Genomic DNA, 55,954 nt, shown 5'->3' with positions numbered 1-55,954 from the left:
CCTGCGCATCGCCGCGGAGTGCAGCGTGACCTTGACGAACTGCATCGTCGATGCCGGCGATCCCTCGGCGGTGGCCTACGCGGCCGTGGATGGCGACGCGGCGGGCGGCGCATTGCAGGCCACCGACTGCACGCTCGTCGGCCGCATCCACAGTGCGGCGATCGGCGCGGCATCGAACTGCATCTTCCACGCGCGCGAGAGCCTGTCGGGCGGTGGCACGCAGTGGCCGGCGCCCGTGTGGTCCGAGCGGCGGCAGGAAGGTTGCCTGCGCTTCTCGTACCTGCCGCTCGAATCGCTCGTGCCCCGGCGCTACCGCTGCCAGCCCGCGCAAGCGGCGGATGCGAGCCGCGTCGTGCCGCTCTTCGATTCGCTGCGCTACGGCGACGCTTCGTATGGCCAGCTCGCGCGGCGCTCGGCGAACGAGATCCGCACCGGCGCGGACGACGGCGCCGAAATGGGCGTCCACCACGGACAGATGGCCCAGCAGCGCGAGAGCAACCTGCGCCTGCGACTGGCGGAGTACCTGCGCGTCGGACTCGACGGCGGCCTGCTTTTCGCCGACTGAGCCAAGGAGGAGGAACGACATGAAAGCCGACTTCAGCCGCAACACCTTCGATCCGCGCAAGCACTACAGCGCCGTGCTGCAACAGCAGGGCCGGGTGCAGGTCGACGCCGACTGGAACGAGCAGCAGCTCATCCACGCCCACCGCAGCGAGCGCGTGGGCATCGACGTGATCGGCCCGAGCGGCGCGCCGCAGGCCAACCCGGGCTTCGGGCTGGGCTTCACCGCCGACGGCAGCGACCTGACCATCACCTCGGGCCGCTACTACGTGGATGGCATCCCCTGCGAGATCGAGCCCGGCGAGAGCCTCGTCTTCAGCAGCACCGGCGACAACAAGGCCCAGGTGGCCTTGCCGCGCCCGGACCTCGCCGACTTCCGCGCCGGGCAATGGGTGCTGGTGAACGTCACGGCGGACGCGTCGCAGATGTTGCGCATCACGGCCGTCGCCACCTCCGACGGCTCGGTCACGCTGACCTTGGGCGCCGGGATCACGCGCCCGCCGACGCCGGCCACCGGTGCGTTCAACGGCGTACTTCGCCGGATCGCGACCTACCTGACACAGGCGGACTTTCCGGGCGCCGACTTCGCGACGGCCGCAGCAGGTGCCAATCCGTCCGTGCTCTCGCTGCCCAAGGGGCTGTATGTCGCCTACCTCGACGTCTGGCACCGCGTGGTCGGTGCGCTCGACGACCCGGCCATCCGCGAGAGCGCACTCGGGGGCCCCGACACGGCCGTGCGCACGAAAACCATCTGCCAGCTCAAGCTGCTCGTTGTCACGCCGCCCGCGACGGATGCGCCGGCCTGCGGCACGGCCTTCCCCGAATGGGACGCCCTGACGGCCGTCGGCAGCGGTGCGCTCTCGGCCCGTTCGGCACCGTCGCTCGGGCAGACCGGCCCCTGCCTGATCCCGCCGGGCGGCGGCTTTCGCGGTCTCGACAACCAGCTCTACCGGGTCGAGATCCACGGCGCCGGCACCGACGGCAACGCGACCTTCAAGTGGTCGCGCGACAACGGCAGCGTGGTCACGCACATCCGCTCGTTCAACGGCAGCACGCTGACCGTCGACAGCACCGGCCCCGACGACGCGCTGGGGCTGGCGAACGGCCAGTGGGTCGAGATCCTCGGCGACGCCGACGAGCTGCACGGCAGACCGGGGCAGCTGATCCAGATCGCCACCGTGCAGCCCGCCACGGGGGCGGTGACCTTTGCCGCGTCGCCGACGCCGATCGATCCGTCGCTGAACCCGAAGATGCGGCGCTGGGACGGCGGCGGGGCCACCGTGGTGCCCGCCGGCGGCGGCGGCTGGCTGGAGCTCGAACAGGGCGTGCAGGTGCAGTTCACCCCGGGCCAGTACGCCACGGGCGACTACTGGCTCATCCCCGCGCGGTCGGGCGCCACGGCCGGCGTCGAGTGGAACCACGCCGTCCCGCAGCCGCCGGGCGGCGTCGTGCATCACTTCGCCCGCATCGGGCTGCTGCGCTGGAGCGGCGCCGTGGCCGGCAGCCTGATCACGGATTGCCGCCGCAACTTCGCGCCGTTGACGCACGTGCCGCCGGCGCTGCACATCACGGGCATCAGCTGGCAGAACGACGACGTGCTGTCGCTCTCGCAGTTCGTGGCCGGCCTGTCGATCTCGATGGACGGGGCGCCGATCGGGCAATACAGCATCAACCTCGACCCGGGCACGGGCACGCCAGTGCCGACCAGCGTGGCGCTGATGACTGCTTCCGACAATTCAATGGTCGTTACTGTCGACATTCCGACACCCGTGCCGAACCAGCCTGCCAACGCGCAGCCTCCGTTGACGATGCCGGTGCCGGTGGTGCTGACCGGCAGTCCGATCAGCTGGCAGCCCAAGACCAACACGCTGCTGTGGGTTCCCAGCCCGGCGGCCCAAAGCGTGGTCAACGCACTGAGCGGCGGACAGGCGCGCGTGCGCGTTCGGATGAAGGGCAATTTCATCTGGGGCGACCTTGGCCAGGAGCGGCTCTATCTCGACGGCGAAGTCCGCGGCCAGCCGGGCCTGAGCGCATCGCGCACCAACAGCCTGCGCACCGACCTGAGCTTTCCCTCCGGTTGCGGCCGCCGCCACAGCGACTTCGAAAGCTGGTTCACCCTGCAACTCGCAGCCACGCCGGTCTCGCTGCGCAGCTTCGGGCTCAACGCGACGGTGCTGCTCGGCGACGGCGCCGTGACGGGGCAGGTCGTGCTCGCCAGCGTCGCGCAGTCGCCGGTGACGGTCACGCTGGCGGCCAGCAGCGCGCCGTCCATCCCGGTCGTCCTGAACGGCGGCAATCCGCTGACGATTCCGGCGGGGCAGACCAGCGCGAGCTTCCCGATCACGGTGTCGGCACCGGCGTCCAGCAGCGTGGTGAACGTGACGGCCAGCGTGCCGGCCATCCCGAATTCGCAGTTGACGACCTCGCTCACGACGAACTTCACCGTCGTGGTTCTCGCCGTCGCCGTGTCTCCGCCGACGGCGCTGCTGCTCACCGGCACCTCGCAGCAGTTCACGGCCAGCGTCAGCAGCAGCGGCGTCGCCATTCCGGGCGGCGTCGACACCGGCGTGACCTGGAGCTGCAATGGCGGCTCCATCAGTGCCTCGGGCAACTACGTGGCACCGGGCGCGGCCGGCGTGTTCAACGTGGTCGCGACGAGCATCGCCGACCCGCGGCGCACCGCCCAGGCCACCGTCACGGTACGCGTCAAGGGGAAGGACAAGGACAAGGACAAGGAGGCGTCCGCCGACAAGGCGGTGCGTATCGACAAGGTGGCGCTCGCCGAGAAGGTCCGGGACGTGGTGCTGAGCCCGGCGGTGGCCGCTCCGGTGGTCGCGGGGCCTGCGGTGCTCACTTCGCCGACGATCCTTCAGCGCTCCTTCATCGCACCCGCGCAGCGGCCCGACGTCGGGCCTCCGGTCGCACCCGCAGCGCCCGGCGACCCGGGCAAGAGCGACGGTGGCTGAGCGGCCGCTGCTGGTGCTCGCGGATGCGCAGGATGCCGCGGCGCAGGCCTTCGTCGCGCGCCATCACAAGGATGGCGCGCGGCTGCTGAAGCCTTCGGATCTCTCGCTGGCGGGCTGGTGCCATCGCGTCGGCGACCCGGCCGCTTCGACCGCGGTCGCGGACGGGCTCGCCCTCCCCGCTTCGATGCTTCGCGGCGTGGTCACCCGCATCTCCGCCGTCGCGCCGGCGCAGTTGCCTCACGTGGCCGAGGCCGATCGCGCCTACGTGGCGAGCGAGATGACTGCGTTCCTCGGCGCCTGGCTGTCGGCGCTGGCGTGCCCGGTCGTGAACCGCCCTTGCGTTCCCTCGCTCTCGGGGCCGGCGTGGTGCCGGGAACAGTGGACGAAACGTGCGCTCGACCTCGACGTGCCTGCCGTCCCGGTTCGGCGCGAGCTGCGCGCCGGCGCGTCCAGGCCGGCGCCGCACCCTGTGCCGCAGGGCTGCATCCGCTTCGACGTCATTGGCCCGACGATCCTTGGTCACGGGCATCCGCGACTGCGGTCGCATGCGCGGCGGCTGGCCGACAGCGCCGGCGTGGCGCTGCTCGGCGTGCTCTTCGATGCAGACGACCGCGAGGCACGCTTCGCCGGTGCCGATCCCTGGCCCGATCTTTCCAACGGGGCGATCGGCGACGCCTTGACGGAATGCCTGCCATGAGCGCCGCGCCGGGCCGCCCCAAGCAAGCTCGCACCGCAGTGCGAAGCACGAAGGTGCTCCGATGAGCCGGCGCCACGAGACCGGCCCGGTGCTGCTCTGGGGATCGCCCCTCGATCTTCCGATCGCCGCCGTCTGCACCGCGCTGAGTCGGCTCGGGACGCCGATGTTCCTCGTCGACCAGACACGCGCTGGAGAAACATCGATCGCCATCGATCTCGACGGTGCCCCCAAGGGCTGGGTCCAGGTCGGCGACCAGCGCTGCGAACTGGACCGCATCCGCTCGGCCTATGCGAGGCCGCAGGACTCGGCGCCGGGCGAGCACGGCGCCGCGATCGACGAGGCCCTGGCCTGCTGGCTGGAGTTGACGCCGGCACGTGTCGTCAACCGGCTCTCCGCCATGGGGTCGAACAGTTCCAAGCCGTACCAGTCGGCGCTGATCGCGCAGGCCGGCTTCGCGGTGCCCGACACGCTCGTGACGAACGACGCCGATCTGCTTCGCCAGTTCTGGAAGCGGCATGGCAGCGTCGTCTACAAGTCCTGCAGCGGCGTTCGCAGCATCGTCTCGCGCCTTGCGGCGGACGACGCTGACCGGCTGGCGCGCCTGTCCACCTGCCCCACCCAGTTCCAGGAATACGTGGCCGGCACCGACTACCGCGTGCACGTGATCGGCACCGAGGTCCACGGCCACGCGATCGAATCGGAGGCCGACGACTACCGCTATGCCGGCGCCGCCGGGGTTCGAGTCCGGCCCTGGCAGGTGCCCGATGGGCTCGCGGCCCGCTTGCGCGCGCTCACCGCCTCGCTGGGACTCGCGATGGCCGGGATCGACCTGCGACGCAAGCCAGAAGGCGATTGGGTCTGCTTCGAAGTCAATCCTTCGCCGGGTTTCACCTTCTACGACGACGAGGAGGACGAGTCCCTTGCATGCGCCACTGCACGGCTGCTCAGCGAGGCGTGAGGTGCTCGTCTACCTGGCCCTGCCCTTCAGCGTGCGCAGTGGCTGATCCTGGTGTCGTCCGCGGCCGCGCTGGCAATTGATCGGCTCTCCACCGTGCGAACGGACTTTGGTTGATGCAACCGCCGCCTGCTCGAAGGAGGAGGCGGCTCGAACGAGTCGGAATAGCAGAACCCGCGCTTAGATAGACGACTTTCGTTAACAATTTCACGAAGCACGAAGTCGTGACGGCGGCTTCCGAGGTGTCTGCATCGGCATGTAATCAGAATGGCCTACATGAAATCCGATCGAGACGACTTCCACGATTGGCAGATGAGCGAGCGTCCCAGCATCAGCAGCACGCTCACTCCTCTTGAATGGCGGCGTCCCCGCACGCCACCGCTACCACCCGAGATGCCATGGGGGCGGATCGCATTGATCGCCGTGGTCGGCCTGGTCTTCCTCCTCCTCGCCCTGAGATTGCATTACCGCTGATTGGCGCTGCGTCCCTGGGTGGCTTGGCGATGGAGTCGAGCAGGCCCTGACGCCTTGCGCACGAATGGTGCTCACGCCAGAACGTCTTTTTCGTATCGGTTGGGGGCGTGGATCATTGGTTCTTTGATCGCGCCGCCCCCCGCCATGCTCTCAAGCCAGCTTGAAAGGCAGCTCCCGCACCGGCCTGCCTGTGATCGCCGCGACGGCGTTCGCAAACGCCGGCGCAAGCGGCGGCAGCCCCGGCTCGCCCATTCCGGTGGGCGCGTCGGCGCTCGGCACGATGTGGACGGCGATCTGCGGCATGTCGGTGATTCGCGGCACGACGAAATCGCCGAAGTTGCTCTGCTGCACCACGCCGTCCTTCAGCGTGATCGCCGCGCCGGGCAGGCACATCGAGAGGCCCATCACCGAACCACCCTGCACTTGCGCCTCCACGCTCTTCGGATTGACCGCGAGATTGCAGTGCACGCCCGCCGTCACGTGGTGCAGGATGGGCGTGCCGTCCTTCACCGAGGCTTCGACGACATAGGCCACCACAGAGTCGAAGGATTCGTGCACCGCCACGCCCCAGGCCCGGCCGGCATCGAGCTTCTTCTTGCCGTAGCCGGATTGGTCCACCGCGAGTTGCAGTGCCGCCTTGTGGCGCGGATGTTTGTCGCCGATGAGCTTCATGCGGTAGGCGACCGGGTCCTGCTTCGTGGTGCGGGCGATCTCGTCGATCAGCGTTTCCATGACGAACGCGGTGTGGGTCGAGCCCACGCTGCGCCACCAGAGCACCGGCACGTTGAGCCTGGGGTGATGCACCGTGAGCCGCATCGGCACGTCGTAGGGCTCCTTCATGCCCTCGACGGCAGTGGCGTCGATGCCGTCCTTGACCATCATTGCCTCGAACATGCTGCCCATCAGCAGCGACTGGCCCACGATGACGTGGTCCCAGCCGGTGACCTTGCCTCCCGCATCGAAGCCGATCTTCGCGGTGTGCAGATGCATCGGTCGGTAGTAGCCGCCCTTGATGTCGTCCTCGCGGCTCCACAGTGTGCGGATCGGCGCGGCAATGCCCGCGGCCTGCGCGGCCTTGGCGACGCTGCAGGCCTCGGCCACGAAGTCGCTGGTCAAGAGGCCGCGACGGCCGAAGCCGCCGCCCGCCATTTGCACATGGACCTTGACGTTCTCCGCCGGCACGCCCAGCACCTTGGCGGCGGCCATGCCGTCGATGCCCGGCATCTGCGTGCCCGTCCAGACTTCCGCCTTGCCGCCCGCCAGTCTGACGGTGCAGTTGAGCGGCTCCATCGGCGCGTGTGCGAGGTAGGGGAAGACGAACTCGGCCTCGATCCTGTGCGCGGCTCCGGCGAGCTTCGAGACGTCGGCGTCGTACTTGCGATTCCCCGGCTTCGTCGCGAGCTCGCGGTATTGGGCGAGCTGCTTCTCGCTGTCGACCTTCTCGACGGCGCCGGTGTCCCAGTCGAGCCTGAGCGCATCGCGGCCCTGCTTGGCGGGCCAGTAGCCGTCGGCGACCACGGCCACGCCTTCGGCGCCGCGGTCCAGCGCGACGCGCAGCACGGCCTTGACGCCCTTGATCGCCTTCGCGGCGCTGTCGTCCACCGACTTGAGCCGGGCGCCGAAGACCGGCGGATGCGACACCACGGCGGTCAGCATGCCGGGCAGGCGCATGTCGATGCCGTAGTCCTGATGGCCGCTGGACTTGGCCTCTGCGTCGAGCCGGCCGGTGGGCTTGCCGATCAGGCGGAAGTCCTTCGGGTCCTTGAGCCTGACGGTCTCGGGCACCGGCAGCTTCATCGCCGCTTCGGCCAGTTCGCCGTAGCCGAGCTGCTTGCCGCCGGGGCCGATGACGGTGCCGTTGCGCGTTTGCAGCGTCGCGGCATCCACCTTCCACTGTGCTGCCGCCGCGCTCACCAGCATGGTGCGGGTGCGGGCGCCGAGTTCGCGGTATTGCGTGTACGAGTTCTTGATCGAACCCGAGCCGCCCGTGATATGCATGCCGAAGGCGGGGTCGACATAGGCCGGGTCGTTGGTGCCGTGGACGCTGCGGACCTTGGACCAGTCGGCGTCGAGTTCCTCCGCCAGGATCATCGGCAACCCGGTCTGCACGCCCTGCCCGAAGTCGAGCCGGTTGATGGTGATGGTGGTCGTGCCGTCACGGTCGATGCGCACGAAGGCCGCCGGCTGCTGCAGCGGCTTCAGGCCTGCCGGCTTGGCGTCCGCGGCGCTCGTGTCCTGCGCGAGCGCGCCCATCGGGAAGACGCCGAGCGCGAAGCCGCTCACCGCCGTGAGCTTCAGGAAGCTGCGGCGCGGCAGGCTACTGGGCTGGGTGGTGTCCTCATGGCGCGCCATCAGCGCGCGGAGGTTGGCGGGCAGTTCGAAAGTGGCTTGATCGAAGTTCATGGCGATCTCCTTCTTCAAGCCAGCGCCTTGGCGGCGTCGGCGACGGCGGCGCGGATGCGCGCGTAGGTGCCGCAGCGGCAGATGTTGCCGGCCATGGCCGAATCGATCTCGGCTTCGCTGGGCAGCTTGCCGGGCGTGACGGTCTTCAGGAAGGCGGTGGCGGACATGATCTGGCCGCTCTGGCAGTAGCCGCACTGCGCGACGTCATGCTTGACCCAGGCGTCGCGCACGGCCTTGCCGACCTTGTCGCCGCCCTCGGTGACCGCCTCGATGGTCGTGATCTTCTGGCCCGCCGCGGCGGAGATCGGCGTCACGCACGAGCGGATCGCCTGGCCGTTGAGGTGCACGGTGCAGGCACCGCACAATGCCGCGCCGCAGCCGAACTTGGTGCCGGTCATGCCCAGCGTATCGCGCAGGGCCCAGAGGATCGGGGTCGAAGGATCGGCGTCGACCTGCCGGTCCTTGCCGTTGATGTTCAGGGTGGTCATGTGGGGGCTTTCTCTTTTTTGGTGAATATTGGTTCGGCTAAACAATAGACCTGTGCGCGGGCCAGGTCAAGCTCAGGCCTTGATGCCGTCCCAGCAGAGCCCGAAGGCCATTGCCAGGTTCTCGTCCGTGCGGGCCAGCGCGCCGGAGCGAAGCAGGTTGGCGGTCTCGCGCACCGAGCCGCCGAAGCTGTTGATCAGCAGGACCGTGGGCACGTCCTTCAGGATCTGCTGCGCCTTGGCGGACTCGATCAGGTCGACCCAGCCCTTGATCAGCCGGGCGGAGAGATTGCGGCTCTCTTCGCTGAACCAGGGGGAGTTGTAGTACTGCTCCAGGAAAACGACCTGTGCATAGTGCGTCAGCCGGTGCTCGAGCCAGTTCATCCACATATGCCGGAAGCGGCTGCGAAACGGTGCCTTCGGATCGTCGCCGTGCATGAGGCTGGCGGCGGTGGTCGTCTTGGCCTGCTCGTAGAGCGCGACCATCAACTCTTCCTTCGACTTGAAGTAGACGTACAGCGTGCCCGTGGCCAGGCCCGCCTCGCGCGCGATGGCGGCCATGGTCAAGCCGCTCAGGCCGGTCTGCTCGACCAGCGTAAAGGTGGCTTCCGCGATGGCGCGGAGCTTTTCGTCGTCCTTGGGCTTCACGACGGGGATCTTAGCGCCATCTCATCATTTGGCGAACAAATATTCGCTTAATGCCCACGCGGCGATGGGCTGCGCTGTCATGTCCGCCCAAGGATCTCAGGCAGCTCCGGCACCAATGCCTCGGGCGCCCGCGCCAGCGCCTGCTCCAGGGTCACGAGCACTGCCGCGGCGATCGCCTTGTGGGTGCCCGCATCGGTGGCCATGGTGTTGTAGTAGTCGAGGTCCTTGCGCGCGTTGGCGATGGAGAAGCGCAGGCCCGATACGTCGGCGCTCAGCAGGAAGGGCTTGAGCCGCTCCAGCGCGATGCCGCCCCCGCCGCCCTTGGCGAGCACATCGACGAAGGCCGCGGGTGCGACGCCGTTGCGCTGCGCACAGGCCGCGGCTTCCGACAGCAGCGTGACCATGCCGAGGGACACATAGTTGTGCAGCAGCTTCATGCTGTGGCCGGCGCCGACCGGGCCCACATGCGTGATGTTCTCGGCGAAGCATTTCAGGAGCGGCAGGCATTCCGCCAGAAGCGCCTCGTCGCCGCCGACGAGCAGGTTGAGCCGGCCCTCGGCGGCTTCCTTGGGCGTGCGCGTCATGGGGCTGTCCAGGAAGCGGCCGCCGGCCGCTTCGACCGCGTTCGCCATGCGCGCGCTCGACGACGGGATCGCGGTCGAGCAATCGATCACCACGGTGCCCGGCCGCAGGCCTTCGAGGATGCCGTCCGCGCCCTGCAGCACCGCCTCCACCTGCGGCGAACCGGTGAGCACGAGGATGATCGCGTCGGACTGCGCAGCCAGCGCCTTCAGGCTGGTGAAGGTGGTGGCGCCGGCAGCCTTGAGGCCGTCCAGAGGCTGGTTGCCCGGGTGCTCGAACACGCCGAGCTTGAAGTCGCGCTTGACGATGTTGCTCGCAATGCCGTGGCCCATCATGCCGATGCCCACCATGCCGATGTTCTTCATGGATTCACCTTTCAGGATCGTTGTCGTCTTCCAGGCGGGTATTGTGGATCGACCGCCAGAGCCGACCGGCCGCGCGCCTCGCTTCGAAATTCCGCAAGTCAGGCTTGACTGAATTCCCATGGACGCTCGCGGCCGGAGCCCGAAGAATCGCGGCATCCGATCGGTTCGCACGCCTCGTGCGGGCCTCGTCCGAAGCCGGGAACAACATGGACAGCAGCAAACCTCTCGATGGCATCTTCGTCGTGGCGCTCGAACAGGCAGTCGCCGCGCCCTTCTGCTCCAGCCGCCTCGCGGATGCGGGCGCGCGCGTCGTCAAGGTCGAGCGGCCGAGCGGCGACTTCGCGCGCGGCTACGACCGCGCCGTCTTCGGCGAGTCGTCCTATTTCGTCTGGATCAACCGCGGCAAGGAATCGGTCGCGCTCGATCTCACCCGCGAAGCGGACAAGGCGCGGCTGCACGCGCTGGTGGCAGAGGCGGATGTGTTCATCCAGAACCTCGCGCCCGGCGCTGCGGCGCGGCTGGGCTTCGGCTCGGAGGTGCTGCGCGCCAGGTTCCCGCGGCTGATCACCTGCGACATCTCCGGCTATGGCGAATCCGGCCCGCTGCACCAGCTGAAGGCCTACGACCTGCTGGTGCAGGCCGAGAGCGGACTGGTTGCCGTGAGCGGCGCGCCGGGTCCGTGGGGGCGCATCGGCGTCTCGATCTGCGACATCACCGCCGGCATGAACGCACTCATCGGCGTGCAGCAGGCGCTGCTGCAGCGCGAGCGCACCGGGCGCGGCAGCGGCGTGAAGGTGTCGCTCTTCGATTCGGCCAGCGAGCTGATGGCGGTGCCTTACCTGCAGGCGCGCTACGGCGCCGGGGCGCCGGACCGGGTCGGCCTCAAGCACCCGAGCATCGCGCCCTACGGTTCCTTCGTGTGTTCGGACGGGCGCGAAATCGTGCTGTCGATCCAGAACGAGCGCGAGTGGGAGAACTTCTGCCGCGCGGTGCTCGGCGACGCCGCGCTGGCGACGGATGCCCGGTTTGCCGGCAACAGTGCGCGCACCGCCAACCGCGAGGTGCTGGAGGAAATCATCCAGCAGGTGTTCGGTCGACTGAGCTACGCGGAGGCGGTCGACCGGCTCACCGAAGCGCAGACTGCCTATGGGGCGATCAACTCGGTCCATGACCTCATCGCCCATCCGCAACTGCGCACGCGGCCCATGGATGTGCATGGCCGCACGGTCGAGGTGCCCGCACAGCCCTACGTGACCGAATGGGACGATCCGCAGTTCCCGCCCGTGCCCGCGATCGACGCGCACGGCCGCTTGCCGGAGCCCGAGGGGCCGCCCGCGAAGGTCGCCGCCTGAAACGAGGCCCGGCGACGCCGGGCTTTTTCGTGCCGCGTGCGACGGACGGTCGGAACTTGAGGGGCGCGGCACGGGTCACCGTCAGTCAGGGAGTCCGTCCGCTTCAGCTGGAGATCCGACAAATGAAACCCTGGCTGCATCGCTGCGCGATCGTTCATGCACTCCTGGCCTGTGCGGTGCTGTCATCCGCCCCCGCGCGGGCCGACGGCGACGAGCAGGTGCTCAACGTCTACAACTGGGGCGACTACATCGCCGACGACACGATCAGGAACTTCGAGAAAGAGACCGGCATCAAGGTCCGCTACGACCTGTTCGACAGCAACGAGGCCCTGCACGCCAAGCTGGTCGCCGGCATGTCGGGCTACGACATCGTCGTTCCGGGCTCGCACTTCGCGAAGATGCAGATCCAGGCCGGGCTGCTGCAGAAGCTGGACAAGTCGAAGATCCCCAATCTCGCCAACCTCGACCCGGCGATCCAGGCGCAGCTCGCGAAGATGGACCCGGGCAACGACTACCTCGTCGACTGGCTGTGGGGCTACACGACCGTGGGCATCAACGCCGACAAGGCGAAGAAGGCGCTGGGCAACCTCCCCATGCCCGAGAACGCCTGGGATCTCGTCTTCAAGCCCGAGTACATGGCCAAGCTGAAGGGCTGCGGCGTCTCCTTCCTGGACACGCCCTCGGAGATCCTGCCCATCGCCCTCAACTACCTCGGCAAGGACCCGCGCAGCAAGGACCCGGCCGACTACAAGGCCGCCGGCGAGATGCTCAAGGCGGTGCGCCCCTACGTGACGCGCTTTTCCGGATCGGGTTCGGACTACATCGACCAGATGGCCAAGGGCCAGCTCTGCGCGGTGATCGGCTGGTCGGGCGACATCATGATCGCCAAGGACAAGTCGAAGAAGGCGCACAACCCGCAGGACCTGCAGGTGCTGCTGCCGAAGATGGGCGGCCTGCTGTTCTTCGACACCATGGCGATTCCCAAGGATGCCAAGCACAAGGAGAACGCCTACAAGTGGATCAACTACATCCTGCGGCCCGAGGTGGATGCCTCGCTGACCAACAAGGTGTTCTACGCCAACCCCAACAAGGCGGCGATGAAGTTCGTCGATCCGGCGCTGGCGAAGGACAAGGCCGTGTTCCCCGACGCGGCCGAGCTCGCCGGGATGATCGCCCCCGACACGCCTGACCAGGGCACGCTGCGGCTCGTCACGCGGACCTTCACCAACTTCAAGGCCAACCGGTGACGGACGCCGCGATGAGTGCGGTCGGGGACGACGGCGGCTTCCTGCGGATCGAATCGGTCACCAAGGACTTCGGTGACTTCCGCGCGGTGGACCAGGTGCGCCTGGACATCGCGCGCGGCGAGATCTTCGCGCTGCTGGGCTCGTCAGGCTGCGGCAAGACCACGCTGCTGCGGCTGATCGCAGGCTTCGAAGTGCCGTCGTCGGGGCGCGTCGTGCTCGATGGCGAGGATCTCGCCGGCCGCCCACCCTACGAGAGGCCGATCAACATGATGTTCCAGTCCTACGCGCTGTTCCCTCACCTGTCGGTGTGGGACAACGTCGCCTTTGGCCTGCGGCGCGACCGGCGCCCGAAGCCCGAGATCGCCTCGCGCGTCGAGGAGATGCTGCGCCTGGTGCAACTCGCCCCACTCGCCCGCCGGAAGCCGCACCAGCTTTCCGGAGGCCAGCAGCAGCGCGTGGCCCTCGCGCGCAGTCTCGCCAAGCGCCCGAAGCTGCTGCTGCTCGACGAACCGCTCGGCGCCCTGGACCGCAAGCTGCGCGAGGCCACGCGCATCGAACTCGTCAACATCATCCGGCAGGTCGGCGTGACCTGCGTGGTGGTCACGCATGACCAGGAAGAGGCGATGACGATGGCCTCGCGCATGGCGGTGATGAGCGAGGGCCGCTTCGTGCAGGTGGGCAGCCCGTCCGAGATCTACGAACGCCCGGCGACGCGGTTCGTGGCCGACTTCGTGGGCAGCGTGAATCTGATGGACGGCACGGTCGTGGCGAGCGGCGCCAGTCATGCCGAGATTCGGTGCGCAGACGTGCTGCACCGTGTGGATCGCGGCATCGCGGGCCAGCAGGGCGAGCCGGTGACCGTGGCGATCCGGCCCGAAAGGATCCTTCTCACGCACGAGAAGCCCGCCGGCGACGCCAACCAGGTGCAAGGTGTGGTGATGGCGCAGTCGTACTTCGGCGACTACACGATGTACCACCTGGGCTTGCCCAGCGGTGCCCGCCTGAAGGTCCATGTCGGCAGCCAGGCTCTCGGAGAGGCTCCGGCACGGGGCGATGCCGTGTGGGCGCAATGGCTGCCGACCTCGCAGGTCGTGCTGACCGGGTGAAGACGCCGTTCGCGTTCAAGGCCCGGCGTGCCGTCATCGGCCTGCCCTACGTGTGGCTGCTCGTCTTCTTCCTGCTGCCCTTCGTGATCGTGCTGCGCATCAGCTTCGCCGAGATGGAGGGCGCGAGGACCGCCGGGTTCCACCTCGGCAGCTACGCGACGCTTCTCAGCGACGAGATCTATCTCTCGACCTACGCACAGTCGCTGATGTATGCGGGCATCACGACGCTGATCTGCCTGGCCATCGGCTATCCGTTCGCCTACTTCATGGCGCGCGCCTCGGCCACGGCCCAACCATTGCTGCTGATGGGCGTGATGCTGCCCTTCTGGACCAGCTTTCTCCTTCGCGTCTATGCCTGGAAAGGCCTGCTGGACGCGGAGACCGGCTGGGTCGGCCGGCTGCTCGGCCACGTGCATGCCGACCAGCTGCTGCTGCCGCTGGGCCTCATCTCGGCACCCGGGCAGTTCATGTACACGCCCTTCTCGCTCATCCTCGGCATGGTCTACACCTACCTGCCCTTCATGGTGCTGCCGCTGTACGGCACGCTGGCCAAGCTGGACCTGCGGCTGCTCGAAGCCGCGCAGGACCTCGGCGCCACGCCCTGGCAGGCGTTCTGGCGCATCACGGTGCCGATGTCGAAGGCCGGCATCCTCGCGGGGTCGATGCTCGTCTTCATTCCGTGCGTGGGCGAGTACGTGATCCCCGAGCTGCTCGGCGGCCCGGAGACGCTCATGATCGGCCGCGTGCTGTGGGACGAGTTCTTCTCCAACAACGACTGGCCGATGGCGTCGAGCATCGCGGTGACGATGGTGCTGCTCGTCATCGTGCCGCTGGCGGTCTTCAACGACAGCCAGGCGAAGGCGGCGGCCCGATGATCGCCACGCGCACCGCCCGCTGGACCAGTCGCGTGTGGCTGGCGCTCGGGTTCGCCTTTCTCTACCTGCCGATCGTCTCGCTGATCGTCTTCAGCTTCACCGATTCGCCGGTGCCGAACGTGTGGGCGGGCTTCAGCCTGCGCTGGTATCGCAAGCTGATGGCGGACGACGCGATCCGCGAGGGTCTCTTCCTCTCGCTGCGTGTCGCGGCGGGCACCGCCACCGGCGCCATCGTCCTCGGAACCCTGGCCGCCTTCGCGCTCCAGCGCTTCCCGCGCTTCCGGGGGCGCGTGCTGTTCTCGGCCATGGTCAGCGCCCCGCTCGTCATGCCCGAGGTGATCGTAGGACTCTCGCTGCTGCTGATGCTGGTGCTGGTCCAGCGATGGCTCGGCGTGCCCGAGCGCGGGCTCGTCACCATCTGGCTGGGCCACCTGCTGGTGGGCATCGCCTATGCCACCGTGGTGATCGGCGCCCGCCTGCGCGACCTGAATCCGCAGTACGAGGAAGCCGCGCAAGACCTGGGCGCCCGTCCGCTCGAAGTCTTCTTCCTCGTCACGCTGCCCATGATCGCGCAGTCGATGGCGGCGGCATGGCTGCTGACCTTCACCCTGTCGCTGGACGACGTGGTGATGTCCGCCTTCCTGTCGGGGCCGGGCTCGACCACGTTGCCGCTGGTGATCTTCTCGCGCGCGCGCCTGGGGCTGGACCCGACGGTCAATGCGCTGGCGACCGTGGTGGTCGCAGTCGTCGGCGTGTTCGTCCTGGTGACGAGCTACTGGATCGCATCGCGGGAGCGGCGGCGCTTCAGGGAGCTGGCGCAGGGCAAGGGCTAGGCCCTTCCGATCCGTCAGCCGTGGTAGTGGACGAGCGTCTTCGTGGCGCTCACTTCCTCCAGCGCGAGCAGGCCTTTCTCGCGGCCGTGGCCGCTGCGCCTGGTGCCGCCGAAGGGCAGCTCGACGCCGCCCCCGGCGCCGTAGCAATTCATGAAGACCTGCCCGGCCTTCACCGCCTTCGCCACGCGATGCAGCCGGCCCGAGTTCTCGGTCCACACCGCGGCGAGCAGGCCGTAGTCGGTGCCGTTGGCCAGGCGGATCGCATCGGCCTCGTCGTCGAAAGGCAGCACCGCGAGCACCGGACCGAAGACTTCCTCGCGCGCCAGCGCGGCGTCGCGCGGCACCGGGCCGAAGATGGTCGGCTTGACGTAGTAGCCGGTCGCGGGCACGCCGTCCTCGATGGCGCCTTCGGCGATCACCGGGATGCCGGCGGCGCGCGCCTCGTCGATGTAGCGCTGCACGCGGCGGTGCTGGGCGGGATTCATCACGGGGCCGCAATCCTTGTCCATGTCGGGCGTGCCGACGCGCACCTTCGAGAAAGCCTCGGCGACCCGCGCCACGAAGCTGTCGTAGATCGATCGCTGCACCAGCAGCCGGCTGCCCGCGGTGCAGGTCTGGCCCGCGTTCTGCACAATCGCGCGCACGATGATCGGCACCGCGCGATCGGCATCGACGTCCTCGAACACGATCTGCGGCGACTTGCCGCCGAGCTCCAGCACGCACTTGACCGCGTTCTTCGCGGCCGCCTGCTGCACCAGCGTGCCGACTTCGTTGGAGCCGGTGAACGAGATGAAGTCGATGCCCGGATGCCCGGCCAGCGCCGAGCCCACCTCTTCGCCCAGGCCGGTGACCACGTTCAGCGCGCCGTCGGGCAACCCGGCGGCGGCGGCGATCTCGGCCACGCGCAGCGCGGAAAGGCTGGTGTCCTCGGCCGGCTTGAGCACGGTGCCGTTGCCCATCGCGAGCGCGGGCACGACGGTGCGGCCCAGCATCTGCGCCGGGTAGTTCCACGGGATGATGTGCGCCGTCACGCCCAGCGGCTCGCGCACCAGGCTGACCTGGTGGCCATTCAGGAAGGGGATGGTCTCGCCGTGCACCTTGTCGGCGGCGCCGCCATAGAACTCGAAGTAGCGCGCGAGCACTTTGATGTCATTGCGCGCGGTGCTCATCGGCTTGCCGGTGTCGCGTGCTTCGAGCTGCGCCAGTTCCTCTTCGTGCGCGAGGATCGACTGCCCGATCGCGATCAGGATGCGGCCCCGCTCGGTCGGGTTGAGCCGGCCCCAGGCGCCGTCGAGCGAGGCGCGGGCCGCGGCCACCGCGAGGTCGACTTCATGCGCACCGCCGCGCGGGATCTGGTCGAAGGTTTCGCCATCGGCGGGCGACACCACGGGCAGCGTGCGGCCGTCGCTCGCCGGCAGCCAGCGACCGCCTATGAACATCTGTTTCATCTCGAAGTCCTCTCGTCGTGCGTCAGTGAAATGCGATCGGAGAACTGTAGGCAAGCCCGCGCGAACGGTGAATTGGAAGCTGGTCAAGGTGGTCTTGCCCAGAGTGCAACGCCGGCGGCAAACGCGGACAATCGCGATCCATGCTGCCGGATATCGACTCCCTGGCCCTCTTCGTGCGTGCCGCGGAGATGCAGAACCTCACGCGCGCGGCCGAGGCCAGCCACATCACCGTGCCCGCGGCGAGCCGGCGGCTGGCGCTGCTGGAGCACCAGTTCAAGGCACAGCTCTTCGAACGCCATTCGCGCGGCATGCAGCTCACGCCGGCCGGCGAGCACCTGCTGAAGCTGGCGCGCGATGTGGTCGCCGGCGTGCACAACATGCGCGCGCAGATGGGCAACTACGCGAGCGGCCAGCAAGCGGTGCTGCGCATCCACGGCAACACCTCGGCGATGACGCAGTTCCTGCCGGCGGATGTCGCGGGCTTCCAGGCCGCGCACGCGGCGGTGCGCGTGGTGCTGGAGGAATGCTGGAGCGACGAGGCAGTGCGCCGCGTGCGCAGCGGCGAGGCGGACCTCGGCGTGGTGGTCGAGGGCTGCGACGCCGCCGGGCTCTGGTGCCGGCCCTATCGCAGCGACCGGCTTGCGGCGGTGCTGCGCGTGGACGATCCGCTGCAAGGCGAGACAGTGCGCTTCGCGGACTTGCTCGACCGCGACCTCGTCGGCCTCGAAGGCGGCAGCACGCTCACGCGCCTGCTCACCGCGCAGGCGGTGCAGCAGATGCGGCCAATGGCACTGCGGGTGCAGGTGCGAAGCTTCGAGGCGGTGTGCCGCGCGGTGCAGGCGCGGCTGGGGATCGGCATCCTTCCGCTCGCGGCAGCGCGCGGGTTCGAGCAGGCGCTCGGGCTCAAGGTGCTGCCGCTGTCGGATGACTGGGCGCTGCGACGGATGTGCCTGTGCGTGCGCGGCGAACCGGCCGCGCAGACGCCGATGCAGGCGCTGGTCGCGCACCTCGAAGGCTGCGCGAAGGACGAGGTGCAGGGGGCCTGAGCCCGTTCAGGCCACGCGCGGCATCGTCCTGCCGAACGAGGGCCGCTCGCGCATCGCCTCGGCGAGGGCCTTGAGCTTCGGCGTGGCCGGCAGCCACGGCTGGTCGCCATAGCGGAACTGCTGGTAGTCGTAGAGCACCACCGCACAGATCGTGTCGAGCGTCGGGACGGCCGACCCGGGCTTCGGGCCGGCCAGGGTCGCGGCCATGGCTTCGAGCCGTTCGAGCCCTTCGATCATGCTGCGCCGCCGCCGCAGGCCGACCGGCGTTTCGTCGAACAGCACCGGCGCGGTCACCTTGCGCGTGATGATGGTGTGCACCGACGCATCGATCGCACCGAGCGCCACCCCCGCGCGCGACAGCACCGCGGCGGCCGAAGCGGCATCGGGGCCCAGCAGCCCCGGCCAGTCCGGCGCCGGCCGGGTGGCTTCCAGCCACTGCACGATCAGCAGGCTTTCGGTGAGCGGCGTGCCGTCGTCGAGCACCAGCGTCGGCACGCGGGTCGCGCAATTGGCGGCGCGCAGCCGCGGGTCGTCCGCCCAGGGGTCGACGAGCGTCGGCTCGATGTCGAGCCCCTTCTCGATCATCGCGATACGCGCGATGCGGGCGAAAGGCGAGGTGGTGTTGGCAAGGAGCTGCATCGCGGAATCCTTCGTCAAAGACCCGGGGCCTTCAGGCCGGAAGTGCGCCAAGCTGCTTGAGCAGCCCCAGATTGTCCAGCAGCGCCCAGTGCTCGACCAGCACGCCATCGCGGAACTGGAACAGGTCCAGCACGCCGATGTCGATCTTGCGCCCGGTGGGCTGAAGGTCGCCGAAGGCGCCGGTGTGCGTGCCCTGCACGCGCAGGCGCACCAGCACCTTTTCGCCTTCGCCGACGAAGTCCAGGAGCGGCAGCTTCATGTCGGGAAAGGCCGGCATCAGCGCGTCGTGCAGCTTGGCGACGCCTTCGGGCCCACGCACCTCGAAAGGCAGGCCCGGATCGTGGCGGACGAAGTCGGGCGAGATGTGACGTTCCATCCACGCCGTGTCGCGGGTGAGAAAGGCACGGAAATACTCGCGGCAAAGCTGCTTGTTGGCTTCGATGGTGCTCATGGCAGAGGTCCTCGGAATGTGCGTGGAAGGGTCACACCGCTTCGACCACGAAGCCGATGCGGGGGAAATGCAGGTGCAGGTCGCCGGCCTGCGCATCGCGGCGGTGGATCACGATCTCCTGGTCGCCGGCGGCCACGAGCGTGCCGGCCACCGGCACGCGCGCGTTGTCGTCGGGCGTGATGCGCACCGGGCAGCCGGCGCGCAAGCCTCCCGGATCGCCGTCGGCGTCGAGGTGCGTGACCGGCGCGGGCCGCGCATCGCGGGCCACGGCGAAGGCCTCCTCGGAGGTCATCGGTGTCGGCGAGCCATGCCCGAGCGCGACGATGCGGTCGTACCAGCCGGTGAGCGGCGCCAGGCCGAGCAGCGCGTCGACTTCCGGCGGGCAGTTCTTGCGCAGCAGGTAGATCGTCTGCCAGCACGCGAGGTCGGCCGCGCCCGGCGCATCGCCGAACAGGAAGCGGCGGCCCGACAACGCCTGCCGCAGCCAGGCGAGCTGCGCGCGCACCGCCTGCACGTCCTGGTCGAAGCGCGGCGCCATCGCCTCCTTCGAGATGTCGATGCCCAGGTAGCTTTCCTTGCGGTCCTTGAGGAACTCGGGCGGGATGTGCTCGCCGATGTAATGCGTGAGGACGCTGATCGACGGGATCCACATCTGGCGCTCCCACGCGAAGGCCAGTGCGCGCGCGAGGCCCTCGCTGCCGTTCGGGTAGAGGCTCGGCACCGGATGCAGCCGCTCCAGCGTGGGCAGGATGATGTTCGTGTCGCAGTAGATGTCGGCGCCGATCTGCATGATGGGCGCGCGGCGGTAGCCGCCGGTGAGCTCCGGCGAGAGCAGTGGCCGCGGCGGCAGGCCCGGGATCTCCACCGACCGCCATGCGAGGCCCTTCAGGCCCAGCGCGGTGCGGACCTTCTCCGAAAAGGTCGAGAACTCGTAGTGATGCAGGATGATGTCGTTCACGTGCGTCTCCTTGGTTGTCCTGCGCGCTCAGTACATGATGTGCCCGCCGTCGACCACGATGGTCTGGCCCGAGACGAAGCCCGCGAGATCCGACAGCAGGTAGAGCGCGGTGCCCACGAGGTCGTCCGGACGCTGCTCGCGCGACAGCGCCCGCGCCTTCAGGAAGCTCTGCTGCCATTCGACCGGCCGGTTCTTCGTCGCGTCGGTGAGCACGAAGCCCGGCGCGATCACGTTCACGCGCACATTGCTCTGGCCGCATTCCTTCGCGAGTCCCTTGGTCATCGACAGCACGGCGCCCTTGGTCGCGACGTAGTGCAGGTAGCCGGGCTGGCCCGCCACCGCGACGACCGAGGCGATGTTCACGATCGAGCCGCTTTTCTGCTCGCGCATCGCGGGCATCACCGCCTTGCAGCACTGCCACACGCCCTTGACGTTGACCTGGAAGATGCGGTCCCACTGGGCCGGGTCCAGCTCCTCGAAGGGCGTGAGCTTCACTTCGCGGAAGTAGGCCGCGTTGTTGACCAGACCGTCGATGCGGCCGAAGCGATCGAGCGCGGCGCGCGCCATCGCCTGCACCGATTCGCTGTCGGCCACGTCCACGCGGACCGCGATCGCCTGGCCGCCGGCGGATTCGACGGCGGCGACGGTTTCGTCGGCCGGGTTCATGTCGGCGACGACCACGTTCGCGCCCTGAGCGGCGCAGCCCACGGAGAAGGCTTGTCCGATGCCGGTGGCGGCACCGGTGACGATGATGGTGCGGCCGGCGAGAAGGTCGTGGGCGGGCATGGCTTGTCTCTTTCTCTGCGTTGGAGGATGGGGAACCAGGGGAATCCGCACTGTGCGGCAGGCCCGCCCCGGAAGCCATTTCAAAGAGATACAGGCTGTGTTGCCCGTGCTGCAACGGCACCCTGAAAGCACGCCTGCCTACAGGGGCATGCGCCGTCCGATGACGGCCGCCTGCGTGGGCTGCCCTACGCTCTGCAGCATGCAGACCGCCGGGAGATCAGCATGGCCGCGAACGCACGAGTGAAGGGGACCGTCGAATACCGCGCGGGCGACGGCCCGCTGATCGCGATCCCGGAAGGGCCGCTGGAGGTCCAGGTGGGCGCCGACAGCGCGGTGCTGAGCTGGGGCGATGCGGGCAATCCCCAGATCACCGCGATCCCGATCGAAGAGTACGAGCGCTACGTCGAGCAGGGCCTCATCGAACTGCAGCCGGCCTGAGCGAAGGGCCCACGGCGGCTTCAGCCCGACCGCGGCGGCTCGAGCGGCAGCACGCGATCGAGCAGCGACTGCAGCTGCTCCAGCGCCACCGGCTTGGTCAGGTGGGCGAAGAAGCCCGCGTCATAGCTGGTCTCGCGGTCGCTTTCCTGGCCGTAGCCGGTGACCGCGATCAGCGTCGGCTGCTGGTGCACCTCGATCCGCACCCGCTTGGCGACTTCGATGCCGCTCAGGCCCGGCAGGCCGATGTCGAGCAGGACCACGTCCGGCGACTGCGCCTTGATCGCGTCCAGACCGGCCACGCCGTCGTAAGCAACCGTCGCCTCGTAGCCGAGGGCTTCGAGCAGGAGTTGCATCGTCTCGGCCGAATCGCGGTTGTCGTCGACGACGAGGATGCGCCGCCCGCGCGCGTCGTCGTCGTGCCTCTCGATCGCGGTCGCAGGCGCCGGCGTCAGCGGCAATTGCACCAGGAATTCCGCGCCCTCGCCCTTCTTGCCGCTGCTGAACGCACTCACCGTGCCGCCCTGCAGGGTGACGAGCTGCTGCACGAGGCTCAGGCCCAGGCCGAGTCCGCCCTGGCTGCGCGCAACGTCCTGCTGGCCCTGCGCGAAGAGGTCGAAGACGCGCTTGAGGTCGGGTATCGGAATGCCGGGCCCGTCATCGCTCACGATGATCTCGGCCAGCGTGCCGTTGATGGCGAGCCGAAGGTCGATATGGCCTCCGGGCGGCGTGAACTTCGCGGCGTTGCTCAGGAGGTTCGAGATGATCTGCACGATGCGCGCCAGGTCGCCGATGACCCACGGGTCCGTGCCGGTCTCGACGTGCAGCGTCTGCGACCGGGCGCTGAACATCGGCTGGATCGACTCCACCGCCTGGTTCGCCGCGTCGCGCAGGCGCACCGGCTTGGCCTCCAGGTGGATCTTGCCGCTGGTGATGCGGCTCACGTCGAGCAGGTCGTCCACCAGCCGGGTGAGCTGCCTGAGCTGGCGCACCACGGTGTCGCGCACCTTCTCGACGATCCGCGTGTCCGACGCGCCGCGGTCGAGCAGCGCCATCGCGTTCGAGATCGGCGCCAGCGGATTGCGCAACTCGTGGCCCAGCATCGCGAGGAAGGTGGCCACGCGGCGCCCCTCATCCTCCAGGCTGCTCACGCGGCGGCGCTCGGTCAGGTCGCGCGTGACCTTGGCGAACCCGCGATGGCGCCCCGAGGCGTCGTACAGCGCGGTGATCACGACGCTGGCCCAGAAGCGGCTGCCGTCCTTGCGCACGCGCCAGCCTTCGTCCTCCATGCGCCCGTCGCGCAGCGCGAGCCGCAGTTCCTGCTCGGGCCAGCCCCGGGCCGCGACTTCCGGCGGGTAGAACACCGAGAAGTGCTTGCCGATGATCTCGGACGCCTCGTAGCCCTTATTCTTCTGCGCGCCGAGGTTCCAGCTCACGATGTGGCCCGAGGGGTCGAGCATGAAGATCGCATAGTCCTTCACGCCTTCCACCAGCAGCCGGAAGCGCTCTTCGCTCGATCGCAGGAGTTCGTCCTGCCGCCGGCGCTCGCTGATGTCGCGCGTGATCTTCGCGAAGCCCCGCAGTGCGCCCTGCTCGTCCATCACGCGCGTGATGACGATGCTGGCCCAGAAGCGGGTGCCGTCCTTGCGCACGCGCCATCCCTCGTCCTCGAAGCGGCCGCTGGCCAGTGCCTGTTCCAGCTCGTGCTCGGGCCACTTGCGCGCCAGCAGTTCCGGCGGATAGAAGATGCTGAAGTGCCGGCCCAGCACCTCCTCGCGTTCGAAGCCCTCGAGGATGCGCGCGCCCTCGTTCCAGGTCTGGATGAAGCCGTGGGGGTCGAGCAGAAAGATCGCGTAGTCCGAGACCGCCTCGACCATCAGGCGAAAGTCGGCGTCGCTGATCTGCATCGACGGGCGGAGGCTCGGCGGTGGTGCTTTGGGGTCTTTCATCGGGCGTTGGACATCCGGCGGCATTTTGCAGCCGTTGGCCGACAGCCCACGTCGGCGGACGCCGCTTTTCGCCGTGGCGGCAAGGAAGCAATTTGGATATCGACAGGCGCATTCCTTCGTGGGCGCCACGCGGCCGGAGGGAAAGAATCTGCAGCCTGATTCACCTCACGTTTTCCCTTATGACGCAACGACTTTCCCTGCCGCGCCGGCGCTTTCTTCAAGGCGCGGCGGCCATCGCCCTCCCCCTCGGTGCCGCCGGCGCGTGGAGTCAGGCCGCGGCGCGCGAACTGCGCATCGGCAACCAGAAGGGTTACCTGAGCCTGCTCAAGGGACGCGCCACGCTCGAAAAGCGGCTGGCGCCGCTCGGCGTATCGGTGAAGTGGACCGAGTTCACCGCCGGACCCGTGCAGCTCGAGGCGCTGAACGTGGGCTCCATCGACTTCGGCGACGTCGGCGAAGCGCCCCCGATCTTCGCGCAGGCCGCCGGCGCGCAACTGGCCTACGTCGCGGCCACGGTGCCGCGCCCGGGGTCCGAAGGCGTGCTGGTGCCCAAGGGCTCGGCCATCAGGACGGTCGCCGACCTCAAGGGCACGAAGGTCGCCCTCAACAAGGGCAGCAACGTCCACTACTTCCTGGTCAAGCTGCTGCAGAAGCACGGTCTGCAGTACGGCGACGTCAACGTCGTCTTCCTGCCGCCGGCCGATGCGCGCGCCGCCTTCGAGAAGGGCTCGATCGACGCCTGGGTGATCTGGGACCCCTTCTTCGCCGCCGCGCAAAGAACGCTCGACGCCACGCTGCTGGCCGATGCGGCAGGCGTGGTGGGCAACCGCGCCTACTACTTCTCGTCGCTCGACTACGCGGCGAAGAACGGCGACATCATCAAGGTCGTGATCGAGGAGCTAGACAAGATCGACCAGTGGGGCCAAGCCAACAGGAACGCCCTGGCCGGCGAGCTGGCGCAGATCTGGGGCATCCCCAAGCCGGTGGTCGAGACGGTGGTGGAACGCTCGGCCCTCGGCACCGGGCCGATCACCAAGGCGATCCTCGGCGAACAGCAGCAGATCGCCGACACCTTCTTCGAACTCAAGCTGATCCCGAAGCGGATCAATGTGCTGGAGGCGGCCGCCCCCGGTCTCGCCTGATGGCGGTCGGCGCGCTCGGCGTGCCCTCGGATGCGCCCCGCCTGAGGCGCAACCAAATGCGTAAATTTGTAAGCGATCGGAGGACCCGATCGTTTGGCGTCCGCCTACGAATCACCGGGTGCGCCCGGCCTCCAATGCAGCTTCCCTCCGGCAGGAGGCCGGCACGGCGGTCGTGACCGGCTTGTCGGGCCAAGGAACGAACATGGGTGACGCCACAGGTCCAAGTGCCCCGAAGAATGAGCCAGCTGCCACCGAGCCCTCGCGCCGCAGCTTCATTCGAAACGCGATCCTCTACGCGATGTTCGCCGGCACCGGGGTGAGCATGTATGCCTGCGGAGGTGGAGGAGGTGGCGGGGGCGGCGCCGTCTTCGGCACGGGCTCCGGCGGCAGCGCCAGCTCTCCGCCGGAGACGACGCCGATCTTTGCTCAAGGGGTCGGCAGCGGCGATCCCCTGTCCGACCGGGTCATTCTCTGGACCCGCATCACACTCGCCAGCCCCGGCGCGGTCAACCTGAGGTGGGAGGTCGCGAGCGATCCCAACTTCGGCGCGATCGTCGCGCGTGGAACGATGGGCACCGGGCCGGAGCAGGACTACACCGTCAAGGTGGACGCCACGGGACTGCAGCCCGCGAGCGTCTACTACTATCGCTTCTATCTCGGCTCCGAGCCCTCGCCCGCGGGGCGCACCAAGACACTGCCGACCGGCAATGTGTCGCAGGTCCGGCTTGCCGTGATCTCGTGCTCGAACTTCCCTGCGGGGTATTTCAATGTCTGTGCCGAGATCGCCAAGCGGACCGACATCGATGCCGTGCTGCATCTGGGCGACTACATCTACGAGTACGGACCGCTGGGATACGCGTCGCAGCTTGCGATCGCGATCGACCGCGAGTCGACGCCGTCGCACGAGATCCTGTCGCTCGACGACTATCGGCAGCGCCACCGCCAGAACCGCACGGACCCGGACCTCATCGCGATGCACGCAAAGATGCCCGTGATCGCGGTGTGGGACGACCACGATGTCGCGGACAACGCGTGGTCCGGTGGCGCGCGCAATCACGACCCTGCGACCGAGGGAAGTTTTGCTGCGCGTCGCGCAGCGGCGACGCAGGCATTTCGCGAATGGCTGCCCCTGCGCATGCCGGATCCGGCGAACACGCAGAAGATCTATCGCTCGTTCGACTTCGGCACGCTCGCCTCGCTGCACATGCTCGATACCCGTCTGATCGGCCGCGACGAGCAGGTCAGCCTCGACACCTACCTCGCAGGCGGTGCCTCCGACCCATCGCGCCAGTTGCTGGGCGCCGAGCAGTCCGCCTGGCTCTCGGCGCAGATGGCGGCATCGACCGCGACTTGGCAGTTGCTCGGCTCGCAGGTGCTGATGGCGCGCATGGAAATTCCGCTGAGTGTGGCGAGCGCATTCAATGCGCAGACCCTCGGCGAGTTCCTGCTGGCCCAGTCGACCCCGGAGCCCCTGCGCAGTGACGAGCAGCGTGCCTTGCTCGCGCAGCGGCGTGTCCCCTACAACCTGGATGCGTGGGATGGCTATCCGGCCGCGCGCGAGAGCGTGCTGGCCGCCGCACGTTCGATGGGCAAGAACCTCGTCTCGCTCGCCGGCGACACGCACAACGCGTGGGCGAGCAACCTGACCGACGCCAGCGGCCAGCGCGTGGGCGTGGAGTTCGGGACCGCCTCGATCTCGTCGCCCGGCTTCGAGCGCCTGCTGCCGCTCATCAGCAACACCGTGCTGTCGGATGCGTTTCCGAAGATGGTGAAAGACCTGCGCTATGCCGAGACGAGCAAGCGCGGCTACATCGCCATCACGCTGACGCCCGCAGAAGTCCGCGCCGATTTCACCGAGATCAGCACCGTGCTGAGCCGCGACTACACCGCACGGCTCGCCAAGAGCCTTCACGCCCTACCGGGAGCGACCGCCCTCGAAGTGCTGCCGGCCTGAGCCCGTGCGTTTGCGCGACGGCGCCCGGCGCAACGTTGAGCCGCGCACTACCAGTTCCGGCGCCGGGCCGGCCACCCTGCGACGCGAAGTGGTGCCGGGCAGGTGATCGAACAACCGGTCGATCGCCAGATGGGCCACCTCGTCGAGGTGCAGGTTGATGGCAGTGAGCGGCGGCTCGCAGGTGCGAGCGCGTATGCCGTCGTAGCGCGTGGCGATCATCACTTCGTCGGGTACGTGACGGCCCGCCTGCGCAAGGAAGCGCCCGGCATGATCGATGCGCATCACCACCTCACCCAGTCCTTCGGCAAGTCACTGGCCTACGGCGAGCCTTCGGAGATCTTCCGGCGCGTGTGGGTGCCGCTCGAATCGAGCCTGAACGACGAGTTCGTCTACCCGTTGCGGTGATGCGTTCCACCCTGGCGGTGTGCTTCCTGGTGGGCCAGTTGATGTCGCTGGTCTTCCTGCTCGTCGCCGGGCAGGTGCGCCGGCCGCAGTTGGTGGCGGCCGCCGAACTGCTTCCGTCGCTGGGGGTGGGGCGCTACTCAGTCACCTCGTGCACCACCGCATCAATGAACGTTTCATGCGTACCTTCGTACAGCTCTTCGCGGTCGCATCGGGGGCAGTGCTGCTGGCCCGGGCATTCTGAACAGGACGATCGAGGCGCCCTGCCGCCTCCACTGAGCCACCCGTTGCTATTGCTGAATCTTTCCATCGCTGCTGATGATCGACAGCTCGACGTATTTCGAGCCGGCCCTCGCGCCGGGTCTGAACCCGACGGCATAACCTCCGAGGTCGTAGTCGTTCATGGCGTTCAGTGTCGCAGTCATTGCTTCGCGGGTAGGCGTGCGTCCCTGCCGCCGCGCGGCCTCGATGATCACGCGGCCCGCGATGTAGCCCTCCATCATCATGTAGCTGACCGGCACGTCGAGCTTTTGTGCCCTGGCGGCCTCCGCGAACTCCCGGGTGAGCCGGCTGCTGCTCTTGTACGGGTTGGGCGTGACCTGCGAGATGACGACGCCCTTCATCTGTTCCTCGCCGAGCCGCTGGGACAACTGCTCGATGTCTGCGCCCGAGTACGCGAACAGTTGCGCCGCGCCGCCCTCCATGCGGTAGCGCTCGATGAAGGCCGCCGTGACCGCTCCGTTGGCCACCATGATGATGGCCTGGGGCGGCGCCTTGAGAAACGCCGACACCAAGGACGCGGTGCTCTTGCTGTCCGGCGCATAGGCGGCGCGAATGACGAAGGCGGCCTTCGCCCGTCCGGCCGCCTCGTCGGCCGCCGCGACCACCGCTTCGGCCCCGGCCTCATGGAGCAGGCCCAGACGGGTGATGCCCATGGTCGCCAGGTGCTCGGTGAGCTTGGCCAGTTCGTCGCGCACGTCGGCCCGCACGTTGAAGAGCAGGGGATGCGAGGGCGGAATCCCGGTCGTGCGATAGCCCACGAGCGCCAGCCGCTGCTGGTCCAGGATGCCGGAGGCCAGCAGCGCCGCCAGATTGCGGCTGCCGAAGTAGCCGGCCAGCACGAGTGGGCGTTGTTCCGCGACCAGCTTGCGCGTCTGCTCGACGGTGGACGCGGGCTCGTTGTGATCGTCGGCGCGCACGAGCGTGAAGGTGTTGCCGTTCACGCCGCCTTGCTTGTTCACACTGTCGAAAGCGAGTCGCAGGCCGGCCGCGTAGCTCATCCCCTGCTTGGCCTCCAACCCCGTGAGCGGCGCCACCTGGCCGACCACGATGTCCGCGGCGACTGCGCTCGTCATCATCGCGCTTGTAATGGCGGCCCCAAGAATCCAGCGGGCCAGGCTGCGTGCATTCATCAGTGTCTCCGAAAGATTTCCAAGCATTCGGCCCCCGCTCGCCGTAGGCCTGATGGATACAACTGTATCTATATGTAAATTCACTGTGAAGACACTTTCCCAGGAAATGCAGCGGTCTCACTCGTCGCGGTTACAGTGCGTGGCGCAGGTGGATCCACCCTTGTGGCCCTGTTGACTGCCGGAGGATGTCAATGCTCAAGCCCGGTTCGAGGCGCTACGCTGCCGCCGTCATTGCTCTCGTTGCGCTTGTCGCCGCACTGTTGGCCTACATCGCCTACCAGCAGCGGTGGACGTTCATTCCCCAGCAGCGCCTGTACGTCCACGCGCCCGATGCGGCCGGAATTGCCGAGGGCATGCGGGTGACAACGCGTGGGGTCGTCATCGGCAGCGTTCGCAGGATCGAGTTGTCGACGGCGCAGTCCGCGGACCAAGGCGCCAGGATCGAACTGGGCATCGATCACGGCTATATGGCGGGCCTGCCGAAAGGAACGCACGCACGGCTGGTCCAGGACACCACGATCGGCCAGCCGACGATCGACCTCGTGCCACCGCGCGGCGGCGCGCAGCCGCTCGATCCCGGCGAGGTGCTGGCTTTCGAGCGCAACAAGGATGGCGGCCAGTTCCTGCAGGAGATGCAGGCGGCATGGATGCCCGTGATCGCGGATGCGCGCAAACTGACCGAGAGCCTGACGGACCCGGATGGGGCCTTCCAGCAGACCCTCAAGGCAGGTCAGGACGTCGTGTCGAAGATGCCAGCGATCGCCGAAAAGACCGGCGAGGTGATCGATCAGACCAGGCAGACCGTCAAGACCATCGAGAGCGGTGCCGTGGCGACGATGCAAAGGGCCGGCCGCACCATCGAAGTCGTGGAGCAGGCAGCGCCGGCGGTGATCGACAAGGTGCAGCAGGCCGCGGCAACCTCGCAGAAAGCCAGCGCCGATCTCCAGGCCATGGTGGCGCAGGCTTCCGACAAGCTGCCGGGCGTGCTCGACCAGGTGCAGGCCGCCGCGACGCAGACGAACCAGATGGTGAGCAGTGCGCGTCAGACCTGGCCGATCAGCATGTTGACGGGCACGCCCACCACGCCGCAGTCATTGCCGATCGACAGCATCGGCGGCCTGCCGCTTCCTGGAGAAGCGCCATGAACCGCGCGCGCCGATTGATCGCCTGCGTGCTGTGCGTGGCAGGAGCGGTCCTGCTTGGGGCGTGCTCGACGCCGCCCGCACGCTCGGCGGCGCAGATCCAGGCCCAGGGCCTCGGCACGCAGGGGATGGATCGCGTCAAGGGCGGCGACCTGCCCCGCGCGCTGGTGTTCTTCCAGCAAGGCCTCGTGGTCGCGCAGTCGATCGAGGACGATGACGCCATCGCAGCCGCGCGGCTGAACCTGGCCACGGTCTATGTCGGTCTGGGTCGCCAGGACGAGGCGCTCAAGCAACTGGATATGGTGCTGGACGAACCACGACTCGCGTTCAGCGCGGACCGGCGTGCCGAAGCCGCATTGAGGCGCGCGATGGCCGTGCAGGCGAGCGATCCTGCCAGCGCCCAACAATCGCTCGATCGGGCTGGGGCCCTCTGCGGCAGCGGTTGCAGCGTGAAGGGAAAGATCCTCAATCTGAAGGCCTACGTGGCATTGCACGCCGGCCGTGCCGAGGAGGGATTGCGATTGGCGCAACAGGCCCACAGCGCGCTGCCAAAGGACGATGCACTGGAACGGGCGAACGCACTGCGTCTGCAGTCGAGCGCCTACATCGCCTTGAAGACGCCGGCCGCTGCAGCACCTCTGCTTCAGGAAGCGTTGAAGCTGGACAAGGCCGCGGGCGCGAGCGAGAAGATCTATCAGGATCTGCTGCTGCTCGGGCATGCGTCCACGGACAAGCCGGAACTCGCCAGAGACTATTGGGCCAGGGCCCACGACGTGGCGGTCGCGGCGAAAAATGACGCGGGTGCCGCGCGTACGGCGAGATTGTTGGCGGCGGCCGCGCCATAGCGGTCGCAAGCCTTCCGCCCTGCTCGTTCATCGTGACAGCAATCGACGCAGGCGGCTGGGCAGGCTTCGCCGGGCTGCTTCCGGTGCGGACGCTTCGCAGTCGCGGTAGATCTCCCGCTCCAGTTCGAGACACTGGCCGAGCGCCGCGAGATTGAGTTCGTTGTACGCCCACACCCCATGGACCACGAAGTTGCCAGGCGTTGCTGAATCCGGCTGTGGGCTGATCGTGACACGGTGCGTTCCGATGCGTTGCAGCAGTGCGGCGCGGGCAGAGGCGATCTTCAAGCCGTCCTCGTAGGATGCGACGTCGCTGCGCAAGGAGAAGCTCACGGTCTGAACGGCGAGGAAGCGCTCCGAAATGAAAGAGATGACCTCGAGGAGCACCAAGGGGTCGATGTTCCGCGTTCCGGCCTTGAGGAATCTCGTGGCAATGAACCGGGCAATATGAACGTTCGTTCCAGCTCGGGTCACGTGAATGGGGTCAAAAGTTCCCAGTTGAATGCTTCGGTCGTAGACGTATATCGGTTCGCCGAGGACATAGGGGGCAAGATCCGGCCCGCTGATACGCAGTTCTTTGAATGTCATTGTTGTTTCGAGGCGACGTTCATGCCCGGCCGCACCTGGCACCCACGCTGCGCAACATCAGCGCTTCTGGCCGACCCGAGGGGCGTCCCCATCGATGTCGATCAACAGGCCGGGGACCGTCAGGAGGCGCAGCGCGTCGATCTGGCTGTATTCCTGGTCGTTGGCAAGAAAGCGCATTTCGCATTCGCCGATCCTGATGCTGTCGCCGTTCGCCAGAACCAGCGTTTCGACCTTGACGCCGTTCACGAACGTGCCGTTGCGGCTGCCCAGATCCTTCAGGGTGACGAACGCCGGACCCACCATGATGGACGCATGCACGCGGCTCACCTGGTTGACGTCGATCACGATGTCGTTGGTCGAGGCGCGACCGATCTTCGTTTCATGTGGCCCCAGCAAGACCTGCCGGGTCTTCCCGGGGTGCTCCATCAAGATGAGCTTTGGCATGTTTCTCCCTTTTGCGCATGCGACTCCTGCATGCACTGTGGCCGTGCGCTTGTTGGGCGTCTACTGCCCAAAGGGGAAGTTGCAGCCGCCTGCCGGAGATGGCTGTCAGGTCGAACGGCGGACATGCCGCCAGGCTGCACGTCGAGCGCTGCCCCTAAGGGAAGGCGGGCGCGTCGGCGGGAATGACTCCGGCCTCCTGGGTCAGTCGCGAGAGCGTCGCGACCGACCGCACCCCCAATTTCGTCATGATCGCCCTGCGGTGCAACTTCACGGTGCGCTCCGAGATGCCGAGGTCGCCAGCCATCTGCTTGTTGAGACGCCCGCGCAGGAGATGAGAGAGCACTTCGACCTCTCGGGCCGAAAGCGCGTCGAAGCGCTCGCGCAGCGAACGTCGCCGGGCCTGCGCCTCTCGCTCCTGCGCGTTGCGCACCAGGGCGCGGCGGACCGCGTTGAGCAGCTGTTCCAGGGGCGCGCGCTTTTCCAGGAAATCCTCCGCACCCCCGCGCATCGCGCGCACGGTCGAGGCGATGTCGCCGTGGCCGCTCAGGAAAAGAAGCGGCAGCGGATTGGATGTCCGGGCCAGCGCCGTCTGTAGATCGAGTCCGTTCAATCCGGGCATCTGCAGATCAGCCACCACGCAGCCCGGCGCGTCGGCGACGGAATGCGCGAGGAATTCGCTCGCGGACAGGAAGGTCTGCACCGTGAATCCGCTGGCCCGCAGCAGTCGCGACGTGGCCGTGAGGAACGAGACGTCGTCGTCGACAAGATAGACGGTAGGTGGGGCTGCGTTCATGCCGCGGCCAACTCCGTAGCCACCTCTGGGGCAACAGGCAGCGTGAAGCGAAGCCTCGCCCCGCCATCGTCGAGATTCTCCGCCCACAGCCGACCGCCGTGCGTCTCCACGAGGGTGCGCGAGATCGACAGGCCCATGCCCATCCCGGTCGCCTTGGTGGTGAAGAATGAACTGAAGACCTGCTCGAGCCGGTCGGGCGGGATGCCGACGCCGTTGTCGGCCACGGCAATCTCCACCGCCCGCGCCCCGTCGAGAACAGCGGTCACGGCAATGCGGCGGACCTTCCTGCCCGCCTCTTCGATCGAGTCCATGCCATTGGAGATCAGGTTGAGCAAGACCTGCTGCAGGTGCACGCGGTCGCCAAGCACCGGCGGAACGTCGTCCGCGATCTCCAGCACCAGACTCACCTGCCGCGCTGCGGCGTCGGGACGCGAGAGCGCCGCGACATCGCCGAGGAGTTCGCCCACGTGAAGCGGCTGCATGTCGATCTCGCGCCGCCGGAGCAGCGCGCGCATACGGTCGATGACCGCGCCGGCACGCTGGTCGTCGCTGAGGATGTCGTCGACGATCGCGCGAATCTCGTCGAGATCCGGCGAGCGGGTCTCCAGAATGATCGACGCCGCCTCCGCGTTGCGCTGGATCGCACCGAGCGGCTGGCTGATTTCATGCGCCAGGGCCGAGGCGAACTGGCCCATGACCGAGACCCGCCCCGCGTGGACGATCTCGTGCCGCAGCTGCAGCATTTCCCGCTCGGCCTGCTTGCGCGCGGTGCAGTCGGTGCAGGCGCCTCGCATGCGGATGGGCCGGCGACTGGTGTCGAGGTCGACCCGGCCTTGCGCTGCAATCCAGCGGATACGGCCATCCGCCAGCACCAGACGGAATTCCGACGTGTACTCGCCACCGTCTGCGACCGCCTTCGCCAGCGCCTGCCGGACCACGTCGCGATCATCGGGATGCAGTTTCAGCAGCATCCGCTCCAGATCCACCGCTTGCGTGAGTGCAAAGCCGAACAGCTCGCGCCACTTGGCGCTGGCCCAGAAGTCGTTCCGCGCGAAGTCCCGGACCCAGATCCCGACGTCCGCAGCCTCGGCGGCCAGGTTCATTCGCTGTTCGCCTTCGCGCAACGCGTGGACGAGCTGCGATGCGCGAAGTACCTCTCGACTCACCTCGTACCCGATCAGGACGATGATCCCGGGGTAGACCAGCTTGAGCGTGGTGGGCGCCTTGATGACACCCCAGAACAGCAGCGCGGACTGCCCCGCGGCAACGAGCAGCAGAAAGGCAAGGATGCCACCGACCCTGAGCGCCGTGCGCCTGTTGCCGCGACGCCAGGCGGTGATGCTGGCATCGGCCACGTAGATCAGAATCAGCAGCACACCCAGTTGCCCGACCAGCATCCATGGATTCGGTACGCCCACGGGAACGGAAACGAGCTCGCCGAGGAACGCAACGCGACGCAGGTCCGTGATCTCGTTGTAGTTGAGATTCTGTCCCGTCGTGAAGTCGAGCAGGAGCGCGATCGTGCGCAGCCCGATGGCGCTCCACGCGAGCCACAGGCGACCCGCCTTCAGGTACACACGCACGAAGGCGACGAGCGCCACGAGCAAGAACCATATCGGCACATGGACCCACTTCAGCGCGGCGGCGAACTCTTCGGGCGTTTGCGCTTGAATCATCCGCAAGTCGCAGAACACGAAGCCCGTGGTCGCCACGGCCATGAGCGCAAAGAAGAGGTAGGGCCTGGCCGTGCGATCTCTGATCCAGACCGGCAGGAGCACCCCGGCGAGCGTGAGACACGCCGCGGCGACCATGGACCAGATGACGGTGATCCAACTCACGACCACTCGCGGCCGGGCAAGCGGATCCGGTCGGCGGGATTCTCCGGACGCCGCACGGACGGGCCGATCCGGGCTGTGCCGGCAGAGGTATGCAAATGGCGATTAACAGGAATGTGCATCTCTTCGAAGTTGCGCCGACGCGCCGGGCGGGAAATCACTCAGCCGGCAAAGCAGGAAGTTCGATTGCCGATTGCAGCAGCTTGGGCGCACTATTCTTCCCCAACTTCGCGCTTGCAAAAGATCTCCGCGGTCCGCGACACCGGGTCGAGGCAGAACGCCTCCACGTAGCGCGGCCCACTCACGTCGTTCAGGTACTGGACAGCCGACGTCTGGTTGAGAAGATCCTGGAACGTGAACTCAGGCGCGATGACCTTCACAAGCACGTCGCTCCGCTCGAAATCGAGCGCCAGCACGAGGGCCAGTCCTTCCAGTTCACCATCGGCTGGGTGCAGTGGAGCCTTCGCGACGAATCGAACGACCCGATTGCCGATCTGCGGAAAGAATTGATGCATCCGCTGCAGCACCAATAGCGCATCGCTCGCGAATTCGGCCACCACGCTCGCTGGGTACATTGGCGACGCTTGGTCCAGCGTGATCTCGAGTGCTCCGTCGTCCGGCGCACTCTCCACCACATGGCTGATGTGGGGATGCAGCTCGCCGACCACCAACGGGGCGGAGACCAATGGCCGGGGCAGTTCGCGGCCCTCTTTGTCCATCAGGATGGCGCCTCCGAACGCGAGGAAGATCGCCGCCAAGACCATGAAGAAGATCCATTCGGGCCACTGCGCTACGCGCAGGCTCCGGCGCGCCGGCGGCGGCGTCTGCCGGGCTCCGTAAGGGGGGCGCGGGGTCCCCGCATCCAGCGGCGCCCGCGAAGTGACGATGTCGCCGGGAAGCACCTCCCCCGCCGCATCTCTGGCTTCATGCCTTCCTCCCGAGGATTCTGCGTTCATTCCACTTCCCAACTTGCCATCTCCGCGTGCGGTTGATCAACAGGAGCACCGGGCTCCGGTCGGCTGCAGGTGTCGCTTGTTCCGGTCAGCAGACAAGATCGTGCGCAGCAACCTGCAATTTTTCAATGCCACTTTTTGGCAACATCAGTTCCGATTTGGGCCCTCCGAATCCAACTGCACGTCGATCCAGCCGCGCAGGCTGTTGACGAAGGCGATGGCCTCCGCGCGCGCCAGATCCTCGACCCGCACGATGCCTTCCAGCATCCGTCCGACAGCAAGCGCCTGCGCCCGACCGACGCCCGGCAGCAGACCGCATGAGAGCGGCGGCGTGATCCAGCGGCCTTGCCGCTTGACGACGACGTTGCCGCGGGTGAACTCCGTGACCTCACCGGCCTCGTTCCAAAGCAGCGTATCGAAGATGCCCGCATCCGGCGCGAAGGCTTCGTAGTGCGCGCGCCGCGTGGTCTTGTGACGCACGAACTCGCTGTGGGCTTCGCCGAGGGCAGTGGGCGCCATGCGAACGCGCGCGAGCCCCGCGTGGTCGACCATCGGTGTCGCCTGCGCCTCGAAACGACCATCGGCGTGGAGCAGCAAGCGGACGCGTTGCACGCCCTTCGAGTGTTCCGACAGCAGGCGATCGAGCGCGTGGTCAGCGGCCCTGCGGTCCCAGGCATACCCGAAGTGAGCCGCGCTGGCTCCCATGCGAGACAGATGCGCATGGGCATGGCGGGCAACGCCCTCCTCGATGCGCAGCGTCTCGAGCAAGGCGAACGGCAGACTCGCCCGACGGACGAAGGTTGCCTTGTGCCCCCACTCGGCCCATTCGCCATCGAACCCGGCATCGATCGTGATGCCGCTTCCGATGCCGCAGCGCGCCGAGCGTTCTTCATCGATCTCGACCGTTCGGATCGCCACATTGAAGGTGGCTGCGCCACCCGGGCGAACCACGCCGACCGCGCCGCAGTAGACGCCTCGCGCATCATTTTCCAGTGCGTGGATGGCACGCATGGCCTCGACCTTGGGTGCGCCGGTGACCGACCCGCAGGGAAACAACGCGGAGAACACGTCGGTCAAGGTCGCGCCGGGCCGTGTTCGCGCGGTGACATCGCTGGTCATGGACCAGACCGTCGGCAGCGCCTCCGCATGAAAAAGACGCGGCACGGCAACGCTGTGAAGCTCTGCGATGCGCGAGAGATCGTTGCGGATCAGGTCCACGATCATGACGTTCTCCGCACGCTCCTTCACACTGGCGCGCAGCGCAGCCAGCTTTGCCGCGTCCTCATGCGTGTTGGCGCCGCGTGCCGCCGTTCCTTTCATCGGTCGGCAGAGGATGCTGCCGTCCGCACGCCAATCGAAGAACAGTTCGGGCGAGACCGAGAGCACCTGCCGGGACCCGGTGTCGATGAAGGCCGCATAGGTCCCGGGCTGGAAGCGTTGCAATGCGGCGAAAAGATCGCTTGGTGAGCCCTCGTGCAGCGTGCCATGCAGGCGGCCCGTCAGGTTGACCTGGTACACCTCGCCCGCGGTGATGCGACGGTGGATGTTCGCGACACCGGCACGCGCCGCCGTCTCCTGAAGGGCCGTGTGCCAGTCGAGCCATGCCGTATTGGCGTCCGGGATCGGCCAGGGGCCGATCTCGTCGAAGACACCGAACCACGCCACGGGTCCGGGACGCGGCCGGTGCGTGACCCAAGCGGAATCGAACGCCGCCGCCGCTTCGTAGCACACAAAGCCCACGCACCAGCGCCCGGCCCTCGCGTGTTCGTGAACCGCGTCGAGGACACCACGCACTTCGTGGATCGACTCGGCAGCGAGTACGTCAACCGGAGATTCGAAAGCGCCGCGAAGCGCCGGTGTATCTGGCCCCGGCGAGATGAAATCGATCGAGACCCGGACGGGCGTGATGTTTGTCACAGGCAGAAAGGGGCGCGTCCTGGTTCGCAGTGGAACTGAGGAGGGCGGCGGCTCGTCATGTTGCGCGCCACGCGGCTATCTCCGCTCGGGTTCGAGCGCCCGCCGGCCCTTGTCGGTCAACGAGACGAGCATCTCGTCCTCGTCCTCGGAATCAAGTGCGTGCACCAGTCCGGCGGCTCTCAGTGCAAGCACCTTGTTCACGCAATCGTTCTCGCGAACGAGGATGGGCTGTCCTGCCTTGCCCATTTGGGCAAGCAATTTCAGGGGCATTCTCTTGTCTCCATTCTTCAAGCAATCAAACCTGGGACGACACTTGCGTTCGGCGCTGACCATCGGCGATGGCGAGGACTCGTCGCCGTCGTTCGTTCACTGGCAAAAAGGCGCGATTCTGGCTGCTCGAGGTGGACGAAAAAACGGCGGTCTGTCACATATGTGGGCGTGGCCATTGCGTACGTGCCCGCCGGACGCTTGCGATGAAAATGGACCCATGAGAACGAACGACCTGGGCGGCGTGGGGGATGAGCGCGATGCAGCGGTGCAAGGTTGGGCGTCGCTGGCCGATGGTCGGACTTCAACCCGCCGTTTCACCGACAGCCCCGTACCGGACGAATGGATCGCGCAGATGTTGCAGGAAGCGCGGCGCGCGCCCAGTGGGGCGAATCTGCAACCGGGCGAGTTCATACGCATCGACGGCGCGGCGCGCCGGAAACTGTCGGACCGCCTGGTGGAGATGTACCGGAGTGGCGCTCCCCAGAACGAGGACTACAGCTACTTCCCCATTCCCATGCCCATGACCCTGCGGCGGCGTCAGGTGGCCGCCGCTCAAGCGCTCTATGGCGCGCTTGGCGCAGCGCGCGACGACCAGGAAGCACGGCGCGAGCAGTTCGAACGCAACTTCCGTTTCTTCGACGCGCCGGTCGCGCTGGTGATCACCATCGATGCGCGCATGGGCAGCGGTTGCTACATGGATCTGGGCATGTGCCTGTACGGCTTCATGCTGGCGGCGGCCGCGCGGGGCCTGGGCAGCTGCGCGATCGGCGCACTCGCTTCCTACCCCGGTGTGGTGCGCGAGGTGTTGGGGCTCGACGCCGGCCAGTCCATCGTGTGCGGTCTCTCGATCGGCTATGCCGACCCATCGGCCCCCGAGAACATGGTGCGCACTGTGCGACGCGACGTATCGGACTACCTGCGCGTGATCCGATAGCGGCGGCTAGAGTCTTTCGACCAACGCTGCCGATCCGAGGCCACCTGCCGCTGCGATGCTGGCGAGCCCCAGTGCGCCTCGCGATGCTTCGCGCGCCATATCGGCGAGAAGACGGACCAGGCTGACGGCTCCGGACGCGCCGATGGGGTGCCCCCGTGCAAGCCCCCCTCCTCCGCGGTTGAGACGCTCGGGATCGATGCCCAGCGCCTCCGCGAACGCGATGGCCTGGACGGCAAAGGCTTCGTGCAGTTCCGCGCCCCAAAGGGCCGCTGCCTCGACGCCGTGCCGATGAAGCAAGCGCTTGGTCGCGCGCGCTGCTGCCAGCATGGGCATCTCCGGCGCGGTGCCCCTTGCAAGCGCGGCCCGCCAACGCAGCAAGGGCGGCGCTCCAAGGAGGGCCGAAGCCTGTGGCGAGGCCATCAGGACAAACGCCGCGCCATCTGCCTGCGGCGCGATCGAAAGCCGGCTCACCGCCGTGGCCCGTCGATCGAAGTCCGATGAACCCCACTGATCCGAGATCGCCTCGATGGGCATGCGCGCCGCGCGTTCGACAGTCAGCGCGCGCGCATAGCTGTCCCGCACGGCCGCTCCGATGGGAACGATTTCCGAGGCCATGTGCTCGCGCCATGCAAGGGCCTTGGCATGACTGCCGACCGCATGCGCATCCTGCGCCGTCCGCGTGATGCCCGTCTGCGCGGCGTATCGGGCCGCAGCCAGCGTCAGGTCGGGGTCGCGCGATGGGTCGGGCGCGAATGCCGGCCGCTCGTAGGACACCGGCGCCTCATCCTGAGCGAGCGGCCGATGCTGCCGGATCGGCGAGCGGCTCCAGGCCTCGACACCGCCCGCCACCACCACCTGCGCCTGCCCGGAGGCGATCAACCCGGCGCCCATCGCGACGGCATCCAGCCCCGAGCAGCACTGCGTGTCGACCGAGAAGGCTGCAGTGCCATCGGGCAAGCCGGCGGCGAGCGCGACCATCCGTGCCGGATTGCCGCCCGCGCCGAGCGCGTTGCCGCAAACCACCGCATCAACAGCTGATGCACCGATGCCGCCCCGCGCCAGCAGCGCCCTGACGACCGGCGCCGCGATCTCATGGGCAGCCAGGCAGGCAAGCGCCCCACCCCGGGGCACCACTGCACTGCGGGCCCAAGCGAGCAAGACCGGCGCATCCGGTGTCATGAGTTCGGAAGCTGCCAAGGCAGCGCTTGCCAGTCAGCGGGTCCCTCCGGACTTGCAGCCAGATACCGCCCCAGGGCGGCATGATCGGTCTTGCCGCCCGTCGTGCGCGGCCAGCGGGCACAAACATAGACCCGCCGCGGCGTCTTGTAGGGCTCCAATCGAGTCCTGCACCAGTCTGCGAGCGTCGCGCGATCAATGGGCTGAAGCAGCGCGAGGACCGCCACTGCATGCAGGCCGCGCACGCCATCGGGCACAGCCTGGACCGAAGCTGCCGCAATGGAGGGGTGATCGGTCAGGACCTGCTCCACTTCCTCGGGAAACAGGTTCTTCCCTTGCACGACGAACATGCGCTGCTGCCGACCCACCAGGTGGAGCACGCCGTCGGCATCGAGATGGCCCATGTCCCCCACGGACAGCCATTCGCCGTCGCGCAGGATCGTCGCACCGCGAGCCAGTGAAGGTGTCACGTAGTCGGTGAACACCATGGGGCTTCGCACGTAGATCAAACCCGGAGATGCAGCGGGAGCCGAGTCGTCGCGTGCCGCGCCCGCCCTGTCGATGCGCAGATCCACGCTCGCAAACGGGCGCCCCACGGCCGTCGCCGGCAGGTCGATGCGGCTCTCGGTCCAGGCGATGAAGCTGGTCTCGGAGGCGCCATAGAACTCGACGATGCGCGCGTTGGGAAACAACGCCTGCAAATGCGGCGTTCGCACCCGAGGCCATGCGGCGCCCCCGATCATCACCAGTTGCGTCTCCTCGATGGGGCGCAGGCCGTGACGATGAGCCTGCTCGATCATCAGGATGAGTTGGCTGGGCACGGCGATGAGGCTTCTTGCATCCCCCTGACGCACCGTGTTCAGTGCGGCGCCCGCCGAGAAGCGCGTTTGCAGGCGCACGCCGGCGCCGCTCCACAAGCCCATCAGTGCACCGAACAGGAAGAGCGAATGCGAAAGGCGTCCTGGCGCCAGCAATGGGGTGCGCACAGCCGGGCCGAATGCTTCGAGGCAGGCCTCGAAACTGCTCGTCCAGGAGCGGTGGCTTCGCACGAAGCCCTTGGGGACGCCCGTGCTGCCAGACGTGAAGCCCACGTAGAACGAGCCGGGAGGAAGCGTCAGATCGCGCGCCGGCGCCCCGGTCGACGAGGCGCCCAGCAACTCCGTGACCTTGCGTCGCATTTCTGGCGACCAGTCGGGGTCACCGACCACGGCCGCATCGCCTGCCGCGAGGATCCTCAGAAAGCTGACGAGCTGCTCGCCCGGCGTGCCTGCTTCGTCGACCCACACCGGCGCGGGGCCGAGCGCACGAGCATGTGGTCTCGCGGTGGCAGCGATCCGATCGGACAGCGCCTCGAAGCTCAAGCGCAGCGAGCCATCGTCGATGGCCGTCGCCTCCGGTGTGCGGGCGGCCCAGTAGGCGATCGGGTCGTGAACGGTTTCGAATTCGATCGGCGAAGCAGTGCGCGCAGCGCCAGCGGCGTACGAACGCTCGCTCGCATGATCTGGATCCAGCATGGCCAAGCGGCGTCGCTCGGCCTCACTCGGCCAGGAGCCAATGCGGCAATCCGCGCACGACCGTCTGCACGACCACCGCGCAGATCGCGCATTTGACGAGGTCGCCCGGGATGAACATCGCGCTGGCGAGCGCGGCATGCTGGACGGAGAGCTTGGCGATCAACGCGAGGCCAGCGATGCCGAAGGCATACACCACGCCGATACCGCCCACCAGCGCCGAAACGAAAGCGCCGGCCAGCAGCGCGCGGCCGCGGAGGTGCGACAGGCGACGCATCACAAAGCCACTCGCCGCCGCACCGAATGGCCAGCCGATCAGGAATCCGGCCGACGGCGCGACGAATACGCCCAAGCCGCCCCGTCCCCCGGCCAGCAGCGGTATCCCCAAAGCGACCGCAAGCAGGAAAAGGCCGACCGCGAGAAAGGCGCGCCTCGCGCCGAGCAGGCAGCCCGCGATCATGACGCCCAGAGTCTGCAGGGTGATCGGGACCCCAAAGGGCAGATCGATCTTGGGGATCATCCCCATCGCAGCAATCAACGCTGCGAAGAGTGCGACGTGGGCGAGGGTTTGGGAGGAATTGACCGAAGGCGCTTTGTTCATGTTTGTCGTGGGGAGGACGACCCCCGATCGATGGATTCGGCCTGTGGCCTGTGAGGAGTCGTTCCTTGGTGAACTTGATGTCGAAGGAACTGTCCGTGCAAGGCGCCCTCGTCTGCTGATCGAGCACTTTCCAGGAGAAGGTCTTCGTCGCCCGGCTCACCCTTGGCCGCGCGAACTTCCATCAGGCATCGCCTCAGATATCCCATGGGTCGTCCTTCGCGTATGCGCTCTCGGGCAAGCCCGGCACAGCGGTGAGGCGTTCAGCCACGAGGCCGCAGTCGGTCCCGGTGGCGCGATGGATCTTGGACTCGAGCAGGATTCGGAACATGGGAAGTTCGGAATGGAACAGATGAATCTGGATGGGTCGCCCCACCTTCATGACGGCGGCGTCGCGAAGCAGAACGCGCGATTCTGACAATGCCGACGCTCTCGAAAAACGGCGGTGGGTCACTTTTGCGCCGGCGCATGCCTTCCTCGCGTGCTGGAGAGCCTCGGCTCGGTCGGCGGAGAGGTCAGAGTGCGACGCCGCGCAAGTGGATCCAAGCCATCACGAGCGCTGCGAGGAATACCGTTTCGCCCACCACCAGCGCGATCGGCTTCCAGCCCACCGTCACGAGCTCCTTGAGCTGGGTCTTCATGCCAATGGCGGCGATGGCCGTGACCAGACACCATTGGGAAAGGTCCTTGCCCGCCTGCGTGACAGACGTGGGCACCCAGCCCGTGCTGTTGATGGCGACCAGCAACGCAAAAGCCACCGCGAACCACGGCAGGAGCGGCGGACGCTTTCCTTCGATGCCGCCACCTTGTCGTGCTCGCGTCATCAGGCCCGCGAATGCGATCACCGGCAGGAGCATCGCGACGCGCAGCAGCTTGACGAACGTCGCTGCATCGCCCGTGGCGGGCGACATGCCGTAGCCCGCGCCCACGACCTGCGCCACATCGTGAATCGTGGCCCCGAGGAAAATGCCAGCCTGCACCGGATCGAGGCCTGCCGCGCGCACGATCATCGGGTAGACGATCATCGCGAGCGTCGACAGTGCGCTCACGCTGATGACAGTGAACAGCGTGGCGCGTTCGCGCATCGCGTGGTTCGGCAAGGCGGCGGACAGCGCCATGGCCGCGGAGGCGCCGCAGATGGCGACTGCACCGCCGGTCAACAGGCCGAAGAAGACCCGATAGCCGATCAGCTTGGCGGCCACCATCCCCAGTGCGATCGTGAGCGCTACCGACACCACCACCATCCATACCGGCGCCCAGCCCATGGCCGCGATCTGTCCAGTGGTGATGCGCAGTCCCAGCAGCGCCACGCCGATGCGCAGCACCTGGCGTGCGGTCCACTCGATGCCTGCGGTGCACGTGCCGTCGGCGGACATGAAGTTCATCGCCATGCCCAGCAGCAGTGCGAAGAGCATGACGGGGGCGCCGTAGTGCTGCGAAAGAAAGGTGGCGGCAGCCGCGACGACGCTGCTCGCGAGAACGCCGGGAAAGAGCTGGCGTCCGAGAGCGGGCCAGCCAGCGAGGGTCAAGGTGGACATCTGCGAATGGCTCGGGACCGAGCGCCAGGTTGGGAAAGGGAAAGAAAGATGCGCCCGTCAGAACACGTGCCGAATGCCGACGTCGTAGCCGGTCGACGAATGCGGGACCGGCACCGAGCCATTGACGGCCTTGGTGTAGAAGGCCGGACCTCCCACCGTCAGGTCGGCGCCATTCGTGTTGTCGATGCGCGCGACGGTTCCGTAGAGGGCCGTGCGCTTCGACAGGTTGTGCACGTAGCCGAGCGCGAGCTTTTCGGACTTCGGATTCGGCGCCAGGCCGGGAATGACCTGGTTCAACGCGGCGACGTTGTTGTACTTCACCTCGGTGTAGACGACGCGGATCAAGCCCGGTCCGACCGGCACGGTTGCGCCGATCAAGGCGCCGTTGGCCCCCGGGCTGGTGAAGCCGAATGCGTTCGGCAGTGGCGGAATGGCGGAGAAGAAGGTCTTCGTCTTGTTGTTCGAGTATTCGCCGAACAGCTTGACGAGATCGAAGTCGTAGGTGACCGCTACATTCCAGATGTCGATGACGCTCGTCGTGCCGGCGAAGAACTTGTCGCCGATGGTGCTTCGGCCCCCGGCCACGGCGACATCCAGCGGGCCCTTGGTGTAGCCGAAGCGCCCGCCGACGTAGCGCCCCGCGCGCTGGCTGTTCGGGACGTCGGGCGTGAGACCGCCCGGGTCGTACTTGTTCGCTTCATTGAACGCGTACATGACCTGTCCGTAGAAACCACCGAGGTTCGGCGGCAGGAAATAGCCCACCGAGTTGGAAGCGCGAAGGTAGTTGGGGTTGCCCTGGAAGCCGTTGGCCACCTGGCCCGGGGAGTTGAAGCCGCTCGCGGTGGCAATCAGGTTGATGCCGACGCCGTTGGAAGTGAATGGATCGGCCACGGCGTCGTTCCAGAACGTGGGCGTGTAGTCCCTGCCGAGACGAATCTCTCCCAGGACGCCCGACAGGCTGATCGTCGAGCGGCGGTTGAAGGCAAGTCCTCCGCCCGCCCCCAGGCCGGCGCCGGAGTCGTTGAGCAAACCCGCTTCGAGCCAGAAGCCGGCCGCGGCGCCGCCACCGAGATCTTCCGTGCCTCGGAATCCGAGGCGACTGCTGGCATAGCCTCCACTGTTCTGCCCTGTGCTGCTGGTGGTGACCGCAACGCCAAGCGGTGTCTCGGACCTGTTCGCGTAGTGACTGAGCGTGGCGTCGACCACGCCGAACATGGTGACGGAGGATTGCGCCGATGCTGCGCCGCTGGCGGCGAGTACGGTCATGGCGATCAGGCCTTTGTTCATGGGTGTTGCTTCTGTGGGGGAGATGATGTGGGAGCGACGGTTGGTGCGCAGCGGCGAGTCGCCGTTGCGCCCGGGAACTACATGGCCGTCTTGCCTCCGTTGACGGCCAGAATCTGGCCCGAGATGTACGTCGACCGGTCGGATGCGAGGAAGACAATGGCGTCGGCGACCTCCTCCGGCGTACCAATGCGACCGGCGGGGATGGACGCGGCGACCGAAGCGATCTTTTCGGCGCCTCCCGCAATGCGTTCGAGCATGCCGGTGTCGATCGGGCCGGGCGCCACGGCATTCACGCGTACGTTCGACCGGGCCGCTTCCAGCGCTGCGGATTTGGTCAGGCCCTCGATCGCGTGCTTGCTCGCCACGTACAGGGGGTTCTGTGGGTTGCCGCGGCTTCCCATGGTGGAGGAAAGGTTGACCACGACCCCTTTGCCTTGCTGAAGCATCACGCGCAACTCGTGCTTCATGCTGAGGAATGTGCCCAGCACATTGGCATCGAAGGTGGCCGAATAGGATTCGACCGTCTGGCTCACGATCGACCCGGATGTTCCTTCCGTCCCTGCGCTATTGACGGCGACATCGAGCCGTCCGAAGCGCGCTGCGGCGTGGTCGACGAGCCGGCGGACGTCTTCCTCATGGCTCACGTCCGCGGCCACGAACTCCGCCTCGGCGCCCAGTTCCGCGAGTTCGGCAACCAGCTTGGCCCCGGCTGCGGCATTGCGACCCGAACAAACCAACCGGGCGCCTTCACGCCCAAATGCGAGAGCCGTTGCGCGGCCAATGCCAGCGGTGGCTCCGGTAATGAGGACGACAGCCTCGCTCATTGCACACTCCAGTTTCGTTGAAGACAAGTTGAGGGGCCGGAAGACCGGCGCGGTAGAGACGCAGGGGCCCGGTCAGAACGCGACCGCGTGCCTGCCTTTGAGTTGAAGCATGTCGCGCGCTTCGTCGGGCGTTGCAGCTTCGAGATTCAGCGACCTCAGGATCGAGACCACGCGCTGCACCTGCTGCGCATTGCCCGTCGCGAGCTTGCCCGGTGCGTCCCAGAGGGAATCCTCGAGTCCCACCCGGACGTTTCCGCCCATCGACGCGGCCATCGTGGCAAGCGGAATCTGGCTGCGCCCAGCGCCGAGCACGGACCAGTAGTAGTCCTTGCCGAACAGCCGCTCGGCCGTCCTGCGCATGTGCATCACGTCTTCCGGATGCGAGCCGATGCCACCGAGCAGGCCGAAGACCGACTGGATGAAGAAAGGCGGCTTGAGAATGCCGCGATCGATGAAGTGCGCCGCCGTGTAGAGGTGGCTGGTGTCGTAACACTCGATCTCGAAACGGGTGCCGTTGTCCGCGCAGGATTCGAGGATGTAGCGGATCTCCTTGAACGTGTTGCGGAACACGCGGTCTTCGGAGCCTTCGAGGTAGGGGCGCTCCCAGCCGTACTTGAACTCCTTGTGCCGGCCCAGCATCGGGTACAGGCCGAAGTTCATCGAGCCCATGTTGAGCGAGGCCACCTCCGGCTTGAGCTGCAGCGCGGGTTGCAGTCGCTCCTCCACCAGCATGTTCGGTGCGCCGCCCGTGGTGAGATTGATCACCACGTTCGAGCGCTCTGCGATGACCGGCAGAAACGCGCGGAACAATGCGGGGTCCTGCGACGGCTGTCCGTTCTCAGGATTGCGGGCATGCAGATGAACGATGGACGCACCCGCCTGCGCAGCCGCAATGGCCTCGCGGGCAATCTCATCTGCGGTGATCGGCAGGTATGGCGACATGGTCGGCGTATGAATGCCGCCGGTGATCGCGCAGGTCACGATTACTTTGCTCTGTGGAGCAGCCATCGAAGATTTCTCCTTGTCAGCATGTCAGCGGTGTTCGCATCGGGTGTCCGTTCGGACATCACGATTCGCTTGCGGGATCGATCGAACCAGATCAGGGCACCAGAACGGTGGAACCCATCGTCTTGCGTCCCTCGAGCGCCCGGTGCGCTTCGGCCGCATCGGCCAAGGCAAAGCTCTGCCTCGGCTCGCTGACGATGTGCCCGGCGAGTACATGGTCGAAAAGCTCCCGGGCCATGTCGAGCATGTGAGCGCGTGGTTCGATGTAATGCCTCATGGCGGGGCGGGTGAACCAGATGGAGCCCTTCGTCGCCAGCCGTCCGGTGTCGAAGATCACCGGGCCCGAGGTTGTGCCGTTGCTCACCATCGTTCCGCGAACCTGCAAGCAGTCGAGCGAAGCCTCGAGCGTGTCCTTGCCCACGGAGTCGTAGACCACCGGCACGCCCTTGCCGTCGGTGATCTCGCGCACGCGCTTGGCGATGTCCTCGCGCGAGGTCACGATGGTGTGGGCGCAACCGTTGGCCTTGGCGATCTCGGCCTTCTCGTCGGTGCTGACGGTGCCGATCATGGTCACGCCCATCGCTCGCGCCCACTGGCAGGCGATGAGACCGACGCCACCAGCCGCGGCGTGGTAGAGGATCGTCTCGCCACCCTTGAGCGGGTAGACCTGGCGGAACAGGTACTGCGCCGTCATGCCTTTCATGATGAGCGAGGCCGCCGCGCGATCCGTGATGCCGTCCGGCAGGGGGATCAACACATTGGCGGGCATCACGCGGGCCTGTGAGTAGGCCCCTTGCGGGCCCACCAGATAGCCCACGCGGTCGCCGACTTGGATGTCCGTCACGCCGGGGCCGACGGCTTCGACCACACCCACCGCATCGGTGCCGATGCCGTTGGGAAGCGCCAGCGGGTAGCGGCCGATGCGGAAGTAGATGTCCGCGAAGTTGACCGCGATGTAGCTGTGACGTACGCGTGCCTCGCCGGGCCCGGGGTCTCCGACTTCGACGTCTTCCAGTTTCAGGACGTCTGCGTCTCCTGTCTCGTATATGCGAATGGCCTTGGTCATGTGCGTCTCCTTGGGTGCCGATGGGACGCGATTCTTGCGGCGGAGATCAGGGACTGAAAGCGCGCCGTCCGCTTTGCCCCAAACGAACAAATTCGTGTCCCGGATAAGCAAGTTTCGCAAGCGGCCCCGCCAGATACTGCAAGCGTTGGTGAACTCGACTTCGCATGGATATAGGAGACAAACATGAAACTTCGGCAACTTGCGCGCGCCACCCTGCTTCTGGCGAGCTGCTCGCTCTCTCTCGGCGCGTCGGCCTTTGGCGAGAAGCCACTCAAGGTGATCGTCCCGGCCCCGGCGGGCGGAACGATGGACATCGCGGCCCGGGTCGTCGGGCAGCAGATGTCCCTGGACATGGGCCGGCCCGTGATCGTGGAGAACCGCGCCGGTGCGAGCGGGTCCATCGGACTCGCCACCATGCTGAAGGCAGAAGCCGACGGCAACACGATTGCGGTGGGTGCGAGCAATCTGCTGGTGGAATCGCCGCAGATCATGAAGGTGCCGTACGACCCTCTGAAGGACATCACGACCGTCGCCAGAGTGGCGTACTCCAGCTATGTGCTGGTGACGGGCGCGAACTACCCGGCCAAGGACTTCCAGAGCCTCATTGCGCATCTGAAGACTCGCAAGGGCAAGTCCAGCTTCGCGAGCTATGGCACGGGTACCGTGTCTCAATACTCGGGATTGATTCTCAGCAGTCAGGCCGACCTCGGCATGCAGCACGTGGGCTATGCCGGATCGCCGCCCGCGCTCCAGGACCTGATCGGTGGCCAGGTGGACATCATGTTCGACGGCATGGTGACTTCCTTGCCGCTGATCAAGAGCGGAATGCTTCGGGCCTACGCCGTCTCCAGCACGAAGAGGTCCCGGTATCTCCCCGACGTGCCCACGATGCCCGAGCTCGGCTACCCGGAGCTGCAGTTCCAGGGACAGATTTGCTTCTATGGCTCCAGCAAGCTGTCGGCCGATGTACTGGCGCAGCTTCAGGCAAGCATCAAGAAGGCCGCGCAAACACCTTCGGTGCAGCAGAAGCTGATCGACATCGGCCTGGAGCCCGACGTGAGTGTCGATACGCCTGCCCTGCTCGCGGAAAACAAGGCCCTGTCCAAGCGCTACGCCGCCATCGTCAAGAAGTTCGACATCCAGCCCAACTGAGCGACGTCACGCATCCCACATGGAGACCGTCATGAAGATCAGACAAATCACCCCCAGCATCGGTGCGCAAGTCACGGAAGTCCACCTCGGCGAGGCGTCGCGCAGCCCCGAACTCTTCGCGTTGATCAAGTCCGCATTGCTCAAGCACAAAGTGCTCTTCTTTCGCAATCAGGAGATCACGCGCGGCGACCACGTCGCCTTCGCGCGATGCTTCGGCGACCTCGAAGATCACCCGGTGGTCAACAGCGATCCGGAGTACCCGGGATTGGGCCTCATCTATCGCAGCGAGAGCAGGCACAGCTACGAGAACGTCTATCACTCCGACGGCCTATGGCGACCCAAGCCGCCGATGGGGGCCGTCCTGCGCTGCATCGAATGCCCGGAGGTCGGTGGCGACACCATCTGGGTCAACATGGTGCAGGCCTATGAAGAGCTTCCGGAAGACATCAGGAAGAAGATCCAGAACCTGCGCGCCAAGTCGAGCATCGAGCCGTCGTTCGGCGCCGTGATGCCACAGGAACAGCGGCAGAAGCTGGACCGGGAGAACCCGCCCGCAGAACATCCAGTCGTGCGTACGCATCCGGAGACGGGCGAGAAGGTCTTGTTCGTCGGCAGCTTCACGACGCACTTCGTCAATCACAACACGCCCGAGAACATCCGCCATGGGATCGACAAGACGCCGGGCGCATCGCTGCTGCTGAACTACCTGTTGAGCCGGGCCTCCATTCCCGAGTACCAGGTGCGCTGGTCCTGGCAGCCCGGAGACATCGCTGTCTGGGACAACCGGAGCACTCAGCACTATGCAGTGAACGACTACTGGCCGGCACCTCGCAAGATGGAGCGCGCCGCCATCCTGGGGGACGTTCCGTACTGAGCATGCGGTGCTCTTCCTGTCTTTTCACTTCTCAACCCAACCCTTCGAGCAATCATCATGAACTTCCTTGACGGCCATCTGTACCCCGAGAACCAACAGCCCTTGATCATCACGGCCGCCCCGTATGCGCCGGGCTGGATCCCCTCCGATTTCCCGGAAGACATCCCGATCACGATGGAGGACCAGATCCAGAAGGCCGTGGATTGCTATGAGGCCGGCGCCCGCGTGCTGCACCTGCATGTGCGGGAAGAGGACGGCAAGGGAAGCAAGCGCCTGTCGCGATTCAACGAGCTGATCGCCGGCGTGCGCGAGCGCGTGCCGGAGATGATCATCCAGGTGGGCGGTTCCATCAGCTTCGCGCCCGAAGAGGGTCAGCCGGCCAAGTGGCTGAGCGACGACACGCGGCACATGCTGGCCGAACTCAAGCCGACGCCCGACCAGGTGACGGTGACAGTCAACACGTCGCAGATGAACGTCACGGAGCATGCCGGCGTCGATGACTTCCGCGGCGTCTCGCGTGGCTTCCCGAACCTGTACGCGACCTACAAGGACATGGTCGTGCCCTCGAACCCCAGCTGGTACGAGGAGCACATTCGCCGCCTCTCGGCCGCCGGGATCCAGAGCGAGTTCCAGGTCTACAACATGAGCAGCTTCGAGACCATCGAGCGGCTGATCCGCCGCGGCGTCTACAAGGGCCCGCTGGTGATGAATTGGGTGGCCATCAGCGGCGGCATGGACCAGGCGAACATCTACAACCTCGCCCACATGCTTCGCGCCGTGCCGGACGGCGCGGTGGTGACGGTGGAAAGCTCGGTTCTGAACGTGCTGCCCATCAACATGATCGGCATCGCGCTGGGCCTGCACGTGCGCTGCGGCATCGAGGACGTGCTCTGGAACCAGACGCGCACGGGCAAGATGAGTTCGGTCGAGCAGATCAAGCAGCTGGTGCGCATCGCGGGCGAAGTGGGCCGCCCCATCGCCACGGCGCAGCAGGCGCGCGAGATCATGCAGATCGGCGTCTTCTACAAGACGGTGGAGGAGACACTCGAGAAGAATGGCTTCTCGCCGAACCGCAAGGGCGCGCACCAGGGCTTCCTGCGCAAGCAGGAGTGCATGTAGGCCCGCAGGCCGGGGCGCTCAATGGGGCGGGGCCGCCACCACGAGCGCCCGCTTGCTCCATTGCGACGCGCTGCAGCCGAACGACTTCTGAAACCAGTGGCTGAAGCTGCTGGGACTTGAAAAGCCCAGCAGCTCGGCAATCTCGCCGAGCCGCAGGTCGCTTCCCTGCAGATGGTGCGTCGCCAGTTCGGCACGCACGTGGTCGAGCAAGCCGCTGAAGGTGAGACCTTCCGCCTCCAGTCGACGATGCAGCGTGCGGCGATCGATTCGCAAATGCCTTGCAACCTCCGCCGCCGTGCAAGCGCCACCCGGAAGCAGTGCCAATATGAGTTGGCGACAGGTTTCCTGCGCGCTTTCGGTGCGATTGCCGAGAGCGGCCTCCAGATATTTCCGGGCAAATCCGGCCGCCACCTGGTCCACGGCCTTGCGCGGCTTGGACAAGTCACTCGCCCTGCACACCAGGCCATTGAATTCCTGATTGAACCTGACGCTCCGTCGGAAGAACGTCCGGTACGGGGAGAGGTCTTTCGGCGGACGATGTGTGAAGCAGACTTCAAGCGGTTGCCAGTCTTGCCCGATCAACTCGCCAAGCATCTGAAACATGGTGCCGACAGCCAACTCCACGGACTGTCGCATCTGCAGCCCGGGACTCGGCAGCAAGTCTTCCCGAATGATGACGACGCCGCCCGCATCTTCGACGCGGATCGTCAGCGAGGCATTGACGAGCTTGAGATACCGGCACAGCGTATCCAGCCCATCCCTGGGTGTCGCCTCCTCTTTCAAGACCAAGCTGATCGGTCCGAGGGAGGAGAGCTTGCGCTGCGCCGCAAGGCGCAGCGCGAAATCTTCCGTTTGCGTGGCACGGGCCGTGATCTCCAGCAGCTCGCGCGCGGCATCTCTGGGGATCAGCATCTCGGGATCCTTGAGGAACTCCGCCTTCAGCCCCACGGTTCGCATGAAAGCATCAGGATTTCGCCCGAGAGACCTCACCAACTCGACGTATCCGTTCAAGCTGGCGCTGCGTATCAGCCGAGCGATGTGCCTCATGGACCGTCATTTTGCCGAGTCGTGAAGCCTCGAGGTATGGGTCACATGCCCGATGCATGGAGAGGAGCCGGCCGGCTGAGGAGGTCGTTGCGCGACTCAGCCCAGACACGCTCCGTCTCGCCGGAGCGCTTCGCGAAGGCTCTTCGCGCTGACCGCGCGAACATCGGCGCCGGATGATGCACCTTCTGCAGTCATCGCGGCCGCGGTGCCTGCCGCCTGACCGACAGCCATGGAGATGGTCATCACCCGGATCGCAGCCAGCGCCTGGTGCGTCGCCGAGATGCCTCGGCCTGCAACCAGCGCGTTGTCCAGTCCTGCGGGGCACAGGCTGCGATAGGGGATCTGATAGGCATGGTCGTCGCCGAGCGCCGAGTAGACGAGCTCGCCGCCGGCGGCAGGATGAATGTCGATCGGATACGCCCCCGCGGCGATCGCGTCATCGAACTCGACAGGCGCGAGCAGTTCCTCGGCCGTGAGCACATGGTCGCCGAGCACCCGGCGCGTTTCGCGCACGCCGACCTGCGTGCCGAACGCGAGCAGCCGGCCCGACGCGCAGCCCGGCACGTGGGCGCGCAGGTACTGCGCGGCGTTCCAGGCCTGCCTGCGGCCTTCGATCTCCGCGCGCCCCAGGGCCATGGCGTCCGTCGCGTCGATCGCGAGACGGCTGATGTTGAACCAGCCATCCGCCGAATAGGGGTCGCGCGCCACATGCAAGGCGGCGCGCGCCAGCGCCTTCTCCTCGTAGCCGCGGCGCGCCAGGGACGCGAGTTCCGCCGGCGATAGCGCATCGAAGCGCGCGAAGTCGATCGGGCCGAAGCGGAACATCATGGTCGCGGGCTGAAGCGCCTCGCCGTCTTCGAGCGGCAGGAACTGCGCGCCCGCCTGCCGCATCGCGTCCATGTCGCCCGAGGTGTCCACCAGCACGCGCAGGCGGATGCGCACCACGCCGCCCTTGGTCAGCACGCGGACGGAGTCGATCCGCGAGCCCTCCCGCGAGACGTCCAGGAGACTCGCATGCAGCAGCGGTTGCACGCCGGCATCGCGCACCATGTCGTCGAGCACGAGCTTGAGCACTTCGGGTGCGTATTCGACGCGGTCCATCCGGTGGCCGGTCGACATCACGAAGACCTGGTGCGCGGCCGCCGCGCCGTATTCGCGCAGCCGGTCGACGACCTCCTGCGCGAGACCCGCCACGACACGACGGCCGTTGGCCGTCTGCCAGCTGTTGAACTGGGCCACGGCGCCGGCGGTCGCGTTGCCGCCGAGAAAGCCGTAGCGCTCCAGCAGGATCACGCGCGCGCCCTGGCGCGCGGCGGCCACCGCGGCGATCGTGCCCGCCACACCACCGCCGCAGACGAGCACGTCGGTGTCCAGTGGCACGGCTTCCGGGCGTGCCGAAGAAAAGGGCTGGTCGGTCACGCGCGTCACCCTGCCTTGATGCCGCGGGCCTTGATCACGCTGGCGTACCGGGTGGTTTCCGCCTGCAGGAACTGGGCGGTCGCCTGGCGGTCCATCACCATCGGCGTGACGTTCAGCGAGGCGAAACGTGCCTTCACCGTGTCGGAAGCCAGTGCTTGCGCGAGCAGGCCTTCGAGCCGGGCCAAGCCCTCCGGCGGGATGGTTCCCTTGGGCGCGAGCAGCGCGGCCCAGCCCTGCACCTCCAGTGCGGGAAGCTTCAGCGAACGCAGCGTCGGAACACCCGGAAGCTCCGGAACCGGCTGCGGCGACGACACCGCGAGCGCCCGGATGCGGCCCGACTTGATGTGCGGCGCGACGCTGGGCAGGTTCAGGAAACCGAACGCCACGAGGCCGCTGATCAGCTCCGGCAGCAGGGCGCTTTCTCCCTTGTAGGCCACGGGCGTGATCTGCACGCCGGCTTCGCTCGCGAAGATCTCCGAGGCGATGTGCGCGAGCGTTCCGTTGCCGCTGTTGCCCGCTGCCAGTTCGCCGGGGTGCGCCTTGGCCTGCGCAATCAGGTCCTGAAGGGACTTGATGTTCGAGTTCGCGGGCACCACCAGCACGAGGGGTTGCGCGGAGACCATCCCGACCGCATCGAAGTCCCGCACGGGGTCGTAGCCGATCTGGGGGTTGAGCGATGGGTTGATGACCATGCTGTTGCTGGCCATCAGGAGCGTATGGCCGTCCTTGCTCTGGGCCGCCGCGAGGACGCCGATCGCACTGCCCGCGCCCGGCTTGTTCTCGACGATCACGCTTTGGCCGAGCTTCGGCGCGAGCAGATCGGAAAGCACGCGGGCGGACGAATCGGCGCCGCCGCCCGGCGCGAAGGGAACGATGATCCGGACCGGCTTGATCGGCCAGGCTTGCGCCGCCAGTACACGAACGCTCGCGCCGGCGGCGAGCAACGCCAGCATCGAGCGGCGATTGAGTTTGAACGTCATCAGCTTGTCTCCAGGTTGCACTTGCATCGATGATCGGGCGCGGCCGGTATATCGGCAAATACCAAGATTCAAGACACCTATAACATCATGTTAATCAACACCCGACGACCATGAACCTGCGCCAGATCGAGGTTTTTCGCGCCGTGATGCTGGCCGGCTCGGTGACCGATGCCGCACGGCTCCTTCATGTATCGCAGCCGGGCATCAGCCGCATGCTCGGGCACATCGAACTGCAACTGGGGCTCAAGCTCTTCGAACGCGGCCGAAGCAAGCTCAGGCCGACGCCCGAAGCGCAGGCGCTCTATGCCGAAGTCGAAAGCGTCTACCGGGGCGTGCAGCGCATCGAGGAGCGCGCGCGGGACCTGCAGACGGGCGGCGGGCTGCCGCTTCGCATCCTCGCGAGCCCGAGCACCGCGCTCGAGATCGTGCCGCGCGCGGTGTCGGCCCTCGCGGCGAGGTTTCCGACCGCGCGCATCTACATGGAGACGCAGCTCGTGCGCGAGATGGTGGGTCAGCTGGCGCGCAACGAGGCGGACATCGCGGTGTCCACCCTGCCGATCGACCATGCGTTGCTGGTCGGCGAAGAAGTCGGAAGCTGGTCGATGGCGTGCGTGTTCCGAAGCGACCATCCGTTCGCCAAGAAGAAGAGCGTGAGCCTGCGGGACGTGAGGGGTGAACCGCTGATCGCCTTCAGCCCGGACACGCCGCAAGGCCGTCTGCTCGAAGCGCAGGAGGCCAGCAGCCCGCGCGAGTCATCGGCCCGGATCGAGGTGCGCTCCGGCCAGGTGGCATGCGCGCTGGCGGCGTGCGGCGCCGGCGTCGCGGTGGTCGACGAGCTGACTGCGCGCGCGTGGAATCGCAAGGAGCTTTGCTTCCGGCCGCTGCGCGGCGGGCCGGTGCATCCGGTGTATGTGGTGCGCCATGCCAACCTGCCGCAATCGGCCATGGCCCAGGCGTTCGTTGCCTGCGTGAAGACGGCGTTCAAGGCGGCCAGAACGCCGGCCGGGTGACTTCGCTGCCGCGTTGCGGAGAACGAGCAAGAGCCCGGCGGCGAAACCTGCCGCCGGGCTGGGGCCTCCGTTCATGCTGCGTTTGCCTGCGAGAGGCCGCCATAGCCTACGTGAGAGGCCGCACCGGAAGCTCCCGCGTGGACTCTACGCTCACTTGAGGAAGCCCGCACAATCTACCCATGATGCAAGCGATGGTTCTTCATGCTCCCGGCCAGCCGCTTCGGCTGGAGCGGCGCCCGATCCCGCTGCCCGCCGCCGGCGAGTTGCGCCTGCGCGTGCTGGCCTGCGCGGTATGCCGCACCGACCTGCATGTGGTCGATGGCGACCTGCCGCTGCGCACGCTGCCGGTCGTGCCGGGCCACGAGATCGTGGGCGAGGTCGAAGCCATCGGCGACGGCGTGAACGGGCACGCGATCGGCGACCGGGTCGGCGTCCCCTGGCTCGGCCACACCTGCGGGCACTGCGCGTTCTGCATGGCTGGGCGCGAGAACCTGTGCGACACCCCGCGCTTCACCGGCTACGACCGCGATGGCGGCTTCGCGAGCCATGTCGTGGCGGAAGCCGATTTCTGCCTGCCGCTCGGCGATGCGACGCTGGATGCGGCGCACATCGCGCCGCTGATGTGCGCGGGACTGATCGGCTGGCGCAGCCTCAAGGCGGCCGGCGAAGGCGTGCAGCGGCTCGGCCTCTATGGCTTCGGCGCGGCCGCGCACCTGATCGCGCAGGTGGCGGTTGCGCAGGGGCGCGAGGTTTACGCCTTCACGCGGGCGGGCGATGCGGCGGGCCAGGCGTTCGCGCGTTCGCTTGGCGCGGTGTGGGCTGGTGCATCGGACGAGGCACCGCCCGAGCGGCTCGACGCCGCGATCATCTTCGCGCCGGCCGGCCCCCTCGTGCCGCTCGCGCTGCAGGCGGTGCGCAAGGGCGGGCGCGTGGTCTGCGGCGGCATCCACATGAGCGACATCCCCGCCTTCCCGTACCGGCTGCTGTGGGAAGAGCGCGAACTCGTCTCGGTCGCAAACCTCACGCGCGCGGACGGCCGCGAGTTCCTGGACATCGTGCGCCAGCATCCGCCGCAAGTGCACGTCACCACCTACGCCCTCCAGCAGGCCAACGAGGCGATGGCGGATCTGCGCGCGGGCCGGATCGAGGGTGCTGCGGTGCTGATTCCGTGACGTCGATGCCCTGATCGTCGGCAGCGATTCGGTTAGATGCTTCGCAACGGTGGCCTTGTCGGCGCGTGCTGGATGCGCTTTCTCGGCTTGCCAGGGGCAGGGAGCTCCGGAGGGAGCGCATCGATCTCCTCGTCACTGAGCTCGCGTTCCGGCTCATCCGGCGCAGCCGCGGGCCCGGACCGAGGCAGGGGTGCATGCGTCAACGCGGGTGGACGCGCGGACGCGGGAGACGGCTCCTTCGCTGCAGCCTGCCTGGTCGTGGCGGCGTGCGTCATCGCCTTGCCGCG

The 55,954-nt window shown here is 67.2% G+C and carries 55 protein-coding genes (2 of these 55 running past the window's edge); 23 read left to right on the top strand and 32 right to left on the bottom strand.

Translation table 11 applies throughout. The annotated features are described in order from the left end of the window. From WKW77_RS06775 to WKW77_RS06755, 5 genes are all read left to right on the top strand, one after another. Positions 1–565, top strand: the 3' end of a protein-coding gene (locus WKW77_RS06775; RefSeq protein ID WP_340356075.1) for a hypothetical protein. Its footprint begins 1,457 nt before the window's first position; the window shows 565 of its 2,022 coding nt (coding positions 1,458–2,022); the start codon falls outside the window, past its left edge; it ends in the stop codon at positions 563–565. Positions 566–584: 19 nt separating this feature from the next. Further along, positions 585–3,527 (top strand): DUF6519 domain-containing protein, encoded by a 2,943-nt coding sequence (locus WKW77_RS06770; RefSeq protein ID WP_340356074.1) that lies wholly within the window; start codon positions 585–587, stop codon positions 3,525–3,527. After that, positions 3,520–4,224: a hypothetical protein gene (locus WKW77_RS06765; protein ID WP_340356073.1), complete on the top strand. Its 705-nt coding sequence runs from the start codon at positions 3,520–3,522 to the stop codon at positions 4,222–4,224. Before WKW77_RS06770 ends, WKW77_RS06765 begins: the two co-directional genes overlap by 8 nt. A 61-nt stretch (positions 4,225–4,285) precedes the next feature. After that, positions 4,286–5,182 (top strand): ATP-grasp domain-containing protein, encoded by an 897-nt coding sequence (locus tag WKW77_RS06760; RefSeq protein ID WP_340356072.1) that lies wholly within the window; start codon positions 4,286–4,288, stop codon positions 5,180–5,182. A 273-nt stretch (positions 5,183–5,455) separates the two neighbouring features. Next, the gene (locus WKW77_RS06755; protein ID WP_340356071.1) at positions 5,456–5,653 is read left to right on the top strand and encodes a hypothetical protein; all 198 of its coding nucleotides are present in this window, start codon (positions 5,456–5,458) and stop codon (positions 5,651–5,653) included. 150 nt (positions 5,654–5,803) lie between these two features. Here the strand turns inward: WKW77_RS06755 and WKW77_RS06750 are convergent, their stop codons facing one another. The 4 genes from WKW77_RS06750 to WKW77_RS06735 all read right to left on the bottom strand — a co-directional run bounded on the left by WKW77_RS06750 (position 5,804) and on the right by WKW77_RS06735 (position 10,136). Then, positions 5,804–8,056 carry a xanthine dehydrogenase family protein molybdopterin-binding subunit gene (locus tag WKW77_RS06750; protein ID WP_340356070.1) on the bottom strand — a complete coding sequence of 751 codons (2,253 nt, stop codon included), beginning with the start codon at positions 8,054–8,056 and terminating at the stop codon, positions 5,804–5,806. A gap of 14 nt (positions 8,057–8,070) precedes the next feature. Further along, a complete protein-coding gene (locus WKW77_RS06745; protein ID WP_340356069.1) occupies positions 8,071–8,544 on the bottom strand; it encodes a (2Fe-2S)-binding protein in 474 nt (157 codons plus the stop codon). A gap of 72 nt (positions 8,545–8,616) precedes the next feature. Further along, complete coding sequence (locus WKW77_RS06740) at positions 8,617–9,189, bottom strand: TetR/AcrR family transcriptional regulator (RefSeq protein ID WP_340356068.1); 573 nt, start codon at positions 9,187–9,189, stop codon at positions 8,617–8,619. Between the two features lie 77 nt (positions 9,190–9,266). Next, positions 9,267–10,136: an NAD(P)-dependent oxidoreductase gene (locus WKW77_RS06735; RefSeq protein WP_340356067.1), complete on the bottom strand. Its 870-nt coding sequence runs from the start codon at positions 10,134–10,136 to the stop codon at positions 9,267–9,269. 206 nt (positions 10,137–10,342) lie between these two features. Here WKW77_RS06735 and WKW77_RS06730 point away from each other — a divergent pair, with 206 nt between their 5' ends. The 5 genes from WKW77_RS06730 (at position 10,343) to WKW77_RS06710 (ending at position 15,549) form a co-directional block, all read left to right on the top strand. Further along, positions 10,343–11,488, top strand: coding sequence for a CaiB/BaiF CoA transferase family protein (locus tag WKW77_RS06730; RefSeq protein ID WP_340356066.1), 1,146 nt, complete (start codon positions 10,343–10,345; stop codon positions 11,486–11,488). A gap of 122 nt (positions 11,489–11,610) precedes the next feature. After that, positions 11,611–12,735, top strand: a complete 1,125-nt coding sequence (locus tag WKW77_RS06725; RefSeq protein ID WP_340356065.1) for a polyamine ABC transporter substrate-binding protein — start codon at positions 11,611–11,613, stop codon at positions 12,733–12,735. A gap of 11 nt (positions 12,736–12,746) precedes the next feature. Then, entirely contained in the window at positions 12,747–13,841 is a 1,095-nt protein-coding gene (locus tag WKW77_RS06720; protein ID WP_340356064.1) for an ABC transporter ATP-binding protein, read from the top strand. Then, entirely contained in the window at positions 13,805–14,716 is a 912-nt protein-coding gene (locus WKW77_RS06715) for an ABC transporter permease (RefSeq protein ID WP_340356063.1), read from the top strand. The genes WKW77_RS06720 and WKW77_RS06715 overlap by 37 nt, the downstream gene beginning before the upstream one ends. Further along, positions 14,713–15,549, top strand: coding sequence for an ABC transporter permease (locus WKW77_RS06710; RefSeq protein WP_340356062.1), 837 nt, complete (start codon positions 14,713–14,715; stop codon positions 15,547–15,549). The genes WKW77_RS06715 and WKW77_RS06710 overlap by 4 nt, the downstream gene beginning before the upstream one ends. 14 nt (positions 15,550–15,563) lie before the next feature. Here the strand turns inward: WKW77_RS06710 and WKW77_RS06705 are convergent, their stop codons facing one another. Continuing rightward, positions 15,564–16,997, bottom strand: coding sequence for an aldehyde dehydrogenase family protein (locus WKW77_RS06705; protein ID WP_340356061.1), 1,434 nt, complete (start codon positions 16,995–16,997; stop codon positions 15,564–15,566). Positions 16,998–17,137: 140 nt separating this feature from the next. Here WKW77_RS06705 and WKW77_RS06700 point away from each other — a divergent pair, with 140 nt between their 5' ends. Continuing rightward, positions 17,138–18,043 carry a LysR family transcriptional regulator gene (locus tag WKW77_RS06700; protein WP_340356060.1) on the top strand — a complete coding sequence of 302 codons (906 nt, stop codon included), beginning with the start codon at positions 17,138–17,140 and terminating at the stop codon, positions 18,041–18,043. A 6-nt stretch (positions 18,044–18,049) separates the two neighbouring features. On the opposite strand, the gene WKW77_RS06695 is transcribed toward WKW77_RS06700, so the two are convergent. From WKW77_RS06695 to WKW77_RS06680, 4 genes are read right to left on the bottom strand one after another with little or no spacing between them, the layout of a single operon-like run. Next, entirely contained in the window at positions 18,050–18,682 is a 633-nt protein-coding gene (locus tag WKW77_RS06695; RefSeq protein WP_340356059.1) for a glutathione S-transferase family protein, read from the bottom strand. 31 nt (positions 18,683–18,713) lie between these two features. Further along, positions 18,714–19,133 (bottom strand): ester cyclase, encoded by a 420-nt coding sequence (locus WKW77_RS06690; RefSeq protein ID WP_340356058.1) that lies wholly within the window; start codon positions 19,131–19,133, stop codon positions 18,714–18,716. Positions 19,134–19,164: 31 nt separating this feature from the next. Next, positions 19,165–20,091, bottom strand: coding sequence for a glutathione S-transferase family protein (locus WKW77_RS06685; protein WP_340356057.1), 927 nt, complete (start codon positions 20,089–20,091; stop codon positions 19,165–19,167). 27 nt (positions 20,092–20,118) lie between these two features. Next, on the bottom strand, positions 20,119–20,877 hold the full coding sequence (locus tag WKW77_RS06680) for an SDR family NAD(P)-dependent oxidoreductase (protein WP_340356056.1): 759 nt from the start codon (positions 20,875–20,877) through the stop codon (positions 20,119–20,121). Positions 20,878–21,099: 222 nt separating this feature from the next. On the opposite strand from WKW77_RS06680, the gene WKW77_RS06675 reads away from it, so the two are divergent. After that, positions 21,100–21,315, top strand: a complete 216-nt coding sequence (locus WKW77_RS06675; protein WP_340356055.1) for a hypothetical protein — start codon at positions 21,100–21,102, stop codon at positions 21,313–21,315. 20 nt (positions 21,316–21,335) lie between these two features. Here WKW77_RS06675 and WKW77_RS06670 read toward each other — a convergent pair whose 3' ends face one another. Next, positions 21,336–23,261 carry a PAS domain-containing hybrid sensor histidine kinase/response regulator gene (locus WKW77_RS06670; protein ID WP_340356054.1) on the bottom strand — a complete coding sequence of 642 codons (1,926 nt, stop codon included), beginning with the start codon at positions 23,259–23,261 and terminating at the stop codon, positions 21,336–21,338. A 179-nt stretch (positions 23,262–23,440) separates the two neighbouring features. Between WKW77_RS06670 and WKW77_RS06665 the strand changes: the two genes are divergently transcribed. Further along, a complete protein-coding gene (locus WKW77_RS06665; RefSeq protein ID WP_340356053.1) occupies positions 23,441–24,403 on the top strand; it encodes a sulfonate ABC transporter substrate-binding protein in 963 nt (320 codons plus the stop codon). A 202-nt stretch (positions 24,404–24,605) separates the two neighbouring features. Beyond that, positions 24,606–26,357, top strand: a complete 1,752-nt coding sequence (locus tag WKW77_RS06660; protein WP_340356052.1) for an alkaline phosphatase D family protein — start codon at positions 24,606–24,608, stop codon at positions 26,355–26,357. On the opposite strand, the gene WKW77_RS06655 is transcribed toward WKW77_RS06660, so the two are convergent. Next, complete coding sequence (locus WKW77_RS06655; protein WP_340356051.1) at positions 26,319–26,576, bottom strand: substrate-binding domain-containing protein; 258 nt, start codon at positions 26,574–26,576, stop codon at positions 26,319–26,321. The genes WKW77_RS06660 and WKW77_RS06655 overlap by 39 nt on opposite strands. On the opposite strand from WKW77_RS06655, the gene WKW77_RS06650 reads away from it, so the two are divergent. After that, entirely contained in the window at positions 26,460–26,762 is a 303-nt protein-coding gene (locus WKW77_RS06650; protein ID WP_340356208.1) for a hypothetical protein, read from the top strand. The genes WKW77_RS06655 and WKW77_RS06650 overlap by 117 nt on opposite strands. A gap of 287 nt (positions 26,763–27,049) precedes the next feature. Here WKW77_RS06650 and WKW77_RS06645 read toward each other — a convergent pair whose 3' ends face one another. Then, on the bottom strand, positions 27,050–28,171 hold the full coding sequence (locus WKW77_RS06645) for an ABC transporter substrate-binding protein (RefSeq protein ID WP_340356050.1): 1,122 nt from the start codon (positions 28,169–28,171) through the stop codon (positions 27,050–27,052). Positions 28,172–28,362: 191 nt separating this feature from the next. On the opposite strand from WKW77_RS06645, the gene WKW77_RS06640 reads away from it, so the two are divergent. Both WKW77_RS06640 and WKW77_RS06635 read left to right on the top strand, forming a co-directional pair. Continuing rightward, the gene (locus tag WKW77_RS06640) at positions 28,363–29,316 is read left to right on the top strand and encodes an MlaD family protein (protein ID WP_340356049.1); all 954 of its coding nucleotides are present in this window, start codon (positions 28,363–28,365) and stop codon (positions 29,314–29,316) included. Beyond that, positions 29,313–30,158, top strand: a complete 846-nt coding sequence (locus WKW77_RS06635) for a hypothetical protein (protein WP_340356048.1) — start codon at positions 29,313–29,315, stop codon at positions 30,156–30,158. The genes WKW77_RS06640 and WKW77_RS06635 overlap by 4 nt, the downstream gene beginning before the upstream one ends. 27 nt (positions 30,159–30,185) lie before the next feature. On the opposite strand, the gene WKW77_RS06630 is transcribed toward WKW77_RS06635, so the two are convergent. From WKW77_RS06630 to WKW77_RS06600, 7 genes are all read right to left on the bottom strand, one after another. Continuing rightward, on the bottom strand, positions 30,186–30,743 hold the full coding sequence (locus tag WKW77_RS06630) for a hypothetical protein (RefSeq protein ID WP_340356047.1): 558 nt from the start codon (positions 30,741–30,743) through the stop codon (positions 30,186–30,188). A gap of 57 nt (positions 30,744–30,800) precedes the next feature. Further along, the gene (locus WKW77_RS06625) at positions 30,801–31,187 is read right to left on the bottom strand and encodes an FHA domain-containing protein (protein WP_340356046.1); all 387 of its coding nucleotides are present in this window, start codon (positions 31,185–31,187) and stop codon (positions 30,801–30,803) included. Positions 31,188–31,341: 154 nt separating this feature from the next. Continuing rightward, the gene (locus WKW77_RS06620; RefSeq protein ID WP_340356045.1) at positions 31,342–31,980 is read right to left on the bottom strand and encodes a response regulator transcription factor; all 639 of its coding nucleotides are present in this window, start codon (positions 31,978–31,980) and stop codon (positions 31,342–31,344) included. Next, on the bottom strand, positions 31,977–33,818 hold the full coding sequence (locus WKW77_RS06615) for an ATP-binding protein (protein WP_340356044.1): 1,842 nt from the start codon (positions 33,816–33,818) through the stop codon (positions 31,977–31,979). Before WKW77_RS06615 ends, WKW77_RS06620 begins: the two co-directional genes overlap by 4 nt. A gap of 209 nt (positions 33,819–34,027) precedes the next feature. After that, entirely contained in the window at positions 34,028–34,771 is a 744-nt protein-coding gene (locus WKW77_RS06610; protein WP_340356043.1) for a hypothetical protein, read from the bottom strand. A gap of 144 nt (positions 34,772–34,915) precedes the next feature. Beyond that, a complete protein-coding gene (locus WKW77_RS06605; RefSeq protein WP_422823157.1) occupies positions 34,916–36,676 on the bottom strand; it encodes a chorismate-binding protein in 1,761 nt (586 codons plus the stop codon). Between the two features lie 84 nt (positions 36,677–36,760). Then, a complete protein-coding gene (locus WKW77_RS06600; protein ID WP_340356041.1) occupies positions 36,761–36,955 on the bottom strand; it encodes a hypothetical protein in 195 nt (64 codons plus the stop codon). Between the two features lie 217 nt (positions 36,956–37,172). Here WKW77_RS06600 and WKW77_RS06595 point away from each other — a divergent pair, with 217 nt between their 5' ends. Continuing rightward, complete coding sequence (locus WKW77_RS06595; protein ID WP_340356040.1) at positions 37,173–37,889, top strand: nitroreductase; 717 nt, start codon at positions 37,173–37,175, stop codon at positions 37,887–37,889. Between the two features lie 6 nt (positions 37,890–37,895). Here the strand turns inward: WKW77_RS06595 and WKW77_RS06590 are convergent, their stop codons facing one another. The 9 genes from WKW77_RS06590 to WKW77_RS06550 all read right to left on the bottom strand — a co-directional run bounded on the left by WKW77_RS06590 (position 37,896) and on the right by WKW77_RS06550 (position 46,894). Then, positions 37,896–39,068 carry a thiolase family protein gene (locus WKW77_RS06590; RefSeq protein ID WP_340356204.1) on the bottom strand — a complete coding sequence of 391 codons (1,173 nt, stop codon included), beginning with the start codon at positions 39,066–39,068 and terminating at the stop codon, positions 37,896–37,898. Then, entirely contained in the window at positions 39,065–40,579 is a 1,515-nt protein-coding gene (locus WKW77_RS06585; protein ID WP_340356039.1) for an AMP-binding protein, read from the bottom strand. Before WKW77_RS06585 ends, WKW77_RS06590 begins: the two co-directional genes overlap by 4 nt. Positions 40,580–40,601: 22 nt before the next feature. Continuing rightward, positions 40,602–41,177: a biotin transporter BioY gene (locus WKW77_RS06580; protein WP_340356038.1), complete on the bottom strand. Its 576-nt coding sequence runs from the start codon at positions 41,175–41,177 to the stop codon at positions 40,602–40,604. A 193-nt stretch (positions 41,178–41,370) separates the two neighbouring features. Next, a complete protein-coding gene (locus tag WKW77_RS06575; protein WP_340356037.1) occupies positions 41,371–41,505 on the bottom strand; it encodes a hypothetical protein in 135 nt (44 codons plus the stop codon). A gap of 184 nt (positions 41,506–41,689) precedes the next feature. Beyond that, the gene (locus WKW77_RS06570; protein ID WP_340356036.1) at positions 41,690–42,712 is read right to left on the bottom strand and encodes a YeiH family protein; all 1,023 of its coding nucleotides are present in this window, start codon (positions 42,710–42,712) and stop codon (positions 41,690–41,692) included. A 57-nt stretch (positions 42,713–42,769) separates the two neighbouring features. Then, entirely contained in the window at positions 42,770–43,999 is a 1,230-nt protein-coding gene (locus tag WKW77_RS06565) for a porin (protein WP_340356035.1), read from the bottom strand. A gap of 77 nt (positions 44,000–44,076) precedes the next feature. Further along, positions 44,077–44,823 (bottom strand): SDR family NAD(P)-dependent oxidoreductase, encoded by a 747-nt coding sequence (locus WKW77_RS06560; RefSeq protein WP_340356034.1) that lies wholly within the window; start codon positions 44,821–44,823, stop codon positions 44,077–44,079. 72 nt (positions 44,824–44,895) lie between these two features. Further along, entirely contained in the window at positions 44,896–45,831 is a 936-nt protein-coding gene (gene kce, locus WKW77_RS06555) for a 3,5-dioxohexanoate:acetyl-CoA acetone transferase (RefSeq protein WP_340356033.1), read from the bottom strand. A 91-nt stretch (positions 45,832–45,922) separates the two neighbouring features. Then, positions 45,923–46,894 carry a quinone oxidoreductase family protein gene (locus WKW77_RS06550; RefSeq protein WP_340356032.1) on the bottom strand — a complete coding sequence of 324 codons (972 nt, stop codon included), beginning with the start codon at positions 46,892–46,894 and terminating at the stop codon, positions 45,923–45,925. Between the two features lie 183 nt (positions 46,895–47,077). Here WKW77_RS06550 and WKW77_RS06545 point away from each other — a divergent pair, with 183 nt between their 5' ends. Genes WKW77_RS06545 through WKW77_RS06535 form a run of 3 tightly spaced genes read left to right on the top strand, consistent with a single transcriptional unit; the run spans position 47,078 to position 50,039 of the window. Next, entirely contained in the window at positions 47,078–48,046 is a 969-nt protein-coding gene (locus WKW77_RS06545; protein WP_340356031.1) for a tripartite tricarboxylate transporter substrate binding protein, read from the top strand. A 31-nt stretch (positions 48,047–48,077) separates the two neighbouring features. Then, positions 48,078–48,920 carry a TauD/TfdA dioxygenase family protein gene (locus WKW77_RS06540; protein ID WP_340356030.1) on the top strand — a complete coding sequence of 281 codons (843 nt, stop codon included), beginning with the start codon at positions 48,078–48,080 and terminating at the stop codon, positions 48,918–48,920. Positions 48,921–48,977: 57 nt separating this feature from the next. Next, complete coding sequence (locus tag WKW77_RS06535) at positions 48,978–50,039, top strand: beta-keto acid cleavage family enzyme (RefSeq protein ID WP_340356029.1); 1,062 nt, start codon at positions 48,978–48,980, stop codon at positions 50,037–50,039. A gap of 18 nt (positions 50,040–50,057) precedes the next feature. Here WKW77_RS06535 and WKW77_RS06530 read toward each other — a convergent pair whose 3' ends face one another. From WKW77_RS06530 to WKW77_RS06520, 3 genes are all read right to left on the bottom strand, one after another. Next, the gene (locus WKW77_RS06530; RefSeq protein ID WP_340356028.1) at positions 50,058–51,050 is read right to left on the bottom strand and encodes an AraC family transcriptional regulator; all 993 of its coding nucleotides are present in this window, start codon (positions 51,048–51,050) and stop codon (positions 50,058–50,060) included. A gap of 132 nt (positions 51,051–51,182) precedes the next feature. Then, complete coding sequence (locus WKW77_RS06525) at positions 51,183–52,505, bottom strand: FAD-dependent oxidoreductase (RefSeq protein ID WP_340356027.1); 1,323 nt, start codon at positions 52,503–52,505, stop codon at positions 51,183–51,185. 5 nt (positions 52,506–52,510) lie between these two features. Next, positions 52,511–53,485 carry a Bug family tripartite tricarboxylate transporter substrate binding protein gene (locus WKW77_RS06520; RefSeq protein ID WP_340356026.1) on the bottom strand — a complete coding sequence of 325 codons (975 nt, stop codon included), beginning with the start codon at positions 53,483–53,485 and terminating at the stop codon, positions 52,511–52,513. 110 nt (positions 53,486–53,595) lie between these two features. On the opposite strand from WKW77_RS06520, the gene WKW77_RS06515 reads away from it, so the two are divergent. Together WKW77_RS06515 and WKW77_RS06510 are read left to right on the top strand one after the other, a co-directional pair. Further along, positions 53,596–54,495, top strand: coding sequence for a LysR family transcriptional regulator (locus WKW77_RS06515; protein ID WP_340356025.1), 900 nt, complete (start codon positions 53,596–53,598; stop codon positions 54,493–54,495). A 182-nt stretch (positions 54,496–54,677) separates the two neighbouring features. Further along, positions 54,678–55,667, top strand: coding sequence for a zinc-dependent alcohol dehydrogenase family protein (locus WKW77_RS06510; RefSeq protein ID WP_422823156.1), 990 nt, complete (start codon positions 54,678–54,680; stop codon positions 55,665–55,667). A gap of 32 nt (positions 55,668–55,699) precedes the next feature. On the opposite strand, the gene WKW77_RS06505 is transcribed toward WKW77_RS06510, so the two are convergent. Next, positions 55,700–55,954, bottom strand: the final stretch of a protein-coding gene (locus WKW77_RS06505; protein WP_340356023.1) for a hypothetical protein. The gene runs 333 nt beyond the window's last position; the window shows 255 of its 588 coding nt (coding positions 334–588); the start codon falls outside the window, past its right edge; the stop codon is at positions 55,700–55,702.

Origin of the sequence: Variovorax ureilyticus, from assembly GCF_037889935.1 — a bacterium.
Taxonomy (GTDB): domain Bacteria; phylum Pseudomonadota; class Gammaproteobacteria; order Burkholderiales; family Burkholderiaceae_C; genus Variovorax; species Variovorax ureilyticus.
Note: the sequence above shows the minus strand (reverse complement) of the source record. Positions and strands in the feature narration are given on the sequence as shown.

Bases quoted from the DNA above. Each gene is read 5' to 3' on its own strand.
- WKW77_RS06585 (WP_340356039.1), bottom strand. From the start codon at position 40,579: ATGCTGGATCCAGATCATGCGAGCGAGCGTTCGTACGCCGCTGGCGCT.
- WKW77_RS06695 (WP_340356059.1), bottom strand. From the start codon at position 18,682: ATGCAGCTCCTTGCCAACACCACCTCGCCTTTCGCCCGCATCGCGCGT.
- WKW77_RS06655 (WP_340356051.1), bottom strand. From the start codon at position 26,576: ATGATCGCCACGCGCTACGACGGCATACGCGCTCGCACCTGCGAGCCG.
- WKW77_RS06660 (WP_340356052.1), top strand. From the start codon at position 24,606: ATGGGTGACGCCACAGGTCCAAGTGCCCCGAAGAATGAGCCAGCTGCC.
- WKW77_RS06710 (WP_340356062.1), top strand. From the start codon at position 14,713: ATGATCGCCACGCGCACCGCCCGCTGGACCAGTCGCGTGTGGCTGGCG.
- WKW77_RS06670 (WP_340356054.1), bottom strand. From the start codon at position 23,261: ATGAAAGACCCCAAAGCACCACCGCCGAGCCTCCGCCCGTCGATGCAG.
- WKW77_RS06540 (WP_340356030.1), top strand. From the start codon at position 48,078: ATGAAGATCAGACAAATCACCCCCAGCATCGGTGCGCAAGTCACGGAA.
- kce (WP_340356033.1), bottom strand. From the start codon at position 45,831: ATGGCTGCTCCACAGAGCAAAGTAATCGTGACCTGCGCGATCACCGGC.
- WKW77_RS06595 (WP_340356040.1), top strand. From the start codon at position 37,173: ATGAGAACGAACGACCTGGGCGGCGTGGGGGATGAGCGCGATGCAGCG.
- WKW77_RS06575 (WP_340356037.1), bottom strand. From the start codon at position 41,505: ATGTTCCGAATCCTGCTCGAGTCCAAGATCCATCGCGCCACCGGGACC.
- WKW77_RS06600 (WP_340356041.1), bottom strand. From the start codon at position 36,955: ATGCCCCTGAAATTGCTTGCCCAAATGGGCAAGGCAGGACAGCCCATC.
- WKW77_RS06760 (WP_340356072.1), top strand. From the start codon at position 4,286: ATGAGCCGGCGCCACGAGACCGGCCCGGTGCTGCTCTGGGGATCGCCC.
- WKW77_RS06635 (WP_340356048.1), top strand. From the start codon at position 29,313: ATGAACCGCGCGCGCCGATTGATCGCCTGCGTGCTGTGCGTGGCAGGA.
- WKW77_RS06570 (WP_340356036.1), bottom strand. From the start codon at position 42,712: ATGTCCACCTTGACCCTCGCTGGCTGGCCCGCTCTCGGACGCCAGCTC.
- WKW77_RS06735 (WP_340356067.1), bottom strand. From the start codon at position 10,136: ATGAAGAACATCGGCATGGTGGGCATCGGCATGATGGGCCACGGCATT.
- WKW77_RS06705 (WP_340356061.1), bottom strand. From the start codon at position 16,997: ATGAAACAGATGTTCATAGGCGGTCGCTGGCTGCCGGCGAGCGACGGC.
- WKW77_RS06620 (WP_340356045.1), bottom strand. From the start codon at position 31,980: ATGAACGCAGCCCCACCTACCGTCTATCTTGTCGACGACGACGTCTCG.
- WKW77_RS06550 (WP_340356032.1), bottom strand. From the start codon at position 46,894: ATGACCAAGGCCATTCGCATATACGAGACAGGAGACGCAGACGTCCTG.
- WKW77_RS06665 (WP_340356053.1), top strand. From the start codon at position 23,441: ATGACGCAACGACTTTCCCTGCCGCGCCGGCGCTTTCTTCAAGGCGCG.
- WKW77_RS06725 (WP_340356065.1), top strand. From the start codon at position 11,611: ATGAAACCCTGGCTGCATCGCTGCGCGATCGTTCATGCACTCCTGGCC.
- WKW77_RS06535 (WP_340356029.1), top strand. From the start codon at position 48,978: ATGAACTTCCTTGACGGCCATCTGTACCCCGAGAACCAACAGCCCTTG.
- WKW77_RS06640 (WP_340356049.1), top strand. From the start codon at position 28,363: ATGCTCAAGCCCGGTTCGAGGCGCTACGCTGCCGCCGTCATTGCTCTC.
- WKW77_RS06520 (WP_340356026.1), bottom strand. From the start codon at position 53,485: ATGACGTTCAAACTCAATCGCCGCTCGATGCTGGCGTTGCTCGCCGCC.
- WKW77_RS06745 (WP_340356069.1), bottom strand. From the start codon at position 8,544: ATGACCACCCTGAACATCAACGGCAAGGACCGGCAGGTCGACGCCGAT.
- WKW77_RS06680 (WP_340356056.1), bottom strand. From the start codon at position 20,877: ATGCCCGCCCACGACCTTCTCGCCGGCCGCACCATCATCGTCACCGGT.
- WKW77_RS06625 (WP_340356046.1), bottom strand. From the start codon at position 31,187: ATGCCAAAGCTCATCTTGATGGAGCACCCCGGGAAGACCCGGCAGGTC.
- WKW77_RS06565 (WP_340356035.1), bottom strand. From the start codon at position 43,999: ATGAACAAAGGCCTGATCGCCATGACCGTACTCGCCGCCAGCGGCGCA.
- WKW77_RS06715 (WP_340356063.1), top strand. From the start codon at position 13,805: ATGGCTGCCGACCTCGCAGGTCGTGCTGACCGGGTGAAGACGCCGTTC.
- WKW77_RS06700 (WP_340356060.1), top strand. From the start codon at position 17,138: ATGCTGCCGGATATCGACTCCCTGGCCCTCTTCGTGCGTGCCGCGGAG.
- WKW77_RS06580 (WP_340356038.1), bottom strand. From the start codon at position 41,177: ATGAACAAAGCGCCTTCGGTCAATTCCTCCCAAACCCTCGCCCACGTC.
- WKW77_RS06645 (WP_340356050.1), bottom strand. From the start codon at position 28,171: ATGAATGCACGCAGCCTGGCCCGCTGGATTCTTGGGGCCGCCATTACA.
- WKW77_RS06610 (WP_340356043.1), bottom strand. From the start codon at position 34,771: ATGAACGCAGAATCCTCGGGAGGAAGGCATGAAGCCAGAGATGCGGCG.
- WKW77_RS06755 (WP_340356071.1), top strand. From the start codon at position 5,456: ATGAAATCCGATCGAGACGACTTCCACGATTGGCAGATGAGCGAGCGT.
- WKW77_RS06630 (WP_340356047.1), bottom strand. From the start codon at position 30,743: ATGACATTCAAAGAACTGCGTATCAGCGGGCCGGATCTTGCCCCCTAT.
- WKW77_RS06515 (WP_340356025.1), top strand. From the start codon at position 53,596: ATGAACCTGCGCCAGATCGAGGTTTTTCGCGCCGTGATGCTGGCCGGC.
- WKW77_RS06730 (WP_340356066.1), top strand. From the start codon at position 10,343: ATGGACAGCAGCAAACCTCTCGATGGCATCTTCGTCGTGGCGCTCGAA.
- WKW77_RS06545 (WP_340356031.1), top strand. From the start codon at position 47,078: ATGAAACTTCGGCAACTTGCGCGCGCCACCCTGCTTCTGGCGAGCTGC.
- WKW77_RS06770 (WP_340356074.1), top strand. From the start codon at position 585: ATGAAAGCCGACTTCAGCCGCAACACCTTCGATCCGCGCAAGCACTAC.
- WKW77_RS06560 (WP_340356034.1), bottom strand. From the start codon at position 44,823: ATGAGCGAGGCTGTCGTCCTCATTACCGGAGCCACCGCTGGCATTGGC.
- WKW77_RS06590 (WP_340356204.1), bottom strand. From the start codon at position 39,068: ATGACACCGGATGCGCCGGTCTTGCTCGCTTGGGCCCGCAGTGCAGTG.
- WKW77_RS06675 (WP_340356055.1), top strand. From the start codon at position 21,100: ATGGCCGCGAACGCACGAGTGAAGGGGACCGTCGAATACCGCGCGGGC.
- WKW77_RS06720 (WP_340356064.1), top strand. From the start codon at position 12,747: ATGAGTGCGGTCGGGGACGACGGCGGCTTCCTGCGGATCGAATCGGTC.
- WKW77_RS06690 (WP_340356058.1), bottom strand. From the start codon at position 19,133: ATGAGCACCATCGAAGCCAACAAGCAGCTTTGCCGCGAGTATTTCCGT.
- WKW77_RS06750 (WP_340356070.1), bottom strand. From the start codon at position 8,056: ATGAACTTCGATCAAGCCACTTTCGAACTGCCCGCCAACCTCCGCGCG.
- WKW77_RS06510 (WP_422823156.1), top strand. From the start codon at position 54,678: ATGCAAGCGATGGTTCTTCATGCTCCCGGCCAGCCGCTTCGGCTGGAG.